Below are 56,598 nucleotides of genomic sequence, written 5' to 3' on the forward strand. Positions count from 1 at the left end.
ATCCCGTTCGAGGATATCTATTTCGACCTTCTGGAGAAGACCAACACCACAACCCACTCCCCGCTGAAGGGCACGGCCAGTTACTGGCGGGTCCACGCGGTCGGCGGAGCGGCCGACGACTTCATGTGGGCCTACGAGACGCCCGACACGCCGGCATTGGCCATCGCCCGCCATGGCGCCTTCGATCCCAGCAAGGCGCGGATCGATGCCGATCCTGCCGAGGACAAGCGACATACGCCTCACATCCCCGAATAGAGCCTCGCATGAAGGTCGCACATCGGCCGATCACGCCACAGGCGACAATCCTTCGTCATCAGGAGAATTCTTCGTCGAGGATCCGCAGTCCGTCTTCATATTTCGATGTCGACGCGCCAATCTGCTGTGCCTGCCATAAATTGTCGGTAAGATCGGCGCGCTTGACCGGCAGCGCCAATGGGTTGGCTGCTGCTCTGCGCACGGAAGCGAGGTCGTCCTCGTCCGGCCTGCGTGTCATCGCATCGACGGCCGTTACGATGGATGTTCCGAAACCAGCCGCCTCGAGCCGCTCGCGATCCCAATCGTCGCTTTTCTCAACAACGTCGTGGAGGTAGGCAACGGCCTTCTGGTCGAGCGTTTCGACGGCATCAACGACCCGGCGGCAATGCTCGATATAGGGCTGTCCGGTTTTGTCGGTCTGCCCCGCATGAGCTTGCTCGGCGATTTTTGCCGCGCGGTAAAGGAAGCTCACTGCCTCGATCCTTGCTGGCCTGTGTGATGCTGCAACCGGCCTTGTTCCGGTCCACAACATGCCTCACCGAACGCGCGACGATTGCCTGAAGTTCCACAGAATGGGCAAGGCTTCGGCGCCGAACCATCTCCAGCGCCGCGAGGGCAGCCTTACAGCTTGCTGCCGCCCTGGTCGCGGGACGCTCCATCGACAATGCCGGAACTGGGCAGAATTCCAAAATCCTGCGACTTGGCACCTTGTGCCGCTGTCAAAAATCCGTCCGCGTGGAGACCGCGCCGCAGCAACTCCCTCACGGCCGCAGACCGGCTTGGCATGCGCCTTTCGAAGCGCCAGTTTTCCAAAGCAGCCAATTCCTCCGAGGTTAGCATGATCTGCAGTCGTTCGGGTCTTTCCAGCTCGGCCATTTCTGCCCTCCAGCCGCTCAAAGTTAGTATTTGTCTAAGAAGTAGGAAAAGCCTCGCCAGCCGTCAAGACCGGCTCATTGGCCATCGGCGTGAAAGGCTCACAGTTACCGTCAAGCGTCGATCGTGTAGCCTGAGCGGTATGCTAACTTGTTGATCTTGTGTGTTGTTTGATGGATTACGCTTGTCATTCGAGCTGCTATGGCACATGCTGATCTTGAGGGACAAACCGCTCCTGAAAGGAAGGGTTTTCCATGAGAGACGGTTATTCGGCCCATTTGTGTCACGACGTTAACCTGCAAGTTTGGACCGCCGCCCGGTGCAAGGGGATAATCAATGTCACTGCGGTGGCCGAGGCTGTGCGGCTGCGAAATCTCGCAGAAAACGTTGCGCTTGAAGACGTCGAATGCTTGGTGTTGCAAGCCGCCCAGTTCTACGGGGCGGCCATGGAATTCGACAACCTGACCGTGTTTGAACCAGGTAACTTCGATCGGCACTCGCTTGGCTGCGATGCCCTGCCTGGAAGAGGCGACGTCGATGTTCTGGAGGACAGGGCTGTTTCGCCTTATTTCCGCCCGCCGGACCAAACGCAATAGGTCTGGCCGAACACAGCCGGTCGCGGGGAAGGGCTCGGCTTCACGTCACGAGCGCGGCGAAATTCCTTCAATCGGCCGCGATTTCGGCCAGTGATGTCTGGACGAAATGCAGCGGCGCCTCGAGCGTCCAGGTGATGCCTCGGGCGTGGAACTCCAGCCGCCCGCTGCCGCTGAGAGCCTGCGGCGCCACCCGCTCGAGCACGACCAGTCCGAAACCGCGCCCCCTGACAGCGTCCAGGATTGGCCCGTCCAACTCACGCCAGACCAGTCGAAAGGTCTCAGCGCCTTCGCCCGCAGGGACCACGTGCCAATCGATCTCGATGCGTCCGCCGTTGCACGACAGCGCTCCATGTTTTGCCGAATTGGTGGCGAGTTCGTGAAAGGCTATGCCGAGATACTGGACGGCGTTCGGCTGCAGTACCACCAGTGGCCCGGCCATCGACACGCGGGACTGCGCTGCGAACGCCTTGAGCTGTGCCTGGATGAGCTCGCCGACCGTCGCGCCGCGCCATTCGGCATTGACCAGGAGATCATGGGATTCCGAAAGCGCCAGGATGCGCTCTCGAACTTGCCCGAGGAAAGCCTCAGGTGTGCTCGTAAGCTTGCTTGTCTCGCGGATCATCGAGATGATGACCGAATACTGGTTCTTCACCCGATGGTTGACCTCGCGCATGAGCAGTCGGATGCGCCGTTCGTTCTCCTTGTGGGAACTGATGTCGCGCGCGATCTTGGAGGCGCCGACGACCCGCCCGATCCCGTCGCGGATCGGTGAGACGGTGAGCGAGACCGAAACGAGCGTGCCGTCCTTGCGCAGGCGCATCGTCTCATAGGAGGGGACGCGTTCGCCGGCGCGGATGCGACTGATGATCGAGACTTCCTCGTCGAGACGGTCAGGCGGAATGAGCATCGTCACTGGCCGGCCGATCGCCTCGGCAGGCGTGTAGCCGAACAGGCGTTCTGCAGCATCGTTCCAGCTGGTAATGATGCCATTCATGTCCTTCGAGACGATGGCGTCCATCGACGACTCGACAATGGCGGCAAGACGCATGCGGGCTTCATCGCCCAGCGTCTGCGTGCGCAGGTCGAGCAGCGTGTTGATGGCACCGACTACATTGCCCGCTTCGTCGCGAAGCAGGCGTGGGTGAGCCCCGAATGGGACCAGTTCGCCATCCGGCCGCTCCGCAATCGCCTGGTCCCAGGAGACATCCCGCCCTTCGCGCAGCGCCACCGCCATCGGACACTCGCCATGCGCCATATCCCGACCGTCCAGATGACGAAGCTTCCACGAGCCGCACCATAGGTCCCGACCGATAACAGGACGATTGCCCCAGAGCTCAGCTGCGGCTTCGTTGAAGAAGGTGATGTGTCCCTGCCCGTCGACGGTGTAGATGGCGACCGGCAGTGCCTGCATCAGATCGGCAGTGGGAATGCCCGGAACTCCGAGGCCGACATCGGCTTGTTCAACGAAGTTCACTTATGGCGCCATTCTCGTGGATTTCTGAGCGGCTATAATGCCCTTGAGCGGTTTCGGTTCCGTCCGGACAATCACGTGCGGCCCCCTTTGCCCGCAGTCGCGGCGACATTCCTGGGCAAGGCATCAGGCCGACACAGGATCATCGCCAAAATTGTCCGCCTAATCGTGTACTAAATGCGCCCGAGAAGGACCAGGATAATAACGATCAGCAGCACGAGACCGAGGCCGCCGCCTCCATAATAGCCGGTGCCGTAGAACGGTCCACCACCCAAGCCGCTGAACCCGCCGAGCAAGATAAGGATCAAAATGATGATGAGTATGGTTCCGAGGCTCATGGTGGTTCTCCCATTCGTGCGCTGCCGCGCCGTACAAGGGCACGTCCATGCGCCTGTTGATGACGGTATGAACTCCCAGAGGGGGCTTCCTGTTCCACCGGAAGTAGCATCGCTGTCGCTCGTCTAGCGGGAAAAGCCGGTAGGCTGACGAGACAGCCCGCCGGCCGGGAGCCCGCGGGCGACAGGCTTTCTCAGCCTCGGACCGCCTGGAGGAACGGCGATCACAGCAAAAATGCCTGACGCAGTCGGAAGTTGCGGCGGTAGGCCAAAGTAGGCCACAGCCACTCTACCGCCCTTTGTTTGCCGGTCGGGTGCCGCCGCCCTTCTTTTCGGGCTCATGAGTATGGTGGCTGTCGCGTTCGCCTCCGCCGCCTGAGATCTTGCTGCGGCTGCGCAGATCGGAATCGGCTGGCGGCTTTTCTATCACCAGCGGCTCCTTGGCGTTTTCGTGCGATGCGCCAGGACCGCCATGGCGAATACTGGCGCGGGTCTTCTTCGACGTGGACATGAAATCACCTAGCGGTCCTGCTGATAGCCTTGATGGGTCGTATTGACCTTCGTGTTGACCTTCGTGTTGCCCTGCTGGCCCTGTTTGTCAGGATTTGGGGCGGAATGGCTGTGCTGCGTCTGGTCGACAGGAACCGACTTCTTGTCGCCCGGACCCTTTGGGCTCTGGTTCTCCGTCGGAACGGGTGGTGGTTTTGTGCTCATGACCGTCTCCTTTCACTAGCCAAAACAAGCAGGCCCCCGGGAAGGTTCCTGATCCGAACCGGGCGAGGGGCAAACTCCTGACATTGCCAATTCCGGCCTTGTCGGCGCGCCGCAGCGCAATAATCTTCTGTTAGGGCGTGGGCACTTCCACCTGTTGAAAGGAGCCGACCATGAAACACCAAACACTCGACCAACTGCAGACAGTTGCGAAAGTTGAGCCCTCGGCGACATACCCGACCATGACTCGGGCGCAACGGATCGAGCGTTGGGCAGAGCTTCTCGAACAAAATCCACGGCGTTGCCTCGGAGCCCTTTCAGGCACCGAATATCTCAGTCCTGAAGCTCGTGACGTAGCGCGTGGCGCGGGGTCGCCGATCACCGTTGCCTATGAGGATCCGGTGCTGCGCGCCATGGGTCTGAAAGATGATACCTACGGTGAGGCAAAGCGCTTCTTCGAGCTAAGTGACTGGCAGTTGCACAACATCGTCTGTCACTGTCACGTTGGTGCTACGATGCAAGCGCGATGGGCTGCCGCCAGAGTCCGCCGGACGATTACCGGGAACAGATTTCTGGCATGGCTGAGGGCAAGGCTTGTGCATTGAGGCCAGCCCAGAACGGTGACGACAAGTCTTGATCGTTCTCGTTAGCGGCTGGCCGGCAAAAGGCTGGTGGCATCGCCGGCGCCGCAGTGTTGATCGAGCCGACGCCTTGCATTCAGGGCGGCCGGACGAAGGCTCATTGCCGGGTCCCTTGTCGGAGGCAGGAAGCTCTCGATTCATGTGAACACGGCCCGCGCCCCTGATCCATGCCACCACCGATGCATCGTTGGCGGAATCTCGTCCCTGTGACATGCCCGCAATCGCGTCTGGGAACTTTTCTGGAGGCACATGGTTGGAATGTGCGGCTGAAAGAATCCGGGCCTGTGCCAAGGAGGTTCGCCATGAAGCTTCGCGAGTTTATGGACCAAGTGAAGGATCTGCCCCCGGATACCCTCGTCTGTGCCGCCGAGATTGACGAGGCCTTTGCGGCCAACATTGCCGGCATAGAAACAGTAGAAGGTGCCCGGATCGAAAGCCGGAAACCGGACGGCACCGAAGCTGTCGAACTCGCCAACGGGAACGACAGGGTTGTCGTAATCCGCTGGTGAACCGCTGGCTCATGCTGGAGCGGTCGCATGCTTGATCACTGAACGCTGGAGGAGTCGCAGGCCATGTTACCGGTATTGAACAAAAGACTTTGCGCCGGGCTGATCGCCGGAACTCTGATGCTCTCGGCCGGCGGCTTTGCTCCGCTCGCAGCTCAGGAAATCCCAAACGACTTCACGGCGATCGTGCGCGAGAAAATTCCGGCCGTGGTCGCAATAACGACCAAACAGATCATCCAGGACCAGGCGACGCTGGGCGACTTTCTTAGTCCTTTCGGCAGTCCCGGCCTCGGACCGGCGCAACCGCAGGTGCGAGAGGCCCTTGGTTCCGGCTTTGTGATCAGCCCCGAGGGGTACATCGTCACCAACAACCATGTCGTTGCCGATGCAAGCGAAATTCATGTCGTATTCTCCGACAAGGAGACGTTGCCTGCACAGCTCGTCGGCCGCGATCCGGCAACCGACCTCGCGGTGCTGAAGATCGATCCGCGGTCCAATATGACAACGACCGCCTGGGGTGACTCCGATGCAGTACAACCCGGCGCATGGACGATCGCTATCGGCAGTCCGTTCGGGCTCGGCGGGACCGTTACCGTCGGCGTGCTTTCGGCCCGTTCGCGCGACATCAATGCCGGTCCTTACGACGACTTTCTCCAGACCGACGCCTCAATCAATCGCGGCAATTCCGGCGGCCCGCTGTTCAATGCTCGCGGCGAAGTGATCGGGGTCAATACGGCCATCGTATCTCCCACAGGTGGCAGCATAGGGATTGGCTTTGCGGTACCATCCCGCACCGCCCGGAACGTCGTCGACCAGTTGATCCGCACTGGCCGGATCGAGCGCGGTTTCATCGGGGTGCGTCTCCAGGAGATCACCCCGTCGATTGCCGAGGCGCTTGGAATACCCGGCAGCAAGGGAGCGCTGGTCGCCTCGGTCGAACCCGGCAGTCCGGCAGAGCAGGCAGGCATACAGGCGGGAGACGTGATCACACGCTTTAACGGCAAGGACATCCAGAGCGTCCATGATCTGACGCTCGCGGCTGCGAGCCAAAAGCCGGGAACAAAAACGACGCTGACACGGAACCGCGGAGGCAGCCAACAGGAAATAGCTCTGACCATCGGACAACGCAACGATGAGGAGCAACAGACCAGCGCCGTTCCGAAGTCGGAAACGGCCGACACGCGTCTTGGATTGTCGCTCAGCCCAATCCCGGATGAGGCACGCCAGCAGCTCGGACTCCAGCCGGATACTACAGGCGTGTTCGTCCAGGAAGTGGCTCCAAACAGCCTCGCCGCCGAAAACGGCGTTCAGCCTGGCGATGTGATCGTCTCGGCCAACAACCGGGATGTGACACAGCCGTCGGACATCCAAGAGGAGTGGGCGAAATCCCGCCAGCTGAACAAGCCGATGTTGTTCCGCATCAGCAGGCAAGGGCAATCTCTTTTCGTTGCCGTGGCCACGGCCAAATCTTGACGGGCCAACTCTCGATGGAAACGCGTTAAGCTTGGCGAGCGTAAACTTGGCCGAATAGATCACACGCTTTCGCGAGAGGCGGCCTTTAGGGACGGGAACAACAGCCGACCAAGGCCGTTTCGTCCAAGAGTCATTCAACCTGTTGAAAGGAGGCTTCCGATGAGCGCCACCGGACTCGACGTATTCGACAAGACGCTGCAGACAACAAACATCTGGCTCGACGAGATCATGACCGAGATCGGACCGGATCGGCAGGTCGCATGGCATGTGCTTGGAGCGGTGCTCCACGCCTTGCGAGACCGCATGCAGCCGGATCTTGCCGCCCACCTCGGCTCGCAGCTGCCGATCCTCGTGCGCGGCGCCTATTACGACCAATATCAGCCCTCCACGACTCCCGAGAAGTTGCGGTCGCTCGACGAGTTCCTGGCCAAAATCAAGGCGGAGTTGGAATTCACCCGACCGGTCGATTCCAAGGATGCATTCAGGGTCGTATCCAAGGTGCTCGCTCACCACGTGGGAGAGGGGCAGATGATCAAGGTTTGGGAATCCTTGCCGGCAGAAATCAGGCGCGTCGCGGCAGCTCAGCAAGCGGCGTGAAATAGCGCCAGATACAGTTGGTCTCGTTTCTTGGGGAGATGGAAATGCCACTCACCCTTATCAGTCCTGCGTTCCCGGCGGGCGGGAAAATCCCTGAAAGGCATACCCGCGACGGCCAGAACGTCTCACCACCGCTAAAATGGTCCGGTGTCCCGGACGGTACCAAGAGCCTTGTTCTTGTCGTGCAGGATCCCGACGCGCCGAGCGGGGTTTTCGGGCATTGGGCGGTGTTCAATATCCCGCCCGATGCCGGCGAGCTTGCCGAGGCGCAAGACGGCAAGCCAGGCCCGTCGGCACTCAGGCAAGGCACCAACGATTTCGGCAATGCCTATTACGATGGCCCGCAGCCACCGGTGGGACATGGCGTCCATCATTATCATTTCCGGCTGGCCGCGCTCGACGTGCCGAGCCTCAGTGTGCCGGGACAGGCGGGCGTGCAGCTCGTCTGGAAGGAAGCCCAGAAGCATGCGCTGGAGCAGACCGAGTTGGTCGGAACCTACGCACGGTAACACCGGCCCGTGCCGGTGGCCGCCGTTTACAGCGCAGCCGGATCAAGCGGCTTTCGAGCCGGGCCGTGGATGACCGAGCCGTCGGCCGCAAAAACCGAGCCATGGCAGGGACAATCCCAGGTGTTGTCCGCATTGTTCCAGGTCACCGTGCAGCCCTTGTGGGTGCATGTCGCCGAAACCGGGTGGAGCACCCCTTCAGCGTCTCGCCACGCCGCGATCTTTTCGTCACCCCTGACGATCACACCGCCCATGCCGGGCGCGATGTCGTCGAGGCTTGAGACAATCGATTGGCTGCGGCCATTCTGGTGAAAGTCCTCGGGATAAGACCGCGCCGGGTCGTAGAGCCTTTGCCATGGACTCGGCCGCGCGCAGATCAAATCCGCGATCATCATGCCTGCGGCCGTTCCATTGGTGATGCCCCAGGCGTTGAATCCCGTGGCGATATGAAAACCGGAGGCTTTGTCCGGATCGGGTTCGCCGGCATACGGAACCCTGTCGGCGGTATCATAGTCCTCATTGCACCAGCGCCACGCAACGTCCCCAACGGGAAGGCTCATTCTTGCCCATTGTTCCAGCTCGACAAACCGTTTCGCCACATCGCCGTCCTGGCCCGTGTCGAACTTGGGGCCGAGTGCGACAAGCAGCGGGCCTTCGGCGTCGCGGCCGGTGCGGATGGAATGCGTCGGATCGTCGATGCCGATGAACATGCCGTCGACGGCAAGAGGGTCATCGATCCGAAACGCCATGGCAGTGTGGCAGCGCGGCTGGGTCCGGTTCGCCATGCCGACGGGGCTCTTCACTGTCATGTTGGTGGCGACGACCACATGCTCGGCGTGAACGGTGCCGCTGTCGGTAACGACGCGCCAGCGGCTTGCCTCGCCAATCGAGATCGCGCGGCTGTTTTCGAAAATCCGCCCGCCACGGGCCGTCACCGCTTGAGCCAGGCCAACCAGATACATCGCCGGATTGAACTGCGCCTGGTCGGAAAAACGCAGAGCGGCGGCCGTTTCGAAAGGCAGCGGCGCGCGCTCCAGGATATCGGCGTCCAGCCCAACCTGGCGCGCGGCCTCCGCCTCGGCCACGATCTCCGCGCGCCGGTTTGCATCGCAGCTGTAGGTATAGGCGTCCTTGGCCTCGAGATCGCAGGCGATGGCATAGTCGTGAACCCATTCCCGGATCTGCACGGCGCCGGCGGAATTTGCTTCGGCATAGGTCTGCGCCAGGTCCGGCCCAAAGGTGTCGATGAGATGGCGATAAATCAGCGCGTGCTGCGTCGTGATCTTGGCCGTCGAGCGGCCGGTCACCTGGCCGCCTGTCCGCAGGCCTTCGACGGCGATCACCGATCGACCGGCCTCACAAAGGCGAAGCGCCGTCGTGAGCCCGACAATCCCGGCGCCCACGACAACGGCATCGGCATGGACCGAGCCCTCGAGCGGAGAATAGTTCGTAGCGGTGGCTGCCGCCACCCAACAGCTTCCCGGTTCTCCCGAAAGAATGGCCATTTTTCTCGCGTCCCATGCTTTCGATGCATCTCCATGACAACCCGCGCCGGCACGAAAACGTTCCGAGATCTAAGGTCTTCAATCGTGGTTTCCACAGGGAATCCTATCCATCAATGATGGAACTCCAGCAGATGATCGGGGCAGTCGAACGCAGCAACGGACGTGAATTGGTATAGGCTGATGCCATTACTGTTAGGCCGGCGGCCGAAGACTGCGCCGTTACGGCCTGTGGCGAAGGTCACCTGCGCGCGCCCGGCAAAGCCTGAAGAATGGTTCGAGCCACCCGCATCCAGTATTTTGGCGATAAAACAATTCGTACCTTGTTTTTCCCCATTGCAATTGCCAACCATGGAAAGGGATTGATTCGGAGCTTGTCTATGCGTGGACTGCAAGTGGCCCTGGCTGCGGTGATCTTGGGCATTTCAGTCAGTTCTGGACTCGCCGATGACAATTCTCCCTTTATCTATTTTGCGACCCAGGACCCTTTCGCAGACGGTTTGCCGACCAAGAATGATGTTTATGTCTTTGGTGGCGTCTTTGCGCACGGGGCCTTCGGCGACGCGATCAATGTTTTGGATGCCGACTACACGGACAACTATATAATCGGAGCTGCATACGGTCGCGATTTCGTCGATATCGGCGCTGGCTTCGTTCTTGGTGGCGTCGCCGGCGCGGCCATAAGATTTGGCGAGGACGATGATACGACTGGCGAACTTTGGGCCGGAGCGCGACTGCGCCACCACGGCCTGGTCATTGGTGATTTGGCGATTGCGCCCGCACTGACTGCTGGATTCAGTGCCGTTACCGGCCCTACCGAGATCGAGCGCGAACGCGAAATCGTCCACGATGGCGATGCATCATTCCTCGGCTTCGTTGGTGCGGAGCTTTCGTTCAGAGTGAGGCAGGCTCCCAACGTCGAACTCGTCTACCAACTCCACCATAGATCCGGCGCCGATGGCACGTTTGGAGATATGACAGAGGGTTCCAATGCGAACGCCCTTGGAATCCGTTATCGCTTCTAACGCTCGGTGCTGTGGACCTTTTTACAGGCGCCTACGCACCCACCCAGTTGGCTCGTGCTGAGGACGGCGACACTCCCGTGAGAGTCGGCACGATGAACCACTGAAAATCTCAAGGCGGTGTAGCGCCGGGTCACCCTCAGGCTATATCCTTCAGCGTGTCCAGCGGCCCTTTCAATGCAGACCTGGGCTGGATCAACTCTGGCGCGATCAGGAAGGTCTGCGGTGCCGTCGGCGGCTCATCGATCAGCTCGAATGCCTTCGTGATCATCGCCTCAACATTCTGCCGCACCATGATTACGGGGAAGGGCAGGAAGGAGCCGAAGGGGTCATAGTCGTAGCAACCGACGACGAGTTCGCTGAACATTTCCGCCGGCCGGCCGGCCATGAAACGCAGCAGACCTTCCATATTGATCGACGAATTGATGAACAGCGCGCGCGGCAGCTTGCCACGGCATTGGTAAAACGCCTCGAAGGCACGCAAAGTTATATCAGGCGAATACCCAGAGGACTGCACACCATCGTCAGGGTCGGCGCCCAGCAGCGCCTTCTTGGTCGCATGGAAAGCGGCGATGCGTTCGCGGCTGGCGTGGTCGTTGCGGCCGCCAAACAGAAACAGCTCGTCCGGCCGCAGAGGATCGTCGTTGCCGAAGCGGCGGATGATTGCTTCCGTCAGCATCCGCGCGCCCTGATAATTGTCGCTGATCACCGAATGCGCCTTCGCTCCCGGCAGGTCGATGTTGATATGCCTCAGCCCCGCCAGTTCGCAGACCTCGTGCACGCCATCGGGATCGGTGGCGCCGACGATGAAGAGCTGGTCGATTGAATAGGAGATCAGCGTCTCCGCGGTCCGCCGTTCCTCTTCGGGGTCGCGGCTGGCGCTAACCACGACCGGGCATTGGCCGCGGCTGCGCGCATGCCCCTCAAACGTCTGCGCCATGGAGGAGAAGTAGCGATTGTCGTGGACGGGCAGCATCAGGCCGACCAGGCCTGATCGCGAGCGTCGCAAGCCTCGCGCTTGCAGATTGGTGGTGTATTGGTGGAGTTCGGCGAGGCCGAGAATTGTTTGCGCCGTACTTTCCTTGATGCGGCGCTTGCGCCAAGTGCCGTTCAGCACGGCACTCACGGTCGACGGCGAACTGCCCGACAGCACGGACAGGTCATAGATCGTCGCCTTCTTCTTGACCCGCTGATCCATCTGGCGCCTCCGGCGCGTCTATTTAGAGCAATATCCCGCTTGACGAGAGCTTCTCGATGCACAATAGTTTCTGCACCATCGATTGTGCAAGCGAAAACCGGTGGATGATCGATGGGGAAGTGCCCCGTCTTTTTCGGGGAGTTTCTAACGGCCGCCGTCGTTCGACGGCTCGAGTGTGTTCCCACTAGGAACGTTATGGGAGGAGTACAGATGAAAAAGCTCTTGATCGCGGCGCTTGCCGCGACCCTTATGATTGGCGGATCATTCGCTGCGATGGCACAGCAGGCCGGCAAGGTCGGCGTCGTCGTCAAGATCGGCGGCATTCCGTGGTTCAACGCAATGGAGGCGGGCATCAAGGAGCGCGGCGAGAAGCTCGGGATCGACGCATTCATGGTCGGCCCGACCAGCGCTGATCCAGCACTGCAAGTTCGCGCCATCGAGGATCTGATCGCGCAGGGCGTCAAGGTCATCGGCGTCGTGCCGAATGATGCGAAAGTGCTTGAACCGGTCCTGCAGAAGGCCAAGGACGCCGGCATCGTCGTCATCACACATGAATCGCCTGGCCAGAAGGGCGCCGACTGGGATTTCGAACTCGCGTCTGCCACCGGCTTCGGCGAGGCTCACGCCAAGCTCCTGGCGGAGAAGATGGGCGGCAAGGGTGAGTATGCAGTGTTCGTCGGCTCGTTGACGGTGCCGCTGCACAATGCCTGGGCCGATGCGGCAATCGAGTATCTGAAGAAGAATAATCCCGACATGAAACTCGTCGGCGAACGTTATGGCGTCGCCGAGGATGTAGACAAGAGCCGCAGCACTGCGCTTGACCTGATTTCCGCAAATCCCGGCCTGAAGGGCTTCCTCGCCTTCGGCAGCCAAGGCCCGATCGGCGCTGGCCGAGCAATCGAAGAGCGCCGGAAGGTGGGCGAAATTTTCGTGCTCGGACCATTCTCGCCAGGCCAGGGCCGGAAGCTCATCAAAAGCGACGCGATCTCCGGCGGCTTCATGTGGAATCCGAAGCAGGCGGGCGAGGTTTTCGTCACGCTGGCCGACCATCTCATGAAGGGTAAAGAGATCAAGGATGGCGATACGATCGAAGGGCTTGGGACAGTTAAGCCCGACTTCGAAAACCGTAACATCATCGTCGATCAACTCGTCCCCATCAACAAGGATACTGTCGACGATCTCGCGGCGATGGGCCTGTAAGGCCTCCCAGGGCTAATGGCAGTCGGGCCCGGCCTCGAACCGGCCCGGCTGCAGGATTGCAAACGCGATTGGATCCAGGTTTCGACTCGATGGCTGATCAGGCACTCGATGGCGCCGCACCACGGCCGCTGCTGTCGCTCCGCAACGTCAACATGACGTTCGGCGGCGTGAAGGCGCTGAAGAATGTCAGCTTTGAGGTGTTGCCGGGCGAGGTGCATTGTCTTGCCGGCGAGAACGGCTCCGGCAAGAGCACGCTGATCAAGGTCATTACAGGCGTGTACAAGCCCGAGGCGGGTGCCGAAATCGATTATGATGGCCAGAGCTACTCCCATATGTCGCCGGTTACGGCGCAGGCCAGCGGAATTCAGGTCATCTGGCAGGATCTCGCCCTGTTTCCCGAGATGACTGTCGCCGAGAATATCGCGTTCCAGACCGTCATCGGCCGCTGGCCGCGGCTGGTGAACTATGCCGAGATGCGTCGGGTCGCGATCAACGCCTTGCAACGTCTTGGTGTTACCTTCGATGTCGATCTGGCACTCCACCACTTTCCCATCGCACAGCGGCAGATCGTAGCAATCGCCCGCGCCCTCGTCGGTGAGGCAAAGCTCGTCTTCATGGACGAGCCGACGGCGTCGCTCACCCAATCCGAAACCGACTATCTGCTGGACGTTGTGCGCAATCTGTCGGCGTCGGGCGTCGCCGTTGTGTTCGTCAGTCATCGCCTGGCGGAGGTTCTTGAAATCTCCAGCCGCGTCACCGTGCTGCGCGACGGCGCCCTGGTTGGCGTCTATCCAACCAAAGGCCTGACCCAGTCGCGCATCACCGAGTTGATGACGGGCAAGACCTTCGACTATTCCGTCCTGCATCGGGATTTGAGCAGGAGCCCGGTCATGCTTGAGGTCAAGGAACTGTCGCGGCCCGGCGAATTCGACGACGTGTCCTTGACAGTCCGGCGCGGCGAGACGCTCGGCATCACCGGGTTGCTCGGGGCAGGGCGCACCGAATTGGCGCTGACATTGTTTGGCATGCGCAAGCCGAAATCGGGCTCCGTCGCCCTGGATGGCAAACCCGTTCGCTTCGGTTCCAACCGTGACGCGATCGCCGCCGGCGTCGCCTATCTTTCGGAAGACCGGCTGTCGCTCGGTCTCATTCAGCCCCAGGCAATCGCCGACAACATGGTCATCGCCTCGCTGGACAAGATCCTTTCAGGCGGTTTCATTTCGAGCGATCGCAAGCGATCTCTGGTCAATCGCTGGATAAGGGACCTCGGGGTCAGGATCGGAAAGCAGGACGACGCGATCTCGACCCTGTCAGGGGGAAATCAGCAACGTGTCGCCATTGCAAAATGGCTGGCGACCGACCCGAAGCTGCTTATCCTCGACGCACCGACGGTCGGCGTCGATGTCGGCGCGCGCGCCGGCATTTTCGACATCGTTTCCAAGCTGGCGGACAGCGGCCTGGCCATTATCCTGATCTCGGACGAGGTGCCTGAAGTCTATTTCAACGCGGACCGTGTGCTGCACATGGCTCAGGGGCGCATTGTCGGCGAATTTACGCCGGGCGCTACGACCCTCCATGCGATGGAGGAGGCGGTCTATGCGTAGGTTTGTCCGCTCCCACGCAACGGAACTGGCTTTGCTCGCCGTTATCGCAGTCATCTGCGTCTTCCTTTCGTTCGCGACGGACCGGTTCTTCACCCTCGGCAACGCGTTTGACCTTCTGAACACCAGCTCGGTCAACATCATCTTCGCCGTTGGCCTGCTGGTCGTGCTGATCGCCGGCGGCATTGACATCTCCTTCGCGGTTGCTGCCTCCGTTGTGCAATATCTGACCGCGACCGTCCTCGGCTGGATCGGCGGTGGGAATTGGATTGTCGGCTTCATCATCGCTGGCGCATTGGGCGTCGCGTTGGGCTGCATCAACGCCTTCCTGATCCATGGGTTCAGGATCATCTCGATCGTCGCCACGATTTCGACTTTCAACATTTTCTTCGGCTTGCTGATGTTTTTCACGGGCGGCGTGTCGATCTACAACCTGCCGGACTGGCTCACCACCCGCGTCGTGCTGTTCGAGCGAGAGATGGCTGACGGGACCTGGGCGGAGATCACCCTTCCTGTGCTCATTATGGCCATATGCGTGTTCGCTACCTGGGCGTTGATCACGCGCACCACCACCGGCCGCCAACTCTACGCATTTGGCGACAATCCGGAGGGCGCGCGCCGCTTCGGCATCAATATCGGTGCCATGCAATTTATCGCCTTCGGCTGGCTTGGCCTGATGGCGGGTATCGCCGGTCTCGTCCAAGCGCATTACGCGCAGGAGGTTGTGCCGAATGCCCTTTATGGGCGCGAACTCGACGTCCTGGCAGCCGTAGTCCTTGGCGGCGCGCGGCTCGGCGGCGGCAAGGGCAGCGTGCTCGGCTGCATTCTGGGCGTTCTGTTGGTCTCGATTACCCAGAACGGACTCAATTTGATGGGCGTGTCGCCTTTCGCGTTCAAGATGATCGTCGGCGCCATCATTCTTGCCGCCATCACCCTGTCGAACACCAGCATCGAACGCCTGCTGCCGTTCCTGAAAAGCCGACGGGTGCATTCATGACGGTTTTGATTGAACGCGTCCGCAACGCGCTCGGCCCCGAACTTGCAGGTCCGTTTGCCGCGTTCGTAGCTGTCATGATCGTGTTTGGTTTTGCGGCGCCGAACTTTCTTTCCCGCGCTACCTTTGGATCCGTTGCCTTCCAGCTGCCGGAACTCGGCCTCCTCACACTCGCCATGCTGCTGCCGATCCTGACCGGCGGCCTGAACCTGGCCATCACCTTCACGGCCAACATGGCCGGCCTGACGCTGGCTTGGGTACTGCAAAGCCAGGGAGGCGTCGAAGCGGGCATCGGCGCCTTCCTCCTTGGCTCGGCCCTTGCCATCGCGGTCGGCGCACTGAGCGGGCTGATCATGGGGCTCGTCATCGCCTACACCAAGGCTCACCCGATCCTGGTCTCGCTGTCGATGATGATCTTCCTGCGCGGTCTCGGCGAATTCCTGACGCGCGGCGGCGACGTGTCCGGCATTCCCGGCTTCTTGGCGCCGATCGGCTACGGTTCGATTATTGGCATCCCGGTGCCGTTGCTCATCTTCATCGCTTGCGTGCTGATCTGGCACGTCTTGCTGACGCGCATGAAGCTAGGCTTCAACACCTACATGATCGGCTCCAATATCGAGGCCACGCGCTATTCCGGTATCAATACGCGCAAGGTGCAGGTTCTCGTCTACACATTGTCCGGCGCGATGTGCGCGGTCGCCGGCATCATCATGCTGGCGCGCTTCAATTCGGTGCGTGTCGGCCACGGCGAGTCTTACCTGCTGATCACCGTGCTTGCCTGCTTCCTTGGCGGGGTCAATCCGTTCGGCGGCTTCGGTCGGGTGATCCCGGTCTTCGTTGCGCTCGTCGTGCTCCAGCTTCTGTCCTCGGGACTCAATCTGATGGGCGCAAGCCAGCACCTTGCGACGGCAGTCTGGGGCATCCTGATGATCACGGTGATGATCCTGCGCTGGCTTGCCGGGCGCCTCAAATTCCTGAACACAAACAGAGGGTGAGTTAGATGCATGGTTTTGGGGTCCACACCTCGATGTGGACGATGAACTGGGACCGGGCCGGCGCGGAGAAGGCGATCGCGGCTTCCGTCAAATACGGGATGGACTTTATCGAGATCGCGCTTCTGAACGCGCCGGCGGTCGATGCCGCGCACACACGCGCCTTGCTCGAAAAGCACAATCTTCCTGCCGTTTGCTCGCTTGGCCTGCCGGAGCGCGCCTGGGCCTCGGTGCGGCCGGATGCCGCCATCGAACATCTCGAAGTGGCGATCGACAAGACTGCGGAAATGGGCGCGCTGGCGCTTTCCGGCGTGATTTTTGGCGGTATCGGCGAACGCACCGGCCTGCCACCGACCGAAAAGGAATACGACAATATCGCCCACGTGCTGACCGTCGCCGCCAAGCATGCCAAGAAGCGCGGCATCGAGCTCGGAATCGAGGCGGTGAACCGCTACGAGAACCATTTGATCAACACCGGCGCGCAGGCCGTCTGGATGGTCGAGAAAGTCGGGGCCGACAACATTTTTGTTCATCTCGACACCTACCACATGAACATCGAGGAGAAGGGGGCCGCCAACGGCATTCTGGCTGCCCGCGACCACCTGAAGTACATCCACTTGTCTGAGAGTGATCGCGGCACACCAGGCACCGGCAACTGCCCCTGGGACGAGATTTACGCGACGCTGGCGGCGATCGGCTTCAAGGGCGGACTGGCCATGGAAAGCTTCATCAACATGCCGCCGGAAGTCTCCTACGGCCTCTCGGTCTGGCGGCCGGTTGCGAAGGACGAGGCCGAAGTGATGGGCAATGGCTTGCCGTTCCTGCGCAACAAGGCTCGCCAATACGGTCTGATCTGAGACGATGGGTGACGGGCAGAAGGCGGACGGCGCAAGGATCGCCGTCTTCGATGTCGGCAAGACCAACATAAAGCTCTCTGCAATGACGCTCGACGGCGTGCTCGTGGAGAGCCTCTCTGTCCACAACGAAGTGCGGCCTGGTCCACCTTGGCGGCAGCACGATCTCAACGGCATTAGCGACTGGCTGTTCGGCTCGCTCGCCAGTTTGTGCCGTCATCATCCGCTGGAAAAGCTGGTCGGCACCGGACATGGCTCTGCGGGAGTTCTGGTGAACGCAGATCCCGACGAGACTTGTGCCCTGCCGATGATTGACTACGAGCAGGATCTGCCGCCTGCAATTCGCGAAGGCTACGCGCCGCTTTCGGGCGATTTCTTCGATCGCGGCAGCGCGATCATGCTGAAGGCTGCCCACCAGGCGCGCCAGCTGTACTGGATGCAGCAGGTTGATCCGGAGCGCGTCGCTCAGGCTCGTTGGTATCTGGGCTTGCCTCAATATTGGGCCTGGCGGCTGTCAGGCGTGCCATCGGCCGAAACGACGGTCCTCTCGGCGCAATCCCATCTGTGGAACAATGTGCGCAAGCAGTGGGCGCCCATTGTGGCGGGGCAGGGATGGCAGCGCCTAATGCCACCATTTCATCCGGCCTGGGAGAGGTTGGGGCCAATCCGGCAGGATCTGGCGCGCCGGCACGGCATACCGGAAGAGCTCTCTGTCCTGACAGGCGGCCACGACAGCAGCCTGAACCTCTACCGCTACCAGGCGGCAGGCATGCGCGACGCCTGCGTGATCTCTACCGGAACCTGGATCGTCGGAATGTGCGCGGCGACACCTCTCGACCAACTCGATGAAAATCGCGGAATGGTGCTGAACAGCGACGTGACAGGACGCCCGGTCGGCGGCGTTTTGACCATGGGCGGACGAGAGTTCAGTCATGTGGCAGGGCAGGGGCAAGAAGGAACTGCAGCCGACGCTGCGCTGGTCAGCTTGCTGATTGAGCGCGGCACTTTCGCATTGCCGTCGTTCGGCGACGATGACGGCCTGTTTCCAGGCAGCGCTGGGCTCGGCCGGTTTGGAGGGCCGCCTGCAGAAACCCCTGCAGAGCGCAAGGCGCTCGCGGTGCTCTACGCCGCGCTGCTGACGGTAGAATGTATCGATGCGCTGAACAAAAACGGGCTGGTTGCATTGGATGGCACCTTCCTGCGAGACCCGCTCTACGCCACACTGGTTGCCGCACTACGGCCAAACGCCGAAACGGTCTACAACCTCGACTCCTATGGCACCGCGTCGGGTGCGGCGCTACTTGGCGAACATGAAACGCGTGACACGCCGGCTCCGATCGCAGTCAGCCTGCCGACTGCCTTTGCCGGCGATCGTGAGGCGCTCGCAGCCTATGCACAGCGGTGGCGCGACCTGGCGAAGCGAAACAACTTGCAACAGCGCAAGACCAGCAAAGGAACAATCGATGACTGATGACAGCGCTTTGCGCCGCGAAATGGTGGATGTTTGCCGCCGGATGAACTCCAGCGGTATCAACCAGGGCAATGCCGGCAATTTGTCGGTGCGCTCTAGCGACGGTTTCCTGATCACGCCCTCGTCGCTGCCCTACGAAACGATGACGCCCGAAGACATCGTCGAGATGGGCTTTGACGGCACCTATGTCGGCCGACGGCCCTCCTCGGAGTGGCGCTTCCACCGTGACATTTTGAAAGAGCGGCAGGAGGTCGATGTCGTGCTGCATTGCCACTCGCTCTACGCCACGACGCTGGCCTGCCATCACAAGACGATCCCGAGCTTCCACTATATGACGGGAGTGGCTGGCGGCACCACCATCCGCTGCGCGGAATACGCAACCTTTGGCACGCAGGCCTTGTCCGACAATGCCTTGGTTGCGCTCAAGGATCGCCTCGCCTGCCTGCTCGGCCAGCACGGCCAGATTTCGCTCGGCAAGACCATGGAAGCGGCGTTGTGGCTGGCGAACGAGGTCGAAACCCTGTCGCGCATGTATGTCCAGGCGCTTAGCCTTGGCGAGCCGCCGGTCCTTTCCGACGAGGAGATGGCGCGGGTGATCGAGCAGATGAGGAAGATGAGCTATGGCCAAGCGCCGGACCCGGAGGGAACGAACGATCTGGCGCGGCCGCGCGACGCTGCGGTCTAGCGCAGCTTCGGCAGATTTTAGTGGAAACAGGTCTTTTTTTCGCGCTGGGTGGAAGGTGAAGACTGAGATGTCCTCCTTCACGGCAAACGGTGAATCAAATCGTTCAGCAAAAGCAGCGTCGCGCCGGCGAAGACAGCCGCAGCCGCGTCGTCCAGCATGATGCCGAGTCCACCCCTTACCTTTTCATGCACGACGCCGATGGGCCAAGGCTTGGCGACGTCGAAGAACCGGAAAGCAAGGAAACCTGCTGCCCACCAGACCGGGTCGAGCGGCAGCATGGAAAGCGTTGCGGCGGTGCCGAAGGTCTCGTCAATGACGACGATCTGCGGATCCTCCGTCCTGGTATGGGCGACGATACGCGACGACGCCCATACTCCCACGGCGAAAAAGGCGAAATAGGCGAGCACGATCAGCCAAGGCGATGCAGGTATCAGGACCGCGGCAACGGCCACTCCTACGCCCGCGCCGGCGGTGCCCGGCCATACCGGAGATAATCCCGCGCCGGCAGAGGTCGCGAGCAGGTAAGCAAGCCTGGGCAGTAATTTACGCATGGCGTTTCGAACGGCTTCCCGGTGAATTGCGGATATGCGTTGTATCAGTCTTTCCGGTTACTTCCGCTAATGCGGTCGCGCAAAAGCATGCCCTCGGGCGTGAGCCGGTCAGGCCGCGACGCGCTATAGACCGCCAGTCGATTTTTGCGACAGCGGACACAACGGGCATTGCGCTGACCACCTCGATCGGCGCCGACGGGCTGGAACGAACCCTCAATTTGCCGGTTAAACGTCGACATCATCAGAGGAGCCAAGTCATCATGATCGCCGGTCTCATGAAACGCCGTATCGACCCGCTATGGGAGCACGCCGCCTCTCCGCTGATCGGGATCGGCATGACCCCGAACCAGGTTACGTCAGGCGGGCTGGTGCTCGTCGCCCTGTCGTGCGCCGCCTATCTGTACCACCAGTCGAGCCTCGCCTTTGGCCTTTGCCTGGCGTTTGCCTTCACCTTCGACGCGCTCGATGGGGCGGTTGCCCGTCGCAGACATATGAGCACCAAGGCGGGTGGCTATTTCGACGCCATGGCCGACCGTTATCAGGAACTTGCCGTGTTTGCGGCAATAGGCTGGGTCGCCGACCTGTGGGCGATCGCCATGATCGCGTTCGCCGGCGGACTCCTCACCAGCTACGCCAAGGCGCGGACGGCGATCGAAATCCCCATAGAAAACCACGCGTGGCCGGATTTCTTCGAACGGATGGAACGCCTGGTGTTCATTTGCGTGCTGTTGGTCGCCGACGGCTTGGCGACCGCCATGGGCGCCGCTTCGCCCTGGATTCTGGCGGGCGGGTTCACGCTGTACGCACTCGTGGCCAACGCGACAGCGCTGCAACGGATCAATCGCGCATTTGCGATGCTCAAACGAGCCGACGCGAAGCAGCCGTGAGACGGCGAAATCCCATAAGGATGAGGCGCCTGGCGCTCCCTGCGTGCCCGTTGTCCGCACCCCTCGTCAGACCGTTTCGAGCCGGCTGAAGCGAACCGGGATGATTTTGCGGGTCTTCAGTTGTCCTGCCGAATCCTTGTCGATGACCGTCAGCAACTGCCCTTGTTCAGGGCCTACAGGCATAACCAGGCGGCCGCCCGGCTTGAGCTGCTCGAGCAAAGCCGGCGGCGCCCGCCCCGCTGCGACGCTGACCAGGATCTTGTCGAATGGGGCGTGCTCGGGCCAGCCGCGAGAGCCGTCCCCGACACGAATGCTGACATTGGATAGACCGAGGTCCTGCAGCAGAGCCTCGGCATGGCTTGCGAATTCCTCGATGATTTCGACGCTCCAAACGTGCCCGGCGAGTTCCGCGAGGATTGCGGTTTGGTAACCCAGGCCGGTGCCGATCTCGAGCACCGCCTCGTGCGGTTGGAGAGCAAGGAGATCGGTCATGAGCGCGACGATGAACGGCTGCGAGACGGTTTTGTCGAAGCCGATCGGCAGTGGCATGTCCTGGTAGGCATAAGGCGCGACCGAGCTTGGCACGAACAGATGGCGCGGCACCTGCTGCATCGCTGCCATCACTCGTTCATCGAGCGCCGCCTTGCCGAGCTCTTCGCTTGCAAGGTCTGTATGGATTGCAATCATCTCGACCATGTGCCTGCGCAGCACTGCGAGGTGCTCTTCGTTCATTGGCTTCATGACCGTCGGGCTTTCTTCAACCAGGCTTGCTGCCAGATACGCTTATATCCTGTTCGTCACAGCAACGCCCGTCATCGTTTCCAGTTGCGGGTGGCCCACGGCGACGGGAGGTAATTTTGGCCTTGCGTCTGGTCGATATCGGCGGCGGCCCTGGAGATCCGATGACATGCCGCCATAACGGTATGTCCTGGATCGCGGTGATTGAAGGATGAACGGCTGAATCGCGTGCTGCGTGGGCAGCCGGCGATCTCGACTGGGGCGGTTCTAAATATCCAGCTAAAGTCCGGAAGCCGCTACTTTATCGCTTCCGGGAGTGCTGAGTGGAACTCGCCGGGGCCTCTGCCTTGCCGCTGGGCCGCCGCGGTTGAATCCTCATCAGCTAAAGTAGTGAAATCTGATGGAACTACCGGCCCTGATGTGCCATTTTACCACGTCGTGAGAGAAGACGAAGGCAAATGAGCCAGCACAATGCCACTATGATAGGCGTCGTGGTGCCCATGTTCAATGCCGAGAGAACCATTCTCCCGACGCTGACCAGCATCTGCCAGCAGAGCCACCAGGCGCTGGACATTATCGTAGTGGATGATGGGTCGACGGACCGGTCCGCGTCAATCGTGGCCGCCTATGCCGAGCAAGATCGGCGTATAAGCCTTTTCAGGCAGCCGAACGCAGGTGTTGCGCACGCACGCAACAGCGGCGCCGCTGCCACCGATGCGGAGTTTCTAGCGTTCGTGGACGCGGATGATCTTTGGGCTCCATCCAAAATCGCACTGCAACTGCGCGTCCTGCAGGAAGGAGGCTCGTCAGCTGGCCTGGCATATTGCTGGTTTGCGGAGATCGACGAGCACGGTCGGATATTTTCCTTCAAACAGCCCGATGCTGAGGGTCGCGTGCTGCAACGCATGTGCAGAAACAACTTTGTCGGTAACGGAAGTTCGATGCTTGTACGTCGCTCCGCATTCGAGCGGGCAGGACAGTTTGATCCTTCCCTGAGGGCGAGGAACGCACAAGGCTGCGAAGATTTTCTAATGTGCCTCAGAATAGCGGAGAATTACGAGTTTCGTGTCGTGCCACAACATCTAGTGGGTTACCGGAGGACGATCGGCAACATGTCGAGCGATGTCATGCAGATGTTTCGTTCGTATGAAATTGTCATAGCCGAGTTTCGCGAGAAATATCCGCAATTTGGGAGCGATCTCAATGCCCATCTGCTTGACACGATCAATGGGCTTGCCGTGAGAGCTTTGGTTCAAGGGCGGCTTTCCGCAGCCTGGTACCTGTCGAAGAAGCTCTTTGTCCTGGAGCCGCGCACGGCCATTTCACGTCTGCCTCACACGGTCGACGTCTTCTGCCGGGGGCTGGTTCCTCGCTGGATCAAGGTTCGAGTGAAACGGATGCGAAACGCCGAGCCTCGGCCTCTTTATGAAAAGATTTATCTGGAGAGGTGAGCGCGTCCCTGTTCGGGCGTGCCGAGCCCGAACTGTGTGAGGCTAGATGCTTGATCCCAGGCTTTGATGGCGCACGCGGCAGTCACGTCATTGCGCGGAACCCTGAGCGGCAACCAAAACGATCTTGGCCCGGACCACATTTCCATAGGACACGTGCAACTACGCGCCGCCTCTATACAATATTTAATTGTTCAGTTTGCGACCGCTCCTGGTGGGACCTCCAGCGTAATTGTGATGGTGTCACCCGGAGCAAGCAGAGTATCTTCAGTCGCCTCGGTCGTCGCTGCCCGTCCGTCAGTGGAGCGGGTTACACCGATCGTAATTCGGTCCCCTTCGCCTACAAGGTCGCTGCGCATCTGCATCACGTAGGCGATTTGTTTGGTCAAGGAATCCATCTCAGCGCGCATTTGCGTCATCGCCGCACGTTCAGTCTGCAAATTAGCCAACAGGTCAATTCGACCCTGGTCGATAAGCTTATCAAGACTGCGCTGCAAATCCCCTTGGTCGCGTTCAAGTCGAGCGATCTCAGCGTTGGTTTGTAAAGCGCGGGTCGCTGACAAGAGCACTGCGCGTTGAGCAGAGTTGACGCTAGTGATCTGGACCAGACCTTTTTCGAAGAGCTTCTTGAGGCGATCAAGTTCCGCCGCATCTGCGGCTGCGCCCGCTTGATCCGCCTTCTGCTGCTCCTTCAAATAGCCCATTCGTTCCGCCGCCTTTGTTGCGGCCAACTTAATTGAAGCGCGCTCCTTCTCCTGATCCGCATAGACAGCTTCAAGATGCTTCCCCTCCTGCTGCAAAGCTTCGTCGCGACGAGGTTCGAGGCTCGGGTCACGTTCTGCGTCCGGAAGCTCAATCGCTCTGGCGCCGCTCAGCTGCGCCTCTATGCGAGCAGCTTTGATTTCGCTTTCCTGGTACTTGACGCGCAGAATGTGGAGGCGGCCGCCAAGTTCCGCTGCTGTCATTTCAGGGTTTTGAAGCTCACCGCGACCGAGCTGGTAACCGCCGCCAGCCGCCACAGCTTGTCGGACAGTCATGCCTGGTCTGAAGGCCTGAGTCCCAGGAGAGGCAATGTCCCCGTCAATATAGACGGGTCGGTATTCCTCAATATCAACTACAATCTGATCCGGATAAAAACCAGTCCAAGTCTCAGTGCCGTCGGCGGATCGTTGCGGAAGGGATTTTGGTTTTAAAACCTCGATTACCTCCTTGCGAACATCCTCTATTGTCTTCCCGAGAACCTTTAGGGGGCCTATGGTCGGCAAGACAATTCCACCGCTTTGGTCGATCACAGCTCGCTTTTGCATTTCGGGATAGCCTAAGACAGCGAAGCCGATCACGTCGCCAGTCTGCAGACGGTACTCGCCGGCATTGTGCTCCTCTGCTCGGGCAAGGCCATTCGACGGATTCGCGTATGCGAACAACAAAAACACGCATGCGAGCGCAGCGCAGTTGCCTGCCCGCATCCAGCGCACCGATCTATTCAACATTCGCGATCACCCCCAATGCTTGAGCATGACGTCGACGCAGACCTTTTTCACAACGCCATTCCTTTGAGGCGAATTTACGCTCTGAGCAACGGCAGCAAGGGCCAGACGACATTCCGAGATCGCAACACTCTGATCGTCATCCGGCTGGAAGAATACAACTTCCGGAGGCCACCGCGATCGCGGCGATCACGCTTTTGCTATCGTTCGCGATGCTCTTGGTGTCGTGCTGCTTATTGGGGGACGCAGATGACAAGCCTAGAATTTCATCCGCCGAGGCGAAGTTGCGCCATTTGCGCGACGTGATGAACAACCTATCCGTATTTCGCGGTCGGAGATGGAACGGATATCAGGCGGGCCGGTCATGCTAATGATAGTTTCGTCAAGTCCTTAATGCTACTCTCCTTCGGAAGGGTGATTTAGGCAGAGCGCGGCGGCCAACTTATTATCTTAATGTCTTGCTTTGCACGTCATCTCCTTAGGAGGGCAACGTGGACCGCGACTTGGTTTATGACGTCGGTATGCATAATGGCGATGATACGGCGTTCTATGTGAGCCAAGGCTATCGTGTGGTGGCGATTGAGGCAGACCCTGCGCAAGCGGAAGCAGGGCGAAAACGGTTTGCTGCTGAGATCGAGAAGGGCCAAGTTCACGTCGTTGAGGCTGCGATTGGGCCAAGTCACGGACAAGCCTCATTTTGGATCAGTAGCAATCCGGAGTTCAACTCGTTCGATAAGCAAAATGCGGAGATGTGCAACAACACGTCTCATGAGATCCAGGTCACTTGCCGACCGATGAACGACATCTTGGCCGAGTTTGGAACACCCTACTACCTCAAGGTTGATATCGAGACTGCAGATCATTTCTGCTTGGAGGCACTTGACCCAAACGATCTCCCTCAATTCGTCTCGTTTGAGAAGAGCCGTTTGGAGGATCTGTTCTTTATGCACAATCTCGGCTATTCGCGTTTCAAACTGATTGCGCAGGAGGATTTTCGGCAGCTAAGTTATAGCCCCGATCAGGCCAACAAATGGTCACGAAATCTAAGACCATTGCGAAGTCGCGTTGGACGTATGCTGGGTCGCCGAGCACCAGAGAATGTTGCAAAGAAACATTCTGCGTACGGCTCCTCGGGTCCATTCGGTGATGAGACTGATGGCCCGTGGCGGCAAATGAAGGAAGTTGCATTTACGTGGCTTGCCTTTGATCTTGGCCACACCGGTGATCCTGACCCTGTCGGGCATGACTGGTTTGATGTGCATTGCGCACGCTAACAAGGTTTCCCCGAATGAACCGGACACGATCTCCATCTTGATAAGGGAGAGTAATGTCGTATCTATGACTGGTAGCATTCCGAAGATTGTGATCCTGAACGGCCGCGAGCGACGGCGGCGGTGGTCGACGGCCGAGAAGCTGTGGATGGTCGAACGGGAGTTGGCCGCCTGGAAGCAAGCGTCCTGGCACAGGTTGGGGCGTCTTTATTCGTACCTGCTAATATATTGGTCGCTCTGACCCGTTCCGATATGTTAAGATGGTTAATGCGCTGAGGCCTGGATTGCCAAAGAGCGCGTCACGCCAGCGGCTGCGAGTGGGACGGGGATGTCCTTTTTGCTTTTTTTGCGAGGCCTCATCATAGTACTGTTGGCATTCGCCATCAGTATGTATTTGCTCACCGCCTCCCTCTGGGGCACGCTTGTCCAAACGTTAATTTGTGGGATCTTGATACAGATTGGGTACTTTGTTGTTGTCATGCTGCTAGTGTGGCGCTCAGTCTCCAAAGAATCGGAGACTCCGAAGTCACACATCGCGCGATGAGTCCGAAAGGGAGCCACTGCCGAGCCACTTAGTAAGTGAGGCGGGCCACTCTCCGCCTTTTTAGGCTCTGGCTGCTAGAGCAGGACGATCAGCAAGATGACACCCCACATCACGAAACAAAATATGACTGCAGCCTGTCTTATTCTGGCATCGGAGAGGCTTTCCATGAGGCGCCAGATGCGCGCAGGCCCCTTGCGGTGATCGTTATCGCGCGCCTGTGATCGACGAGCCATTCCAATCGACATCCCTGTTTCCCGCAGGACAGGCTCACCCTGAGCCCCGAATCTCTTGCTCAGATGTTTTGCCATTTGGCAATACGACTCAATTTCTTCCTTCAATTGAAGTTTACGACATGCAGCGGAATTGCGGCAGTCTGAGCATGGGCCGCGTGAGATTTCGTTTATTGCATCGAGGTTAGGAGTTGCGCCTTTGGCGAAGAGCGGGCTTGTGCCTGCCCCGAGCGGTGTGCCCTGGGCTCCGCGGGGGTCGATACTGAATTTGCAGACATTTAGTCAGACAATGTGGTATGGTATTTGTTACTGCCAATGCGCTGCCAGTCTCATCCCACGGGTTTGAAGGCTTATGCTCCGCGAAGTTGAAAAGCACCCGGATTCTGCCTTCACATTCGGCGATCCTCAGTGGGGAACGATTGATCTCGAAACACTCGTGGCGGCAGCGCAACGGCAGTTGAGGTTCGTCCTTACATGCGCGCTCGCAGGACTTGTGCTGGGGCTGGCGTATCTTTGGGCCGAGGTGCCCTTGTACGAGTCGACCGCCAGAATCCTGATCGACAAGAACCAGCCATCCGTCGTGACGAAGTTAACAGAGAGCGGAAACTCCGCACCGCTTGACCCGATGATGCTGAGTCAGGTCGAATTGTTGCGTTCCGACCGCATCGGGCTAAAGGTCGTTGACAGCCTCGGTCTTGCTACCGATCGCTCTTTCTTGTCAGCGCCATATTCATTGCTCAACAGTCTCACGGGATCGGTCGCTCGGTGGCCATTCATCGGCAGTTCCGAAGCAAGTGGAGCGCCGGTGAAATCGAGTGCCGCGCGAGGACCCGATCCTCGATGGCAGGCATTTGGGATTCTGGCTGAGAATATAACGGTAGAGCGTGTAGGGGATTCTTACATTCTGCAAGTCCAATTTCGGTCGCCTAGCGCCGAAATGGCGCAAAAAATAGCCAGTAAGTATGCAGAAATCTATATCTCTGACCAAGTCGGAGCCAAAGACGAGTCGATTATCCGAGCTCGCAGCGCTCTGGCGGAAGAGCTCGAGACGGTGCGGAAGCGATCAGTCGATGCCGAGCTCGCAATCCACAGGTTCCGAACAGACAATACGCTGACCAAGGAAACGCTGGTTACCTTGCGCCAACTCGAACTTGAGGCGTCCTCTCTCAAGTCGCAATATGAACAGGTTCTGCAGCAGTACCAAGCAAGTCTGCAAAACATTTCGATGGCGTTGACGGAGGCGCGGACCATCTCGGAGGCACCATACCCCGGCGGACCGAGTTCTCCGAACAGGAGTCTCACATTGGCGTTCTGCGTCGTGGTCGCCGGCATCGTTGGCGCCGGTGTGGGCGGAATTCGGGAGTACCGTGAGCGCTTTTTCCGCACGACGGCTCAAGTGCGCGATGAGCTCGGACTTCAGACGCTCGGAATGATCCCTTTGCTGGACGGGAAGCCAATTCGCCGAAACAAGCACGATCGTGCTGCCGGAGAGCCGTCATTCATCGAGGTGGGGAACAGCGCTTTCAACTGGGTAGAGCAACATCCGCGCTCGGAATTCGCTGAAGTGATGCGAACGGTGAAAGTCGCTGTTGACGTCGAGTTACCAAGGAAGAGCACCAAGGCGCTCGGCATCGTTTCTTGCCTCCCGGGAGAAGGGAAGTCTCTGGTCGCTGCTAATTTAGCGATGGTTCTTGCTATGCAGCGTTGTAAGACGTTGTTGATCGATGCCGATATCCACAATCCTGGCTTGTCCCCCATGTTAGCCAACGGCTGGGAACGAGGCCTGGCCAACTTGTTGGCTGGAGAATTCAATCCGAGAGACTTGCTGGCGCATCAGTCATTGCCATTGAGGTTCCTGCCCGGCGTGAACCAGAGCCAACAAAAGCTCGCAAACACCGTGCAGCCTATCGAGAAAATGGGCGACTTTCTGCTCAAGGTGGGCCCTATGTTCAATTACGTCGTCGTTGATTTGCCCCCGTTGGCTCCAGTCGCGGACGTGAGGTCCTTTGTCCAGCACCTCGACGGCCTTATTCTGGTTGTTGAATGGGGTGTGACGGCTCGTACATTTGTGCGCGAAATTCTCAACAACAACCCGATCCTGGCCGATAAATGCATCGGCGTTCTGCTCAACAAGGTCGATATCAAAAGAATCAAGCGGTACCAAAAGTTCGGCAGCGCCGAATTTTACAGTGAACGCTATAGTCAGTATTACCAGGCCTAGTTGTGGAGCAGGCAGCCCGCCTACAGTATCCCCTCATATCGGCTAAAGGCGAGGCGGGCGGCCTTGGGAGTTCTTGACCCATGATATCTCAGCCTCCGCACGGCATCATCCTGATGACGTGCGAATATCATCCATTTCCTGGTGGCATCGGAACATACGCCGGACGGTTGGTCGACATCGTTCGTGCTGGTGGCCACGCTGCGACCGTCATAGCGCCTGCCTATCCTGACCTTCCTGCCGTTCCCCAGGAGCCGGATACCCATCGCATTCTGCGGCATCATCGGATTTCTCCATTCGGGGCGCTGCGGGCGCTTTCTATTCTGCGCAACGTTCCGAAGGACAGGTTGTTTTTGGCCGCCGACATACGCAGTGTACTAGTGACATTTGTGCTACGACCGTTCCATCGCAGAGGGTATCGAGCGATGATTCATGGCAGCGAAGTCAGCAAATTCAGGACCGGTTCTATCCTTTTTCGGTTTGTACGCCGCGCCTACGAAGGAGCAGAGGTCGTTTTCGCCAACTCACATGCGACGCTGCGGATCTTTTCCGAAAGTTTTGGAATGCCCCGGAAGGGTGTCGTCACCTATCTCGGCGTGGATCCCATGTGGTTTCAGCCAATCCATGGGAATTTTGAACACCCGCAACTTGCAGCTGTACCACAAGCTGCAAGCGTCATTTGCGCAGTCGGACGTGTCGAGCCTCGGAAGGGCCAGTTGGAAACTGTCCGGGCTATCGCGAGCGCGCGCGATGAATACGGATTAGACAATCCGATCTTTGTGATGGCTGGACGGGCCGAAGATCAGGCCTATGCCTCAAAGATATTGGATGAAGCGGCACGAGCTCGTGTTCCAGTGATCGCTACCGGTAGGCTGTCCGACGACGACTTAAAGCGCTTGTACCGCCGTGCGGCGTGCCACACATTGTTCGCACGAGAGCTACAGGGAAAGATCGAGGGCTTCGGGCTAGTGTTGGTTGAGGCCGGTGCGCAAGGGTGTCCTTCGATAGCGACGACCGTCGGCGGCATACCCGAGGTCATGGGCTCCACTGGTGTGCTGGTGCCCCCGGAGGACGTGAACGCGATGGCCCGCGCGATAGCAACCTATGTGGCCAATGCAGACCTGCGTGAACGCGACGGTGCTCTTGCCAAAACACGGGCAAGCACCTTCGACTGGGCAACCTGTGCAGGCGCGACGTTTCCGGAGCTGAAATGGGGCTGAGCGCGAGGCCAAAGTAGCTGCTCAGCTTTTCCGGAGTCGGGAACCAATGAATATCGCCGAACGATGAAGGGATTGTTGAAGCAACCACGGAAGTCCGCCCGGTATTGTCATCGGCCGGAGAGCTCGTGATCCTTGAGCGATTGAGAGACTTGGCGACCGCCGAGAGCTCTGATTTCGCCTCCGTTATGGTCCTGCCGTCGCGGTACAGAATAATCGCTACGGAAGGATTGCAGGGCTGCCGCCTCAGATGCTCGAACTCTCGGCATTCCGCCAGCATTAAGAGCCGTCAGCAAAGTCTTTGCGCAAGGCGCGGTAGAACAATAGCTTGGCTGCACGGCGCACCTGCGGATCCATGCCCCTCGGCAGGGCGCAAAGAAAAAAGTAAACGTACACCCGCCATGACAATGGATCGTGCCACATCGCGCGAATGAGCAAGCGCGCTCCGCGTTTCATTTCGCCTTGAGCTACGCAATCATTGCCCGCCTTTGCGTACAAACGCGCGTTGCGCCGCCGCGCGAGGTGCGTAAGTTCCCGCCGTCGCATAGCCCATTCTCGCGTGAGGCCTTCGCCTATCGGCAGAAGCGTGTCGAGTCTGCGGGTTATGTTCGAGCCATGGCGCCGTTTATAGACGAGTGCTCCGGCCACATGTTGAAATGTCCATCGCTCGGCTGCGCGCAAACAAAACTCTGTATCCTCTCCAGCCCTGAATGCCTCGTTGAATACCCCGATGTCTTCGACCATCTCCCGCCGCATAACCATACTGGAAGGAATAATCGGCCCATCAAGCAGAAAATATGTCGGCAGCGTATCGCATTGGTCCGCGCGATAGCGGCGCACGGCGACGTGTAGAGCATCGGACAGATCCGGAGCGGAAAAATCGACAAAATCGCCATAGACAAGACCTGCCTTGCAGCCATTGCCCAAGACGGCTAATTGACGCTCAAGCTTGTCCTCGGCCCAGAAGTCATCGCCGTCGAGAATTGCAATGAGATCGCCGGCAGCATGTCTGATGGCAAGATTCCTCGCCGATGAAAGCCCGATACCCGCCGTCGTCAGGACATGTACGCGCGGCTCCCTGCGACCCAGCGATGCAATCACTTCCGACGAGCCGTCCATCGAGCCATCATTGACAATTATGATCTCTTTGATGTGGCTCGACGCGGTCTGATTGATCACGCTTTCCACTGCCTGCACGATGAAGCGTTCTTCATTGTGGCATGTCATGATAACCGAAACACTCATCTCGTGTTTCCTGGCAAGGGGTTCCCGAGAAATCGAGGATGTCTCATGCTCCTGGGGGGGCTCCTCCGCATCCTGTGTAATGATAGGCAAAGCCCGTGCCGCGTCAATTCAGGCAGGAGCGAGACAAGACTCAGCGTGACGAAAGCTCGTGTGCCGGAGGCTTCTGTTCCAACGTAAAAGGCACAAGGAAAAAGGAGCACGAGGGGCAGAAGCCGTGCCTGGGCCGCTCCGATCAATCCGTGAAAAAGCGCCCAGCTTAGAGTACGGCTTAAGCGAAACCATGCAGCAATCCATATGAGAACATAGAGGCTGAGCCCAATGATGCCGTTCTCGGTGAGGATACGTTGAAACTCGCCATGTATCCCAAGCCGCAACTCGTCAGGAAGTCCACTGAAATCCGTCTCGATAATATTCCTGAATTGGTTCGTACCCACGCCCATCAGGGGATGTTCGGAGATGAGTTGTCTGGATAGATTGAAAGCAAACGCGCGCTGGACATTGCTCGGCGTGTCTCCAGGGGCATATTTCCCCTTCGCCGCCAGGTATTCGTGTTGACCCATGCTCAGCGGATTGAGGATGGTCTGCAACTGCTTTCCGACATATGAGTTTTCCACTGTGGTCGCCAGCACGAAAAGACCCGCGAAACCGACGGCGATCGCTGGCACCATCGCAGCGAGCCGTCCGCGCATCAGAAGCGCGGCGGTCAGAAAGAGATAGATCAAAAACGCCTTGCGTTCCCCAGATAGCACGAGCAGGGGAAGTATCCCCGCCCATACAAACCAAAGGGTGCGCCGCTTGCCCCGGTTGACGAAGAGGAGGAGCCCTGCCAGCGCAATTGGAAGGAAGGTGAACGCGAGCCTCGGATCGACCAGTTGCTTCCAACCGACCAAGTAGCCATGGACGACATGCCAGGTGATCGTATAGGCGAGGATCAGCACCATGCCGAAAAGCAAAATGTTGACGGCCTTGTGCGTGTCGACCCGGCTGGCCTCCTGTGCCAAGGCGAACGCAAAGGCACCCACAGCGGACATCTGTAACAGCTCGCGCAGGCCGTTCTCTGCGTCCACGCTGAAGGCCGAGACCATGTGCCAGCCCAAGAAGGGCAGGAGCAGTAGAAAACCGGCTGAAAAAGCCAACTCTCGCCAACGCCCCGTCGCCAGCCCAAGAAAGAGCATCAGCAATGCGATCAGCTCGAACGGACGCAGCAATACAAGACCCGTCTCGAGCCTGATTGGCAGGAAGAGGCTCAGTACCGCGAATGTGAGAAGATAACGCATCACAGCTCTCTCGCGGGGGCGATCTTCTTTAGCATGTTCTCCTCCCCGGAAACAGAACTTATTGGATGTATCAATGCTAGCCCGCGGAGAAACACTTCCAGCGATGACCTCATCGTTCCGCTCGCATATCCAAGAGTTTCCGCCTGCTGGGAAAACTCATCCGCCTCGGCTGCGGGGGGGCTTACTGGTGGCAGAGCTCATCAGCAGTCCGACGAGAGTGATGACGCTTGCTGGCGTCGCGCAATCGATACGTTCTAGCCGACGGTCTCGCTCTCCGGGGTCCAGGCTTCTGGCTCGTCGAGCACAGAGACCGCGCGAACATGGCAGCGAATCTTATGCCCGACATCCCGCGAGCTGAGCTCATAGCTTGTGCCGGTTTCGCCCACGATCGGAACGCCGTCACGATACCATAGACACTCTATTTGCGACGCAATAACGTTCGGTACGACGGTCAGCGCCTGGCCCGGTGAAGCCCGGCCCGAGAAGGCCGGCAATGCGCTGAAGCCCGTCGGGACCCTAGCCAAATCCGTTTCCGTCTGCCGGACCCTTATATAGTCAATCACCATGTCATACGTCTGCGACGGGTCCGGTTGAGCGCGCCCCTTTTTGTCATCGTAAGCGAAATCCACCATGATGTATTTTTTCGCTGCGAGTTCCGGTGTCGTCGGAACGCGCGCCACTTCATAGCCGTCGATCACGAAATAAGTATAATCATCTTCGATCTGCGCGTACCAAGTATGAAATTCGCCATCGTATACGTCGATCATGCTGGGAAAACCACTTGATGGATCGACTTGATAGCCGGCGATTTTCCGGCGCACGTCACGTGGCGTGATATGTGGATCTGCATAGCCGAGTCTGGGTTTGTGCACGTGCTGGCTGATGTTGATATAGGCCCCATTGAGACCGTCATATTCCCAAAAGTCCGTCTCAAGACGATTGCGCGTCCGCCAGAATAGATGCTCCTTCCCATACGCCCAGAAAGCAGGGAAAAATCCAGGGCGGGGCGCTGCGATCTTCGGCAGTCTGGCACGGATCTCAAAGATCCCCTTTCCCCAACACCGCCCCTGGCCATTGTTGTTCACGGAAGAGAAGGCACCTGTTCTCCAATGGCGGCCCTTTTGCAAGAGCCGGAGCGCCAGCGTGTGGCTGGTGGCGTCGTGCACGTATGAGGAGGGCGTCGCCGAGATCCGCTGGGTAATGGCGTCAACACCGACGGTCGTCAGATGAGTCGGCGCATACCAGATGCTGCCTTGCGCGCCTTTAGAATCATCGACTATCGTGTTAGAAACGAAGTCGTCAAAAAAAACCGTTGTGTAACCGTGGATCGGGGGCGCCGCCTCACCACGATGAGCATATCGCTCATTTCCGATGGCCGCCCAGGACGCCCACGAGACTGAATCGAACTCATAACGTGCGGGTTCGTCGTTCGCATCCACGGCTGAAGGAGGGCTCTGGCGATAGGGATGATCGTCGGGCAGGGCGGATTGCCGGCCGACGCGCCACATGCCCCATCCCATCAGCATGTCGATCTGGGAGTCATTTAGTTCGCTTTGTCCGATGATGACGCAGTCGATCGCGACATCGGCCCTCATCGGATTGTTCACATCGCCCATGAAGCTCTGCGATTTCATCCGGCTGGGTGCCAATGCATAAATCGTCTGGCCGGCCGTCTTGACCCCATTCACCACGGCCTGCATCACGAATCCGCGGCGGTACCCGACGATGACATTCCAATCGCCAAAATCCGTCGAGCATAGCCCTTCCTCGCTCTTGAGCTTGCCGTCGTGGAGCCGCGAAACGAATGTGCCGGCCGAGGGCTTGAAACAGACCTCGGGCTGGCGATGCACCGGGCCACCCTCCGCGCCATTGACGCAAAGAACGGAAACGTTATTCGCGCTGGCGTTGACTGCCGAATTGCACCGGGCGATCACCAACCACCAGCGGTGAAGATACGGGGCATCGTTATCGGCGGGCCAAGTCAATGCCTGTTTCGTGCCCTTCTTGAAGAGAACGCCGCCATTATTCGGAAGCTTTGTCGGGCGCAGGGAGGGCTCGGCTTGCATCGCAGACACCGGCTTCACGCCGCCCGATTGCCACGAGGAGACTTCGCCTGCGGCCAGATCCGCCTGAAACCAGGATTTCACAATCATTTCCGGGAACAGACCAGGATGCCAGGAGTGAGCTTTCGGCTGCGAGCCTTGCGCCGGACCGGCGGCTCGAGCATCCCGTCCTGGGCGACCGGCGGCCGCCAGTACAAGGGCGGCGCATGCGGCCCGCGCCAGGTCCCGGCGAGAAAGGCGGTTGGTCATTGTCGTGTGCCAATAATTGCTGGTTTCGGGGTGAGACTCCGCATGGACACCCGTTACTTACTATCGCGCTTCTCCTCACAAGCTCCGCAGTATATCATAGGTTTCGGTTTAGCCTTTCAACGACAGCCAGGGAAAGTGTGTCACGCCTGATGCTATAACGGAGAAAGCAGATGCAGACCGCCGACAGGATCGGTGCTTCGCCTCTCACTAGGTCGGGCAAGGCTCTTCCGCCCAATGCGCTTCTATTGAATTGCTTTGGCCGAGGTGGGTCAAGCATTGTCTGGAATATCATCGGCAGTTCGCCGGATGTGTTGATGCCCAAGTACGAATGGCATGTGGGAGTGTTCGGACGTTTCTATAAGCTGCGCAAGGCTGCGTGCCGTATTGGCGGGGCCGTCAACTGGGCATCTGTTCCCGTCTTTTGGCGTCATATGCGCGCAGCGACTGCCGAGACCGTCCTCCCCGGGGAGCGCAACGAAAAGGCCCAAGCACGCTACGTCGTTTTGAAGGTGATGGATTACTACATCGCATTCGACGACGCGATTGCGCGCGGCTTTATGGAAGCGCGGAACCTTGTGCTTACGCGGCATCCATTACCGATGTGCGAAGGGCTGACACGCAGCGGTCTCAGCGAGGCAAGCGCGATCAAATGGTACAATGATGTGACTAGCCTGATGTTCAAAGCTTCGAGGAAGCGTGATGCGCTATCGCTTCGATTCGAGGACTTGATCCAATCACCGGATGCGTTTGTCAGAAGCCTTTACGACGCGCTCGGCATAGCGGCAGCGGAGGACGGAAAGATCAGGTTTAAGGTTAAATCATTTGGGACGGCGCGAAAGGCAAACGCAGACGCCGCAACTGGCGAAAAGCTGCGGATAAAATTGGACGAAGCATCCGATTACATCGCACCAGACGTCAACACCCGAGCGGTTGCCCGCCTCGATCGTTCAGCACGACAGCGGATTTGGGAAGGCACCCGCGCAACCGCGGAATTGTTCGATTATGGAGGTGATAATTTCTGACTTCGTGCGGTTAACGGCGTTTGCCGCCTGGCCCGGAACAGGCACGGGATAGGTATAGACAAGTTTCACGGTACTCAGTGCGTAGCGCCCGCTCGAGCACAGAGGAGCAGCGGTTCACCGCGCGCAAGTTCGAATTCCAATGAGTGAAAACGGCAATCGCCTCCTCGTCAAGGAGGCCGACCGTCTCAGGACCGCCGACTGTGTCTCCAATCCCCGTACTTATACGATGTGATTGATTGCGCACCCCAAATCGTCGGATGCTCAGTCTGAGAGGCGCCGAGTGTGCAGGTGCCCTGGGCTATGCAACCCTAATCCATTTAATGTTCTTGGATGTTAGAGTTTGCAAGACTTCCGCACCATGTTTTCCGAAGAGTAGCGACGCTCTCAGATAGACAGTGACAACGGACAATGTACCTATAACGAGAAGCCCGGTCGCGAGTACAAGATAGTCAGGCGATCCGGCAAGCAGCATTTTGACCGCCGAGCCGGTGGCGAACACCACAGCGGCGAATGCGACAGGCGGCACATGGACGAGCGCGAAATCCAGAGCTGATAATCCCGTTATCCGACTAGTTATCGCCGCATAAAGGAAAAAACTCGTCGCAATAGCGCCGGATACTGAAAAGGCTACTGCGTTCACGCCGTAGGGCGCCGAGAACAACGCGAATGAAGCGACAAGCGTCATGTAAATGATCTGCATGGAGGCCATTCGGTAACTTTGGCCCGTCGCAAGCGTCACGGCTGCGCACACTCTGTAACCCACGCGGAAATAAATTACTGCAGAGAATATGATAATGGGAGCTACGGCATCCGTCCATTTCTGGCCGAGGATTGTCAGAACAATCTCTTTTGCGAAACAGCATAGAAATGCGCTAGTCGGTAGAGCAAGCGCCGCCGTCAAAGCATACCCCTTGAGCTGAGCGCCGCATAGCCTAGCCTTGTCGTGATGAACCTTCGACAGGAGCGGAAAAATCACGCTCTTGTTCAGATTGCCGAACAGATTTGCTGGCATAGCAATCAGATAATACGCTCGCGAGTAAATGCCCAGCTCTGCAGTGCCGATCAACCGCGCGACTATAATATTATCGATATATTTGGCGGTGACGGATGATATACCAGCCAGCGAATAGCCCAGGCTCTGTCTGCGGATATCGCGATAGGACTGCATGTCGAAACTGGGCCTCACGAGATAGTCCCTGGCGATGAAGAAATAGATGCTGGCCAGGATCGATGCCTCGGCCATATACGCGACCACCAAGGCCCAATAGCTGAGTCCAAAATAGGCAAGCGGAATGGCTAGGCCGACATGGGAAGCAATCCAAGCGACCAGACTCGCTATGGACGATATTTTGAATTTCAGGTGCCGCGACAAAATAGCCTCGGCGGTCAAATTGAACGCGTTCGCGACCATCATCACCGCAAGGAGGCGCGAAATGAGGACCAATTCCGGTACATGAAGAAAATCGGCAATCTGCGGTGCAAACACCCATTGAAGCAAGCCGAGAATGGCAGCGATTATCATGGACAAGAAAACTACGGTTCCGATATGGCGCTCGTCGACGTCCCGTCGCTGGACCAGGACTTGCGACATGCCGAGATTGGCAATGTTATTGCCGACGGCTGCGATGATCAGCGCAACGCCGGCAACGCCGTACTCCTGGGGGGAAAGCAGGCGCGCGAGAACGGCCGTGACCAGGACATTCAAAAAGGTTCGGGCCAGCAATGTGGCACCCGACCACGAGAGGCCGTTGGCTGCCCTTCGTGTCAGGTTTTTATGTCTAGTTACCTCGTCCAAGTTGACCTGCTCCGGACTCTCCAATTGGATCGCCACGCTTCAGTGCATGCAAGCGTGCTCCAACCTCATGAGCTATTTTCTCGCCCACGCCTCGCGGGCCTCTCTCCGGCATCAATAGTCATCATTGCTTAGGCCGGCTTTTGGGTTGCTCCTTAATAACCTATCGCCTCACGATCTGGATGGCAGTGTCCCACAAGAGTGGCATACAACCTCATTTGCCGTGTTGCGACGCTTTCCATGCTGAATCGCGCATTGACTGTTTGTACTGCGCGCCGCGCCATCTCATCGCGCTCGGCTTCCGATAGGCTGAGCGTGCGAAGAAGAAGTCCGCAATACTCCGCATGCGAGCGAGCCAAGAAGCCGCTGCGCTCATGCTCCACGACGTCGGACGCACCGCTGACGTCGGTGATGATCGGGACCACGCCGCAACTCATGGCCTCGAGCAGTGCGTTTGACATGCCTTCCGTAATCGAAGTGGAAAGATAGAAATCAGCCTCCCGCAGAAAGGGAAAGACATCTTCGACCGCGCCGGCGAAAGTGACCCTGCTGGAAAGGCCCAACCGGGCCGCCTGCTCCTCGAGGGTGGCGCGGCACTGGCCATCGCCCAGGATGGTGAGTTGCGCCTTTGCGTCGGCGGGAAGTGCCGCGAACGCATCGATCATGTGCTCGATGCATTTTTCAGGATCGAGACGGCCAAGGCAGATAAAGCGTCGGCTGCCATCGGCGCTCGGCTCGCAGCGCGGCTTGCGGGGCAGATCGATCCCATTCGGAATCATATGAATGCGATCCGCGCCGATCCCATGTCTCTTCAGATCACCAGCGATTTGGCGGCTATTGGCGATGAAGGCCGTGATGTGACGTTTAATCAAGGCGGACGCCCAGCGACCGATGATTTTCTTTTCGCGCACAGAGTCGAGATCGAAATACCGTCCGCCCCGGCCCAATTTTGCGAGAACCGGTTTGCGCAAGAGGGCTCCTGCCAATGCCGCCGGAACAGCGTGAAGTCGGGCATGGATGATATGTACGACATCGAATTCGTCGCGACGGCGCAGCATCCAGATCACGACCTGGACACACCACGACAGGAACGACAGCATATGCCGCCCGCCCAAATACGGAGCCGCGCGCAAACGAAGGCGATGGATGGGCACCCCGTCGATGGCGGACCGTTTCGGGGTCGAGTGCGACAGTCTGGGTGCCAGAATGGTTGCGGAAACGCCGCTTTCAACCAGCACCCGAGCAAATCGCCGCGCCTGTTGTTCGCCGCCGCCATATGACTCAGGAAAATAGGTTGGGAGCACGAGCAGAACACGTATGCTGGGAAGAGCTTCGGCTCGCGGGGTCTTCATCGGATAAGCGGAGGCAACTTCTGCTGCAATCATGTCAATCCGCCGGATAGAGTGCCTGGAGCCAAGGCGGCCACCAAGATTACAACCCCGTCCCATGTGCAAAAAGAAGATGCCTTCTTCGGCATCTTACCGCCTTCCAGCGCATCGATCCCCTTGTCGTCTAGATCGACGCACTCCACCTCATCCCCGAAATCGGCAAAGTATGCACCGCCAACCAATCCGGCAAGCTGCCCGATCACCGTCAAACGCATAGGCTGCACCCGTTCACCGCGGAAGCGCCACATTTCGGACAGGAGGTGTTGTTGATACTCTCTTGCTTGCCCGATGCTGGCCAAGAGCCTCGCGGTAAATGGCATCGGTCCGCTTGCCCATCAGCTTGACGTCCCAACTCGAAAGATCCGTCGCCGCGGCGGCACCTTGGGCGAGGCAGGCCAGCATTGCACGATCCTCCAGGAGGGCGGCAATGGCGTCGGCCATGGCTGCCAAATCATCCGCGGGTGTAATCACGCCGTTGATACCAGGGCGGAGCACTTCGCGAAGACCTGGCAGATCGCAAGCGACGCAGGGCTTGCCACCGGCGAGATATTGCATGACCACGCGGGGCAATCCCTCCCGCATGGAACAGAGCAGGCAGAGATCCGCGAGCGCGATCAGCCGCTCGGGGTCGTCCCGATAACCGGTAAAGACCACTTGTCGCTCGAGCCCAAGCCGCTTGGCCTGCGTTTCCACGGCCGAGCGAAGCGGCCCGTCGCCCGCGAGCACAAGCACCGCGTCGGGTAACCGGACGGCGACTTTGTTGAAAGCGTCCAGAAATTCCGTGTGTCGCTTGCGTGGCTCGAAAGCCGCAATCATCAAAAGCACGGAAGGGCGCGGTGCGTCCGGGGTCAAGCGCAACAAATTGCGCCAACCGTCGGGCGGACCGGCGTTGCGAAAACGATCGAGATCGAATCCGGAATGGACGACATAATGCTTGTCTGGATGTCCCACTCCTGCGCTCAAGCATAAGCCGCGGATGCCCTCGCTCACACTGATGAACGCGCTGGTGATCGGCGCTGCCAGCTTTTCCAAGGCGAGATAAGCAAGCCGCTCGGCGACGCCGACATTGACAAAAGGCACGATATGCACGCCATGAACGATCGCTGGAACGCCCGCCGCCCACGCGGCGAGACGCCCGAGAATGCCTGCCTTGCTGGTGTGCGTATGCACGATGTCGGCATTGAAGGCGCGGAATCTCCGGATGAGCGCCAACAATGCCCTCATGTCGGAGACAGGCGAAATGGACCGTGTCAGGCCCGGGACGCCAATGAGTTCCACCCGCGGGTCCACTTTAGCTATGATTTCCGGCTCGACCGTCTCGCCATGTAGCAGGACAACATCATGCCCCCCTTGCGCGGCCCAATTGCAGGAATGGACAGTATTCTCATCAGCACCGCCATTGATGAGACGGGTGATGACATGAGCGATACGCAGTCGACGCCCCAAGTCAATATTGCCTTCGGCATCCTGTAGTTTCATATCGCCGCACCGATCGCGCTAAATCCATCCGTTGGGTGCGTTCCAACGCCCAGCCGCGCTTTTGGTCCATGCGTCCCGATATCGGTGCTACTGCATTGGAGTGACATGCCACGCCTCGGTGGTGTATGCCGTATGGAGATGAACCCCGAATCCTAAGTGTGCCCCTTCCTTCTTGGGCCATGGCACATGCAGTCCGTAAGGAGGGTTATTCCAACGGCTTCCAGTCGATCAGATTCTAACTTGTTGGATTTAAACGTCTCTGAGAACTGCCGCTGTTACCCCGGGCACAGCGGAGTGATTATTTCGTGGTATACCTTGCACCAATACTTCTGCCTTATCGCGTTTTCGCGAAATCGGATCGGAACCAGACTCGTTCAAAAAAGTTAGTCGCGTTCACCCGTTCGCGCACAAGCCCGAGCGCCGAGCACCTCAGAGGAGCGCAGCATGACGACGGTTCTCCGGGTCGGGATATTTGGCTTTTACAGCTATCAGAATCTCGGCGACAACATCATGGCCTATCTTTTTTCCAAGTGTGTAAAAGATGAGGGGCATGATCCAATAGTCTATGCCAAGCAGCGCTCCGAAAAAATGGACTGGGGTTTTCAGATATGCTCTGATATCAAAGAATTTGTCGAGTCTGTCGATGTAATTATATTTGGTGGAGGCGGCTTACTTATCCCTAGGCCACAACCTTCTGAAGTTGTGAATGATTTCAACAATGACCTTGGCCTTATTCTGGAATACACTCAAGAAAAATTAATAAAGTTATTTGCCTTTTCCATAGGAGGCGCAGGAAAAGACGTCGATGAAATTGTACCCGTTGCGCGCCAAGAACTTATAAGACGCCTAGATTATGTAACACTGAGAAATCGCGAGGATCTAAAACTCCTCACTCAAGCGAACACCGAAGGCGAGTTCTTGGACGATGTCGTATGGACGACCTCCCGCAGAATTTCTGGAAGTAGACATGTCAAAGGGCGCTCGCGTCTACGTGTAGGGCTCAATATCTACCTTGGTTCGTCCCGTCGGTCTCGGCTGGCAAAACGCATACTGCAGATTGCAACACGAATTCGCAAAGATATAGATTTCATTTTCTATGAAATAAATCCAAAGAAAGATGGATATTTCGGAGCATTTTGCGCCAACCTGTCGCAAGACAATTGCAGCAGCAAAATTTTAACTGACGTGGAAGATGCGTGTGGCGAGGCGTCTTCGCTTGATCTGCTGATTACCACTCGACTGCACTTTGGCGTAATTGCAATGAGCTACGGCGTTCCATGTATTGCATATTCGGGAGCGGAGAAAACAAGACTCTTGTACGAGCGTATCAACAGATCCTCTTTTTTCTGGAGAATCGGGGATATTCATAAGCTGCTTTTTCTGTTTCTATTTCCAGGCGCCATACAAAAGATCTTACGCGACGGTAGCGAGGCTATTAACCCCGTGATTGTAGAAAATGCGATGCAACACTACACACGACTGTCGCAGTCGCTTGAAGGGGTAGTCGGAGCTTCTTCCCGCTCGGTGCATCATCTGCAATAAGGCTCTTTGCCGAGCGCATCGATCATGTCGCTCGGACGTTTTTCCGGATAGAGGCGGCCAAGGCAGATAGAGCGGAGGCTGCCATCGGCGTTCGGTTCGCGGCGCGGCTTGTCGGGCAGATCGGATCCAATTCGGAATTGGCTTCCAATCTTAGAGACGGGTCGCTGTTACCTTGGGCACAGCGGAGCAATTTTTTTCCGATACACTTATGTACTGGTGGTTCTGCGTTTGCGCGGAACCGGACTCGTTCAAAGAAGTCAAGGCAAGGCTCTAATGAACGGGATGCCTTACCCGTCACGGATGGGAGCCATGGGAGGGGGACCAGCAGCTTGCGGATCTTTCGCGTGCCCCAAAGCGACTTCTTGTCGTCTTAAATGTGTTCGCGGCGAAGGCCCGAAGGATTGTCAGTTTAAATGATAGTAGCGGTGTGACTCTACGATCAGCTTTGGTGAGGAAGGACAAAAATGGAAGTCCTCTCATATCTTAGAGCAACTCAGGAGCGGACCCAATCGTGCGGTGAGGCGGCCATCGCAGCCCTGCAATTGGTTCGGCTGTACGACGCAGCGGCTGCGCGACCGAATGGCACATTTCTAGAACTTGGGACGGATCGGGGACAGGCCACTAAAATGATTCTCGCTGCCTGCGAGAAGAACGGCGGGAACCTGGTCTCGGTCGATATCCGGGATTGCTCAAGTGCTGCAGTTAGCTGTCGCTGGACCTTTGTTCAGGCAGACTCCACAGATCGCAAGGCCATCCTAAACAAAGCGCCCATTCTGGAGGATGGGATCGATTTAGTCTATGTCGATAGTCTGCACACGCCAGAACACGTCTTGAACGAAGTGTATACGTGGTTCAGCCTGGTTCGAAAAGGAGGCACAATCTGCTTTGATGATATTGATCCGAACCCATATATGCGAGGGCGAAGGAAGGACAATCCCCAAATTGAGATTGCTAACCGAAGGATTTTTTATGCAGTTCAGAGCGTATTCTACGACAACTTAGACCAGCTTCAGATGACGGTAGACTTCGGTAGTACCGGCCTTGCGATGCTCAGGAAAACATCTGAGATTGGATCGGAACTCAAGCCGTTCCACCATTTGCCTGCAGAACGCAATAGTACGTTTCTGGCGAAGCTCAGCGTGCGGTTTGGAGAAAGATACTACGCGCACAAAGGCGATGGATCGGACTTTTTGACAGCGTGAAGCGCTTTACCCGTCCGGGATGGGAGCCATGGGAGGGGAGCTTGCGGGATATTTCGCGTGCCCCAACGCTACTTCTTGTCGATGTCCGCCGGCAGCTGGTTGAGGCGCGCGAGCCTGCATTCGATCAAGACCATTGTCTCTTCCCTGGTCGGCGGATCCTACGGGGATTGGAGTCGAGATGCATCACGTGCCGTGCGGGATGCCATCGGCAGCAAGCTCTATTCCGGAACTTCTGAGATACAGCGCAACATTATTGCTGGCTGGCTGGGGCTTTGATGACGGCTGTGGTCAGAACCTGTCCGTGAATAGGCGGCGTGTGCTGCCGCTGGGCCTGCCCTCAGTTCGCGAAGAAGGGCGACGCTCGATTTTGGTAAGGCAACCGGAGAGTGGTACTATCGCAAACCCATGGAGCCACCGGGGCGAGGGGGCTTTTGTCGTTCGACTTGTGTGCGTCCGCCCAGCCCGTGGTCTCCGAACTTGCGGCTCAGAGGCGAAGAGCCAGACCTGCGGTAACGCGTGAAAGATAGGCTTTGTGGATGCGGCTTCTCTATATACATTCTGCGCACATCCCGGCGCCGGCCGCCAATGCGGTACAGGTCGCAAAGATGTGCCATGCATTTCGGGTTGCCGGAGCGGAGGTCCTGCTAGCGCTTCCACGCGCCTCCATGAATTCACGGGATCATTATGAAAAGATCGGGCGCGAATACGGATTCGCTACCGAGTTCCCATTCCGTGTTCTCCCTGTACCCTTTTGGCCTGTGCCCGGCCGGGAGCTTTTTTTTGCTGTGCTGGCGCTGCTTGCTGCGGTCTGGCTGCGGCCGCAAGTCGTCTTTACACGCTCGGCTACTGTAGCGCTTGTTTCTGCCGGACTTTTCGGGTTCACGACCGTTTTTGAGCTGCACGACCCGATTGGCAGTTTGAGCAGACGTCAGCGTCAGCGCCTTGCCAAACTGATAGGCCTGGAGGCATTCCGTATGCTGGTCGTCACGTCGCAACGTCTGCGGGACGACAGCATCCGCCTCTTTCCTCAACATGCGGGAAAATTTTTCATCGCGCCCAATGGCGCGGATCCTGTTCCGCCGAATGTCGAGCCATGCAGCCTCAGCGGCACGTTCAAGGTTGGTTATGTCGGACACCTGTATAAGGGAAAAGGCATGGAGATAATAAGCGCTATTGCGCCTCGATGCGGCTGGGCGACATTTCACATCGTCGGGGGAACTCCAGGCGATATAGAGTATTGGACATCGAAGCTGGCCAAATGCCCGAACACAGTGTTTCACGGCTACGTTCCTCACGCCGCGACATATGCCTACTTGGCCGAAATGGACGTTGTCCTCGCACCCTATCTTAGAGATGTAGAGGGCCAGGGCGGCGGTCGAAATATCGCTGAGGGAATGTCGCCGCTCAAGCTCTTCGAATATATGGCGCATGGCAAACCCATAGTGTCCTCCGACCTGTCAGTTATACGAGAAGTTTTGAGGGATAGCGTCAACAGCGTTCTGGTGTCGCCAGACAACCCGTCCGACTGGGTCAAAGCTCTTCAGCGTCTGCGCGAAAACAAGGCGCTTCGGGATCAGATTGGTCAGCAGGCGAAGGCAGACTTTCTGTCCAGGTACAGCCGCATCGCACGCGCAACCAACATTCTAGAGGAAATCAAGAGCCGAATGCCGTCGAGCGGAAGCTCATAGGACTGCACAATTTCTCGTGTTGAAGGCGGCTGCGCCGCCCAGCAAGCCTGCTCTTCGTTCGCCGCAATGAGCCCGTGGTCCGTCCTGAAACGTTGAATGGCAAGATCCGACTGCCCCCGGCTTTTTGCTGAGGTTCCGTCCTGTGGTGCTCCGACCATCTCCCCGCGTCGCGTTGATTTTCGCATTTGAGCTAAATTTAGCCTGCGAGATGCGCCACTGTCCGGCGACTGAACCGGCGCGAACCCGATTGTGAGGCTTGATGTACTCGCTGGCGGCGGGATCGCCCGAAGCATCAGAATCAAAATTATCCGGTCAATCGGTTGGAAGATGGGATACATATATCCATTTGGCTTCCTGAGAAGCTGCTATACATCAATAGACATTACGATCCGAAAACATCACTAGAGCAGTCTTCCAAATTATCTTAATGTCGAGAAGCATGCTCCAGGATTTTATATACCAGAGGTCATGCTCAACGCGTTTTTCCATCCTCCAGAGTTCCTTCGTTTCCCCTCGAAAGCCATTGATCTGAGCCCAGCCTGTCAAACCGGGCTTTACATGATGGCGATAAGCATAGCTCGCAATGATCGCACTATAGGTATCATCATGAGCGATGGCGTGAGGTCGGGGCCCAACCAGGGACATCTCCCCGCGAAGCACGTTGAACAATTGCGGCAGCTCGTCGAAGTTTGAGCGGCGTAATATTCGGCCGAGTCGGGTGACCCGCGCATCATTACGCTGAGCCTGGCGAATTTGTTTACCGTTCTCCTGCACCGTCATCGATCGGAATTTATAAATATTGAACGGCCTGCCACCAAAACCTCGTCGCATCTGCCGGAACAGCACAGGGCGACCGTTCTCGAGCGCTATGGCACAAGCGACCAAGGCCATCAACGGACACACGAACAGCAGTGCCAGGGATGCAACTGCAATGTCGAACAACCGCTTGAGCAGGCGTTCGGCAGGCCTCAACGGCACACGCTGGACTTGGAAGGCTCGCTGCCAGCCGGTGTGCAGCGGGCTACCAGCCAGAATTCTATCTATGTAGGCGTCGGCGAAAAGATAAATCGGCAGCGGGAGGCGGGACATTTCCTCCAGGATGCGTTCGATCAACTTCCGCTGGTCCCAAGAGCAAAAGAGATAAACTGCCCCATACGAGCCATTACGGAACGCAGCTTGTGCAGCTGCGACGGCGGAATGCACCGATCGTGCTGCGATCGTGCCATCATCGTTCTCGATGTTCGAAACACCACAAACCGCGATGCCCTGTTGCCCAAGCTTGTTGATGATCCCCTGTTCCTTTCCCGGAACGCCAGAGTGAAACAGATAAACTGTGCGCAACACGAGTTTCTCAGCCACCAGAAGCCGTTTCAGCCCACGCGCTAGAACCGCGTGGCCAGGCAGCAGGATTGCGAATCCGACCGCAAACGCCAGCGTCAAGGAGCCGCGCGAGAACGTCGACGTCGTCTTCGTGAGAAAGGCGAGCCAGAGAATTGAAAAGAAAACAAACAGCCAGCCGCTAAAGAGTGTTTTGATCCTGCAGTGATCGTCCAGGATGCCACTAACCGTGTAGGCGCCCCTGGCAGTCATGAATGCGACCAGCAACAGGCCGGCGGTAACACTTAGGCAGATCGAATCCCAGACATCCGGCGGCCTCACCTCGAAGGCCCTATGATAGAGCTCAATTGACGCAAGAAGTATTGTCTGTCCAAGGAGGAAATCAGCAGTTGCGAGAAACACGCAAACTGCTCCCACGGGGAGCCGTAGCGGCTCTACGCTCCGCTTCCAGAGCGCACGCGACGCCTCGGTTGGTGCATGCCGCATAAGACGACCCCCCGAATCCTGTTGCATCCCTTCTCCTCTATGGGTCATGGCACACGCCATCCCATAAGGAAGGAGGGGGTTATCCCAACGGCTTCCAGTCGGTTAGATTTGATTTAAATGTCTCAGAGACATGTCGCTGTTACCCCGGGCACAGACGAGTCGCTATTTTATCGTATTCTAATGTGTTAATATTTTCTGCCTTGACGCGTTCGCGTGAGAACGGACTGGAGGTCGGACTCGTTCAAAACAGGTGGTCCAGGCAATGCTTTAGGGGGCTGGGGCGCTTACCCTATCAGGGAGAGGGAGCCATGACAGAGAATGGCGCTGAGGTTCGAGTCAAACAGCTGAACAACATACGCTTATTTCGGCAATTTGGACAAGATACTCTTAGTGAAATGGCGAAAGCAGCCATCCTACGGAGGGTTCCTAAGAATAAAGTCTTAACTCACCTTGGGGATATACCGCGTTATATTTACTATATAATTCGCGGAAAAGTGCGTCTTAGTGTCCCCCTCTCAGACGGCCGAGAATTCATCTTTTCCGATCTTGGTCCTGGTGACACTTTCGATTTGACTAGATTGTTCATCGCGCGACACAGTAACATGAACGCTGCGTCAGTCGTGGACAGCGACTTGCTCCAAATCGAAGCAGCTTTCATGGCTAGTGTCTTCGACAAGCACCCGGATCTCGCACTGAAAGTGATCCCGTACTTGTGCCAAGCAACGCACGACGCGCAAGAGCGAGTGATCCACAGTGCGTCGAATGCCCTATCCATTCGATTGGCGAGCACGGTCTTGCGATTGATTGAGACCCCGCACAGCACGGCTACCGTGAATGGAACTCAGAGAATCCACATTTCGCAGACCGACCTCGCGGCAATGATCCCGGCGTCTCGAGCGAAAGTGAATCGTTGCCTGAGAGAATGGGAACGGCGGTATCTGACCCAATACGACCGCGGCTCGCTGACGATTCTCAATCGCACCGCATTAGAGTCTGTTGCTCTTGGCTACTCGCGTTTGATCGTTCAATGATGCCTTGCCCGTGTGCTCGGCATCTCCACGCCATCCTCCGGGAACCTCGGATCGTTCGGTAAAGTCCTTTACGTCGGCGTCGTAGGTCGCCGCACTGGACACTGCCGGCGAGATGGCAACGCACTCGCGCAGCCCCGTGCGTCCCCACGGGCCCTCGGCTCCCGGTGGAATTGGTGCGTCGCCAGACCGGCCGGCGCAACCTCCTGGCCCAGATGCGGCTCGGCAGCTTGCGAAATGAGGCAGCTGAGGGTCGACTGTTTGCCCAAGCGGTCAGCTTGCTGCTGGAACGCGTCGGCAAAGAATTGTGGCTCGGCGTCAGGAGCCGCCCAGCCAGCTGCCGCAAGCGACTGGCAATCGCCGGCGCTTTTTTGTGCCGCCCGAGATTGGCCACGCAGAGAGCACCGCCATTCTTTTGCTGTGCGCGATGCGACTTTGCTGTTGGGGAATCCGGGATTATTATCGGCTCCGCCCATGTACATCACGTCGGTGGAAAAAATGGGTCTGCAAGCCTTCAGAGGTTCGATTGCGAAATCACAGCCGCCCGCCGGCTTGAGTCCTGCCCTGCAGGCGCTGTGGTGGGATGCAAAGGGCGATTGGGATAAGGCGCACGAGCGTGCGCAACTGCGCGACGATACGGCTTGTATGCGCGTGCATGCCTACCTGCATCGCAAGGAAGGCGATCAATCCAATGCGGAGTATTGGTATCGTCGCTGCGACGCCGCGCCGTCGACGTTGACGCTTGATGAGGAATGGCAAGAGTTGGCGCGGGAACTTTTGCGGCAAAGCTGACGCCTTCGGCACGCCAAGTCCAATTGCGGGCCGCGGTTGCGTCGTCGTAACGCAGGTTTCCCACGATGCTACCGCCTATCGACGATTCTGGGCTTGCAGGCCTAGGCGAGGGCAGGGGCTGCACTAGCTCCTGACTTTGATCAGCAAGCGGCACGGCGAGCCCGCCATCTCCGCAGTGGCGCGAAAAGGATATTTGGATCGCTCGCTGTGCAAATTGAAACGCGCGATGTGAGGAGTTCGCCATGTTTCGTAGGATTGCGTCGGCGCTGTTCGCCGCGCTGCTCTGCTCGGTGGCCGCGCGTGCCGCCTCAGAGGAGGTCCGCTACTATCCCGTTCCGGAGGGCGCCGGCCCGCACGATGTCGCTCCGGCGCCGGATGGCTCCGTATGGTACACCGCCCAGGCACAGGGCGCGCTTGGGCGACTCGATCCTGATACAGGCGCCGTCAAGCACATCACCCTTGGCGACGGTTCGGCGCCGCACGGCGTGATCGTCGGTCCCGACGGCGCCGCTTGGGTGACCGACGGCGGCCTCAGCGCCATCGTGCGCGTTGATGCCGAAACGGAAGCGGTGAAGGCCTTTCCGCTCCCCGAGGGGCACGGCTACGCGAACCTCAACACCGCTTCCTTCGACAAACACGGGAGGCTCTGGTTCACCGGGCAGGAGGGCATCTACGGCAGGCTCGATCCGGCGAGCGGCAAGGTCGAGGTCTGGAACGCTCCGCGCGGTCGCGGCGCCTACGGGATCACAACCACGCCGTCCGGTGAGGTCTACTACGCCTCGCTCGCCGGCAACCATATCGCCAGGATCGATGTTTCGACCGGCGAGGCTTCCCCGATCGACCCGCCGACCGCGGATCAGGGCGCCCGCCGCGTCTGGTCGGATTCCAAAGGCCGCATCTGGGTCAGCCAATGGAACGCCGGCCAGGTTAGCGTCTTCGATCCGGCCGCAAATGATTGGCGCAGCTGGAAGCTGCCCGGAGATGAGCCCCAGGCCTATGCCGTCTATGTCGATGAACGCGACAAGGTCTGGCTCACCGATTTCAGCGCGAACGCCATCGTCCGCTTCGACCCGGAAACGCAGACCTTCGCGAGCTTCCCGTCCGACCGCGACAACGCCAACGTGCGCCAGCTCAACGGGCGCTCCGGCGAGGTATGGGGTGCGGAGTCCGGTACCGACCGCCTTGTCTTGATCGAGACCGAAACGGGCGAATAAAGCAAAAGAGGTCTAATGCATGTCGCGCAAAAGCATGCCCTCGGGCTTGAACCGAGGGTGTGCAGCGGTTTTGCGATAACGACATGCATAAAAACAACAACCTAAAGCGCGTCGCATGAGGCCCGGCCAAACGCGACGCGCTTTAGCCAACGACGAAGGGCAATTTGCGCGAAGAGACCGCATGTCAGCGACTGTCTTTGACATCGCGTCGGCAGATGCCGCTCTACACGAAGAGAGAATCGCTGTTCGAGATGCTTGCGACGAGGACACCGTTTAGCGAAAGCGTGTCACTGTCGGAGAAGACGATCAGCGTGTCGCTCCCGACCTGCCGGAGTTCGCTATATCTTTGGTATCCTGAAATCTCCAGGAGATCATCGCCGGAAAGGTCGAAGTCGGCGATGGTGTCGTGGCCATGGCCGGCGGCGAAGACGAAGCTGTCGTTTCCCGTTCCGCCGGTGAGGATATCGGTGCCAAGACCACCGACGAGCCGGTCCGACCCGCCGCGGCCGTCCAGCCGATCTGCGCCGCCGAGGCCTTCGAGCGTGTTGGCTGCGCCGTTGCCGACCATGGTGTTGGCGAGTTCGTTGCCTTTTGCCGCCAGATTGGCAGCCGACCTCAGGAAGAGGTTTTCGACGTTGTCGGCCAGGGTCCAGTTTATATAAGCGTGCGTCTCGTCGAAGCCGCCATTGTTCTCTTCGATGGTTTTGTCACCGGCATTGTCGACATGGAAGACGTCATCACCCGCGCCGCCGACAAGCGTGTCGGCGCCCGCTTTTCCGTTCAAGATATCGCTGCCGCCCATTCCATAAATGACGTCCGCACCGGGACCGCCGGTAAGCGTATTGTTGCCGTCGTTGCCTACGATTGACCCCGGCGGCGGCTCGTCGAGTGGATCGATCCAGACGAAATCCGCACTGCTCAAGGAGGCGCTGGTCACGCCTTTGAGGAGAACAGTGTCACTGTCGGAGAAGACGACCAGCGTGTCGCTCCCGACCTGCCGGAGTTCGCTATATCTTTGGTATCCTGAAATCTCCAGGAGATCATCGCCGGAAAGGTCGAAGTCGGTGACGGTGTCGTGGCCATGACCGGCGGCGAAGACGAAGCTGTCGTTTCCCGTTCCACCGATGAGGATATCGGCGCCAAGACCAGCGACGAGCCGGTCCGACCCGCCGCGGCCGTCCAGCCGATCTGCGCCGCCGAGGCCTTCGAGCGTGTTCGCTGCGCCGTTGCCCACCATGGTGTTGGCGAGTTCGTTGCCTTTTCCCGCCAGATTGGCAGACGACCTCAGGAAGAGGTTTTCGACGTTGTCGGCCAGGGTCCAGTTTGTATAAGCATGCGTCTCGTCGACGCCGCCATTGGTCGCCTCGATGGTTTTGTCACCGGCATTGTCGACATAGTAGACGTCATTACCCGTGCCGCCGACAAGCGTGTCGGCGCCGACCCCGCCGATGAGTTGGTCGGAGCCGCCGCGGCCCTCCAGCAAATCATCGCCAGCCAGCCCATCCAGCACATTGGCTCCCTCGTTTCCGCCGAGTTGGTCGGCAAAGGAAGAGCCTGTAAGATTTTCGATGCTGGTGAAGGTGTCGCGGTCGCTTCCGATACCGGTCCCGTCCAGGCCGAGATGTTGTTCCAGGGCGGCCATCCAATGTGAGGCGATTTTTGCATAGCCCCCGGCAGTCGGATGCAGCCCGCTGTCAAGCGGCGGCGCGGTGATGTCATCCGGTGTCAGATCACGCATGTCGACAAAGGCGATCTTGTGCCCCTGGGCGGCCAGTTCAGAGATCAGACCGGGCATTGCATCATTATACGCATCGACACGGTCTGCACGCGCTTGCGACTGTTGGCCGACGCGAACGGGAGGCAAGGATCCGACGAAGACGGTCAAGGCGGGATCGCTGGAGGTCAGGCTGAGCAAAAGGCTGCGCAAATCCTGCAGCATCGTTGGTACGCTGTCGGTCGAGCTGTCATTTGTTCCGGCAATCAGCAGGACGGCGTCGGGTTTCGTAGCGGCCACAACATCGTTGTCGATGCCGTTCAGTTGATTGAGCGTCCAGTTGCGGTGACCCTCGTGATCCCGATCGCCCATGCTGGCGGGTCCGTTGGACGAGGAACCGACGAAGTCGATCTTCACATTGAGTGCCGCCAACTGTTCCAGCATGAACTTCCGATACCCGCCGCTTTCGGTATCGGAAGAGCTCGCGATCACTCCATAGGTAATGGAATCGCCCAGCGGCAGTATCGACAGCACCTTGTAAGCATGGCCGGAAGCCAAATCGGCGATGACTCCACGGGACGAAGCGCCGTAGTTGACTGCGTCCGAACCGGCACCGCCGATGAAAGCGTCCGGACGGCTGCTGTCATAGAACACCGTCATGGTATTTTCTCCCCCTGGCAAAGCTGCTCACGGGCATGACCGCCTGGGCCGCAGCAGAAAGGCTCGAGATCGTCATAGCTGGTCGGCCGGTCGAGACCGATGCCGTAGAGGCCTTTCAGCCTGAACTCGTAAGCAAGCAACCGCGGCGTCTGCCCGAACCAGCTGTTGGTGCCGCCGACCAGGCCGATCGTGCAATTGCCGGCGTCCTCGTCCCGGATATTGCTGTTTGCGCCGCGTTCGAGCTGCCGATCATCCGTGTTGTGGCGTCCCCATTCGAGGGCGAGAACACGAGCTTTCCTCCGCCCGACGAACTGGTGCAGGAAAAAGGCTGAATCGAAACCAGCGCCGATCGCGATGACACCATGGTGCTCGTCGGCGACCTGTTTGGCCCGGGTGTCGAGTACCATTGTCCATGGCCTCTTCAGCCACTGACCCTGCACCTGACGCCGATGCGATCGGTTTTCTGCAGGTCAGCGAGACAAATTCAATGTTGCATCGCACTCTTAGGCACTGCAACATAATATTTGCCACTACTTTGGGTAGATTGGCAACATTTTTTTGAGCCTGCAATACCCTGGCTCGACACCGGGCACGGTGACGCGGGCGGCGATCGCTGTTGCTGTTGTTGTACCAAATTGCGACAGGTCGGCAATTTAACGCGGGCATTTATCGGTAATTGGCACAAATTGCGCGCGCGCATTGAGCCAGGGGCATCTTGAACTTTCGTCGTTGCCTGTGCGTTTAGGTTGTAGTACGCATCCTGTTGCAGTGCAGCAATATCCGGCGGCAACGTGCGGCGTGAGGGCTCATCCCGTCCCCCGGAAGGTGAGCACCGAAAACCGAACAGGTGAGGCGAAAATTCCGGAAGACGGGAGAAGCATGGGATGAGCATCGGAGCGGGCAGCGCCCGGCGTTGGCCGTCAGTCGGCATCGAGCGTTCACCCGTTGAGCGTTATGTCCTTGCAGCCCTTCTTTTTTTCCCGTTCCTGTGCGGGGTCGTTCCGATCCTGTTGTACGAGAAGGCGGCGTCCCGCGTGGCGTGGCACGATCCTGCCCTCGCCACGGTCAGCGCCATCGGGTTGGCTCTGCTTTGCTGCCTTTTTGCATTCGTGCGCTATCCCGCCGAGGCGCGGGCTGCGCGCATCATCGTGGTCGGCCTGGCGATAACGCTGGGCCTCTTCAGCTTCGGGCTTGGAGACGAACTCGGCATTGCCGACGCGGCTCGCGCCGACGCGTTGGGCAATGCACTCACATATGGTCGCCTGATCGCGCTTGCGGCGGCGCTTCTTTCGATCCTGCGGCCATCCTTTGCCATTTTCCCGATGGTCTATTTCGCCTTTCACAAGGATGTCACACGGGCAGTTTCCGATGCTGCGGAACTGGGCCGCAACGACTATGCGCCGTTGATTGAGGTCGGTCTCTTCCTGGCCTGTGGCCTGTTGGGCCTTGGTCTGCTGCAGAGCTTGAGCCGGCTGAAGCCCTTCACCAGGAACCTGCCCAGCCTTGACGAACTCGGAACCAGGAATTTCGCGGCCCAGGCTGCCGGAATACTGCTGCTGGCCGGGATCGGCGCCCATTTTGGCAACTACTTCATGTCCGGGATGGCCAAGGTCACGCTTGACGGAGGGCCGTTGAGCTGGATCCTCGAGAACCCGACCAGTTCCATCATGCTGGCCGGGTACGGCTTAGGCGCGGCCCCGTTGGGCTTTTCCGAATCGCTGCTCGCGCATGCCTATGAAGCAGTCAGGGCGGTCCAGATTCCGATGAATGTCGTTATCCTTGCTGCGCAGCTTCTATGCTTTCTCGCTTTTTTGCGCCGGCGGTGGCTCATCGGACTGACCGCATTCTTCGATATCATGCATATCGGGATCTTCCTTCTGAGCGGCGCCCTTTTTCTGCACTGGATCATCTTGAACAGTCTGATCGTCGCGGCTCTGACGAGAATGAAGGAAAGTTCGTTTTCCACGACTGCCATCGTAACCGGGATTGTTGTCACCATTTTCGGCGACGCGGTCTTTTATAACGCGCGGCTCGGCTGGTACGATTCAAGGCAAATCCGGCAAGCACATTTCGAGGCGCTGACGAAAGAAGGTGACTGGGTGCGGGTCGCACCGAGCTTTTTCCGCGACGCCTCCTATCTGCTCTATGCCCGTCACTTCGGCTATCAGGAATATCGTCGTGAATCCGGCCACGTTCCGACCTCAGCCTGGGGCCAGATCGGGATCAGGAAGGTGGGGCCGAAGTCGTCGGAAATTGCCTCGTCCAACTACGAGATCATGAAGCTTACGAACGAGTGCGCCTATCCAGTCGAACAGCCGATCACGCCGCCTGACTACGATGCGGCCCGCCCGGCGCCGTTTATTCTTGGCCAGCACAATCGCGCCGTGAACCTGGCGAGCTCGGCTGTTGCGGTCGGTTATAACTTCTATCCACACCATCATTATTCCATGCCGTTCCTGCACCGCGCTTTTGAGGCGCTGGAGCCTCGCGACATTGTTGCGTATCGATACCTGGTCGATACCGTCTGCCTCGATGTGGCGGATGGCAAGGTCGTGCGGCGGGTCATGACCCAGACATTGGGCCCCAGGATCGATGTCCGCCAGTGAATCCGGCGAGGGCGCTGCGATGGTTGCCGCCGACCGATCTCCTCCTGCCAATTTCAAGGGTTTGCAATTAGCCACAAGCCACCACGTCTTCGTCATCCCAGGGTCTGCGCCGCGTCGCTTCGCTCCTTGCTCCGCCCTGGGATGACGAAGGGAGGGATGTTTCAGCCAATCCTAGAGGTTTGCGATTTGCCACTGAAATTGGCTGAGAGAATTGTCGACGGTCGCTGCCGATCGGCCCAACTGTCAAAATTACTGTCCAGAGGAACTAGTTTCCACGCTCGCAAATCCTTGCTCCTGACGCTGGTCCAAAATTGCCACGGAAGTCGAATTTCATTCCCTAGGCAGCCCGTCATAATGAGCCCGGCGGCGGCATTACCAGCATGTCTCGAGGAGGAGATAAAAATGCGGCTTAACAGGCCTTTGGTTTTCACGGATAAGGTTTCATCGGAGCTTTCTACCGCCGCAGGGAGGAAACGGCGTCGACGTCAGATCATCCTGATATGTGCAGCTGCGGCGGCCGGTTCCGCGATTGCAGGTTTTTCGGCACAAGGCGCCGAAGAGGCAGCCTGGATCACCACTTGGGCTGCCGCACCTGCTCCGCGCTGGTCGGATGATCTTCCTGCGCCTTTCGGCGTGCCGGAGGTATTGGAGAACCAGACCGTCCGCCAGGTCGCCCGCATCAGCGTTGGCGGCAATAGCGTGCGGGTCGTGCTGTCGAATGCTTTCGGCGAAAAGCCGCTGACCATCGGCGCCGGCAGCGTCGCAATAGCAGGCAAGGGCGGCAAGGTCGATCAGGCGACCTTGAAGCCTCTGACCTGGGGCGGCAATAGTTCTGTGGTCGTTCCGCCGGGAGCTCCGATTCTCAGCGACCCCATCGCTCTCTCGGCAGAAGCGCTTTCCGAAATCTCGGTCAGCATTTTCCTGCCGAAGAAGACGGCGTTGTCGTCGGTGCATTGGGATGGCGTGCAAACCGCCTACATCTCCGGCCCGGGCAATTTCGCAAACGACGCGGCATTCAAGGCTGACAGCACACTCAAATCACGCCTGTTTCTGAGCGACATTTGGGTTGATGCCGCGCCGGAATCCCAGGCGGTCGTGTTTTTCGGGGATTCCATCACCGATGGGAATTGCTCGACCCCCGACGCCAACAATCGCTGGCCAGACCATATCGCCAAGCGATTGCAGGAGGCCAACCGCGAGGTCGCGGTGGTCAACGAAGCCTTTTCGGGCAATCGCGTGTTGACCGACGGTATGGGTGTCAATGCCTTGGGACGTTTCGATTCTGATATACTGAGCCATCCCAAAGTCTCGACCGTCGTCCTTATGATGGGCATCAACGATATCGGCTGGCCCGGCGAAAATGCAATCACGCCGGACGACAAGGAACCGACGGCGCAAGACATCATCACCGGATACAAACAACTCATCGATCGCGCGCACGCCCATGGCATACGCATTGTCGGCGCGACGTTGACCCCCTTCGCCGAAACCTTCAAAGGACTTCCCACCGAGGGTTACTACACGCCCGAGAAAGAAAAGATTCGCGTCGCGGTGAACGAATGGATCCGCACCGGCGGCGGCTTCGATGGCGTGGTCGACTTCGATAAGGTGATGGAAGACCCGGCCAAGCCGGGGTATCTGCGCGACGACTACGACTGCGGCGATAACCTCCATCCCAACGACGCGGGATACAAGGCAATGGCAGACGCGGTCGATCTCGACGTCCTGTTGGGTTCAGC

Annotated in this window: 54 protein-coding genes (2 of these 54 cut by a window edge); 31 read left to right on the forward strand and 23 right to left on the reverse strand. The window is 58.5% G+C overall.

From position 1 onward, the window contains the following. Positions 1-255, forward strand: partial view of a DUF427 domain-containing protein gene (locus AC0L2R_RS14000; RefSeq protein WP_473509741.1) — the 3' portion only. The gene continues 156 nt to the left of window position 1, outside the view; only the last 255 of its 411 coding nucleotides appear in the window; its start codon lies off the left edge, out of view; the stop codon is at positions 253-255. A 58-nt stretch (positions 256-313) separates the two neighbouring features. Here the strand turns inward: AC0L2R_RS14000 and AC0L2R_RS14005 are convergent, their stop codons facing one another. Continuing rightward, complete coding sequence (locus AC0L2R_RS14005) at positions 314-727, reverse strand: HD domain-containing protein (RefSeq protein WP_473509603.1); 414 nt, start codon at positions 725-727, stop codon at positions 314-316. 149 nt (positions 728-876) lie between these two features. Then, positions 877-1,131 (reverse strand): hypothetical protein, encoded by a 255-nt coding sequence (locus AC0L2R_RS14010; protein WP_023799556.1) that lies wholly within the window; start codon positions 1,129-1,131, stop codon positions 877-879. Positions 1,132-1,382: 251 nt separating this feature from the next. Between AC0L2R_RS14010 and AC0L2R_RS14015 the strand changes: the two genes are divergently transcribed. After that, positions 1,383-1,724, forward strand: a complete 342-nt coding sequence (locus tag AC0L2R_RS14015) for a hypothetical protein (RefSeq protein WP_473509605.1) — start codon at positions 1,383-1,385, stop codon at positions 1,722-1,724. A 67-nt stretch (positions 1,725-1,791) separates the two neighbouring features. Here AC0L2R_RS14015 and AC0L2R_RS14020 read toward each other — a convergent pair whose 3' ends face one another. From AC0L2R_RS14020 to AC0L2R_RS14035, 4 genes are all read right to left on the reverse strand, one after another. Continuing rightward, a complete protein-coding gene (locus tag AC0L2R_RS14020; RefSeq protein ID WP_473509607.1) occupies positions 1,792-3,198 on the reverse strand; it encodes a PAS domain S-box protein in 1,407 nt (468 codons plus the stop codon). A gap of 170 nt (positions 3,199-3,368) precedes the next feature. Then, entirely contained in the window at positions 3,369-3,533 is a 165-nt protein-coding gene (locus AC0L2R_RS14025) for a DUF3309 family protein (protein ID WP_023799553.1), read from the reverse strand. 286 nt (positions 3,534-3,819) lie between these two features. Then, the gene (locus AC0L2R_RS14030; protein WP_473509609.1) at positions 3,820-4,041 is read right to left on the reverse strand and encodes a hypothetical protein; all 222 of its coding nucleotides are present in this window, start codon (positions 4,039-4,041) and stop codon (positions 3,820-3,822) included. A gap of 8 nt (positions 4,042-4,049) precedes the next feature. After that, positions 4,050-4,244, reverse strand: a complete 195-nt coding sequence (locus AC0L2R_RS14035) for a hypothetical protein (protein ID WP_473509610.1) — start codon at positions 4,242-4,244, stop codon at positions 4,050-4,052. A gap of 170 nt (positions 4,245-4,414) precedes the next feature. On the opposite strand from AC0L2R_RS14035, the gene AC0L2R_RS14040 reads away from it, so the two are divergent. From AC0L2R_RS14040 to AC0L2R_RS14060, 5 genes are all read left to right on the forward strand, one after another. Then, positions 4,415-4,846 carry a hypothetical protein gene (locus tag AC0L2R_RS14040; protein WP_473509612.1) on the forward strand — a complete coding sequence of 144 codons (432 nt, stop codon included), beginning with the start codon at positions 4,415-4,417 and terminating at the stop codon, positions 4,844-4,846. Positions 4,847-5,184: 338 nt separating this feature from the next. After that, on the forward strand, positions 5,185-5,391 hold the full coding sequence (locus AC0L2R_RS14045) for a sugar phosphorylase (protein WP_473509613.1): 207 nt from the start codon (positions 5,185-5,187) through the stop codon (positions 5,389-5,391). A 117-nt stretch (positions 5,392-5,508) separates the two neighbouring features. Continuing rightward, a complete protein-coding gene (locus tag AC0L2R_RS14050; protein WP_473509615.1) occupies positions 5,509-6,861 on the forward strand; it encodes a Do family serine endopeptidase in 1,353 nt (450 codons plus the stop codon). Between the two features lie 159 nt (positions 6,862-7,020). Further along, on the forward strand, positions 7,021-7,458 hold the full coding sequence (locus tag AC0L2R_RS14055; RefSeq protein WP_091590070.1) for a DUF2267 domain-containing protein: 438 nt from the start codon (positions 7,021-7,023) through the stop codon (positions 7,456-7,458). A gap of 44 nt (positions 7,459-7,502) precedes the next feature. Further along, entirely contained in the window at positions 7,503-7,967 is a 465-nt protein-coding gene (locus tag AC0L2R_RS14060) for a YbhB/YbcL family Raf kinase inhibitor-like protein (RefSeq protein ID WP_473509617.1), read from the forward strand. A gap of 26 nt (positions 7,968-7,993) precedes the next feature. Here the strand turns inward: AC0L2R_RS14060 and AC0L2R_RS14065 are convergent, their stop codons facing one another. Then, the gene (locus tag AC0L2R_RS14065) at positions 7,994-9,469 is read right to left on the reverse strand and encodes an FAD-dependent oxidoreductase (RefSeq protein ID WP_473509618.1); all 1,476 of its coding nucleotides are present in this window, start codon (positions 9,467-9,469) and stop codon (positions 7,994-7,996) included. Between the two features lie 269 nt (positions 9,470-9,738). Here AC0L2R_RS14065 and AC0L2R_RS14070 point away from each other — a divergent pair, with 269 nt between their 5' ends. After that, positions 9,739-10,491 carry a hypothetical protein gene (locus AC0L2R_RS14070; RefSeq protein WP_473509619.1) on the forward strand — a complete coding sequence of 251 codons (753 nt, stop codon included), beginning with the start codon at positions 9,739-9,741 and terminating at the stop codon, positions 10,489-10,491. A 136-nt stretch (positions 10,492-10,627) separates the two neighbouring features. Here AC0L2R_RS14070 and AC0L2R_RS14075 read toward each other — a convergent pair whose 3' ends face one another. Further along, positions 10,628-11,686, reverse strand: coding sequence for a LacI family DNA-binding transcriptional regulator (locus AC0L2R_RS14075; RefSeq protein ID WP_473509620.1), 1,059 nt, complete (start codon positions 11,684-11,686; stop codon positions 10,628-10,630). 210 nt (positions 11,687-11,896) lie between these two features. On the opposite strand from AC0L2R_RS14075, the gene AC0L2R_RS14080 reads away from it, so the two are divergent. From AC0L2R_RS14080 to AC0L2R_RS14110, 7 genes are all read left to right on the forward strand, one after another. Beyond that, positions 11,897-12,886: a substrate-binding domain-containing protein gene (locus tag AC0L2R_RS14080; RefSeq protein ID WP_473509621.1), complete on the forward strand. Its 990-nt coding sequence runs from the start codon at positions 11,897-11,899 to the stop codon at positions 12,884-12,886. Between the two features lie 89 nt (positions 12,887-12,975). Continuing rightward, positions 12,976-14,490 carry a sugar ABC transporter ATP-binding protein gene (locus tag AC0L2R_RS14085; RefSeq protein WP_473509623.1) on the forward strand — a complete coding sequence of 505 codons (1,515 nt, stop codon included), beginning with the start codon at positions 12,976-12,978 and terminating at the stop codon, positions 14,488-14,490. After that, positions 14,483-15,484 (forward strand): ABC transporter permease, encoded by a 1,002-nt coding sequence (locus AC0L2R_RS14090; protein WP_473509625.1) that lies wholly within the window; start codon positions 14,483-14,485, stop codon positions 15,482-15,484. Before AC0L2R_RS14085 ends, AC0L2R_RS14090 begins: the two co-directional genes overlap by 8 nt. After that, complete coding sequence (locus tag AC0L2R_RS14095) at positions 15,481-16,476, forward strand: ABC transporter permease (protein WP_473509627.1); 996 nt, start codon at positions 15,481-15,483, stop codon at positions 16,474-16,476. The genes AC0L2R_RS14090 and AC0L2R_RS14095 overlap by 4 nt, the downstream gene beginning before the upstream one ends. A 5-nt stretch (positions 16,477-16,481) precedes the next feature. Further along, positions 16,482-17,330: a sugar phosphate isomerase/epimerase family protein gene (locus AC0L2R_RS14100; protein ID WP_023799537.1), complete on the forward strand. Its 849-nt coding sequence runs from the start codon at positions 16,482-16,484 to the stop codon at positions 17,328-17,330. A 4-nt stretch (positions 17,331-17,334) separates the two neighbouring features. Next, on the forward strand, positions 17,335-18,798 hold the full coding sequence (locus AC0L2R_RS14105; RefSeq protein WP_473509629.1) for an FGGY family carbohydrate kinase: 1,464 nt from the start codon (positions 17,335-17,337) through the stop codon (positions 18,796-18,798). After that, the gene (locus AC0L2R_RS14110) at positions 18,791-19,483 is read left to right on the forward strand and encodes a class II aldolase/adducin family protein (RefSeq protein WP_473509631.1); all 693 of its coding nucleotides are present in this window, start codon (positions 18,791-18,793) and stop codon (positions 19,481-19,483) included. The genes AC0L2R_RS14105 and AC0L2R_RS14110 overlap by 8 nt, the downstream gene beginning before the upstream one ends. A 77-nt stretch (positions 19,484-19,560) precedes the next feature. Here AC0L2R_RS14110 and AC0L2R_RS14115 read toward each other — a convergent pair whose 3' ends face one another. After that, a complete protein-coding gene (locus AC0L2R_RS14115) occupies positions 19,561-20,034 on the reverse strand; it encodes a phosphatidylglycerophosphatase A family protein (RefSeq protein ID WP_473509632.1) in 474 nt (157 codons plus the stop codon). A gap of 260 nt (positions 20,035-20,294) precedes the next feature. Here AC0L2R_RS14115 and AC0L2R_RS14120 point away from each other — a divergent pair, with 260 nt between their 5' ends. Beyond that, positions 20,295-20,921: a CDP-alcohol phosphatidyltransferase family protein gene (locus AC0L2R_RS14120; RefSeq protein WP_091590088.1), complete on the forward strand. Its 627-nt coding sequence runs from the start codon at positions 20,295-20,297 to the stop codon at positions 20,919-20,921. A gap of 66 nt (positions 20,922-20,987) precedes the next feature. On the opposite strand, the gene AC0L2R_RS14125 is transcribed toward AC0L2R_RS14120, so the two are convergent. Then, the gene (locus AC0L2R_RS14125) at positions 20,988-21,662 is read right to left on the reverse strand and encodes a protein-L-isoaspartate(D-aspartate) O-methyltransferase (RefSeq protein ID WP_473509634.1); all 675 of its coding nucleotides are present in this window, start codon (positions 21,660-21,662) and stop codon (positions 20,988-20,990) included. Between the two features lie 455 nt (positions 21,663-22,117). Here AC0L2R_RS14125 and AC0L2R_RS14130 point away from each other — a divergent pair, with 455 nt between their 5' ends. Beyond that, positions 22,118-23,110 carry a glycosyltransferase family 2 protein gene (locus AC0L2R_RS14130; protein ID WP_473509635.1) on the forward strand — a complete coding sequence of 331 codons (993 nt, stop codon included), beginning with the start codon at positions 22,118-22,120 and terminating at the stop codon, positions 23,108-23,110. 191 nt (positions 23,111-23,301) lie between these two features. Here the strand turns inward: AC0L2R_RS14130 and AC0L2R_RS14135 are convergent, their stop codons facing one another. Further along, complete coding sequence (locus AC0L2R_RS14135; protein WP_473509636.1) at positions 23,302-24,597, reverse strand: polysaccharide biosynthesis/export family protein; 1,296 nt, start codon at positions 24,595-24,597, stop codon at positions 23,302-23,304. Between the two features lie 488 nt (positions 24,598-25,085). Here AC0L2R_RS14135 and AC0L2R_RS14140 point away from each other — a divergent pair, with 488 nt between their 5' ends. Then, complete coding sequence (locus AC0L2R_RS14140; protein WP_473509637.1) at positions 25,086-25,868, forward strand: FkbM family methyltransferase; 783 nt, start codon at positions 25,086-25,088, stop codon at positions 25,866-25,868. Positions 25,869-26,253: 385 nt separating this feature from the next. Further along, positions 26,254-26,409, forward strand: coding sequence for an exopolysaccharide production repressor protein (locus AC0L2R_RS14145; RefSeq protein ID WP_473509743.1), 156 nt, complete (start codon positions 26,254-26,256; stop codon positions 26,407-26,409). A gap of 74 nt (positions 26,410-26,483) precedes the next feature. On the opposite strand, the gene AC0L2R_RS14150 is transcribed toward AC0L2R_RS14145, so the two are convergent. Beyond that, the gene (locus tag AC0L2R_RS14150; RefSeq protein WP_473509638.1) at positions 26,484-26,747 is read right to left on the reverse strand and encodes a hypothetical protein; all 264 of its coding nucleotides are present in this window, start codon (positions 26,745-26,747) and stop codon (positions 26,484-26,486) included. A 244-nt stretch (positions 26,748-26,991) separates the two neighbouring features. Here AC0L2R_RS14150 and AC0L2R_RS14155 point away from each other — a divergent pair, with 244 nt between their 5' ends. Then, complete coding sequence (locus AC0L2R_RS14155; protein WP_473509640.1) at positions 26,992-28,860, forward strand: Wzz/FepE/Etk N-terminal domain-containing protein; 1,869 nt, start codon at positions 26,992-26,994, stop codon at positions 28,858-28,860. Between the two features lie 80 nt (positions 28,861-28,940). Next, entirely contained in the window at positions 28,941-30,077 is a 1,137-nt protein-coding gene (locus AC0L2R_RS14160) for a glycosyltransferase family 4 protein (RefSeq protein WP_473509642.1), read from the forward strand. A 276-nt stretch (positions 30,078-30,353) separates the two neighbouring features. Here the strand turns inward: AC0L2R_RS14160 and AC0L2R_RS14165 are convergent, their stop codons facing one another. The 3 genes from AC0L2R_RS14165 to AC0L2R_RS14175 all read right to left on the reverse strand — a co-directional run bounded on the left by AC0L2R_RS14165 (position 30,354) and on the right by AC0L2R_RS14175 (position 34,908). Further along, the gene (locus tag AC0L2R_RS14165; RefSeq protein ID WP_473509644.1) at positions 30,354-31,319 is read right to left on the reverse strand and encodes a glycosyltransferase family 2 protein; all 966 of its coding nucleotides are present in this window, start codon (positions 31,317-31,319) and stop codon (positions 30,354-30,356) included. Further along, positions 31,316-32,596: an O-antigen ligase family protein gene (locus AC0L2R_RS14170; protein ID WP_473509646.1), complete on the reverse strand. Its 1,281-nt coding sequence runs from the start codon at positions 32,594-32,596 to the stop codon at positions 31,316-31,318. The genes AC0L2R_RS14165 and AC0L2R_RS14170 overlap by 4 nt, the downstream gene beginning before the upstream one ends. A 254-nt stretch (positions 32,597-32,850) precedes the next feature. Continuing rightward, positions 32,851-34,908: a hypothetical protein gene (locus tag AC0L2R_RS14175; protein WP_473509648.1), complete on the reverse strand. Its 2,058-nt coding sequence runs from the start codon at positions 34,906-34,908 to the stop codon at positions 32,851-32,853. A gap of 170 nt (positions 34,909-35,078) precedes the next feature. On the opposite strand from AC0L2R_RS14175, the gene AC0L2R_RS14180 reads away from it, so the two are divergent. Continuing rightward, positions 35,079-35,930, forward strand: a complete 852-nt coding sequence (locus AC0L2R_RS14180) for a sulfotransferase (RefSeq protein ID WP_473509649.1) — start codon at positions 35,079-35,081, stop codon at positions 35,928-35,930. Positions 35,931-36,228: 298 nt separating this feature from the next. On the opposite strand, the gene AC0L2R_RS14185 is transcribed toward AC0L2R_RS14180, so the two are convergent. The 4 genes from AC0L2R_RS14185 to AC0L2R_RS14200 all read right to left on the reverse strand — a co-directional run bounded on the left by AC0L2R_RS14185 (position 36,229) and on the right by AC0L2R_RS14200 (position 40,589). Continuing rightward, a complete protein-coding gene (locus AC0L2R_RS14185; protein ID WP_473509651.1) occupies positions 36,229-37,725 on the reverse strand; it encodes a lipopolysaccharide biosynthesis protein in 1,497 nt (498 codons plus the stop codon). Positions 37,726-37,877: 152 nt separating this feature from the next. Then, complete coding sequence (locus AC0L2R_RS14190) at positions 37,878-39,107, reverse strand: glycosyltransferase (RefSeq protein WP_473509653.1); 1,230 nt, start codon at positions 39,105-39,107, stop codon at positions 37,878-37,880. Beyond that, positions 39,104-39,325, reverse strand: coding sequence for a hypothetical protein (locus tag AC0L2R_RS14195; protein ID WP_473509655.1), 222 nt, complete (start codon positions 39,323-39,325; stop codon positions 39,104-39,106). Before AC0L2R_RS14195 ends, AC0L2R_RS14190 begins: the two co-directional genes overlap by 4 nt. 13 nt (positions 39,326-39,338) lie before the next feature. Next, positions 39,339-40,589, reverse strand: coding sequence for a glycosyltransferase (locus AC0L2R_RS14200; protein ID WP_473509657.1), 1,251 nt, complete (start codon positions 40,587-40,589; stop codon positions 39,339-39,341). Between the two features lie 444 nt (positions 40,590-41,033). Between AC0L2R_RS14200 and AC0L2R_RS14205 the strand changes: the two genes are divergently transcribed. From AC0L2R_RS14205 to AC0L2R_RS14220, 4 genes are all read left to right on the forward strand, one after another. Then, positions 41,034-42,131: a polysaccharide pyruvyl transferase family protein gene (locus AC0L2R_RS14205; RefSeq protein ID WP_473509658.1), complete on the forward strand. Its 1,098-nt coding sequence runs from the start codon at positions 41,034-41,036 to the stop codon at positions 42,129-42,131. 464 nt (positions 42,132-42,595) lie between these two features. Further along, positions 42,596-43,333 carry a class I SAM-dependent methyltransferase gene (locus tag AC0L2R_RS14210; RefSeq protein ID WP_473509660.1) on the forward strand — a complete coding sequence of 246 codons (738 nt, stop codon included), beginning with the start codon at positions 42,596-42,598 and terminating at the stop codon, positions 43,331-43,333. A gap of 57 nt (positions 43,334-43,390) precedes the next feature. Beyond that, positions 43,391-43,609, forward strand: a complete 219-nt coding sequence (locus AC0L2R_RS14215; RefSeq protein ID WP_473509661.1) for a hypothetical protein — start codon at positions 43,391-43,393, stop codon at positions 43,607-43,609. 260 nt (positions 43,610-43,869) lie between these two features. Beyond that, a complete protein-coding gene (locus AC0L2R_RS14220) occupies positions 43,870-45,021 on the forward strand; it encodes a glycosyltransferase (RefSeq protein WP_473509663.1) in 1,152 nt (383 codons plus the stop codon). A 372-nt stretch (positions 45,022-45,393) separates the two neighbouring features. Here AC0L2R_RS14220 and AC0L2R_RS14225 read toward each other — a convergent pair whose 3' ends face one another. Further along, the gene (locus tag AC0L2R_RS14225) at positions 45,394-46,761 is read right to left on the reverse strand and encodes an exopolysaccharide biosynthesis polyprenyl glycosylphosphotransferase (protein WP_473509665.1); all 1,368 of its coding nucleotides are present in this window, start codon (positions 46,759-46,761) and stop codon (positions 45,394-45,396) included. Between the two features lie 392 nt (positions 46,762-47,153). Here AC0L2R_RS14225 and AC0L2R_RS14230 point away from each other — a divergent pair, with 392 nt between their 5' ends. The 3 genes from AC0L2R_RS14230 (at position 47,154) to AC0L2R_RS14240 (ending at position 49,879) form a co-directional block, all read left to right on the forward strand. Further along, a complete protein-coding gene (locus AC0L2R_RS14230) occupies positions 47,154-47,876 on the forward strand; it encodes a Crp/Fnr family transcriptional regulator (RefSeq protein ID WP_473509667.1) in 723 nt (240 codons plus the stop codon). 495 nt (positions 47,877-48,371) lie between these two features. Further along, positions 48,372-48,665: a hypothetical protein gene (locus AC0L2R_RS14235; protein ID WP_473509745.1), complete on the forward strand. Its 294-nt coding sequence runs from the start codon at positions 48,372-48,374 to the stop codon at positions 48,663-48,665. 242 nt (positions 48,666-48,907) lie between these two features. Next, complete coding sequence (locus AC0L2R_RS14240) at positions 48,908-49,879, forward strand: Vgb family protein (RefSeq protein ID WP_473509669.1); 972 nt, start codon at positions 48,908-48,910, stop codon at positions 49,877-49,879. Between the two features lie 223 nt (positions 49,880-50,102). Here the strand turns inward: AC0L2R_RS14240 and AC0L2R_RS14245 are convergent, their stop codons facing one another. The 3 genes from AC0L2R_RS14245 to AC0L2R_RS14255 form a co-directional block, all read right to left on the reverse strand. Next, entirely contained in the window at positions 50,103-52,253 is a 2,151-nt protein-coding gene (locus AC0L2R_RS14245; RefSeq protein ID WP_473509671.1) for a GDSL-type esterase/lipase family protein, read from the reverse strand. After that, positions 52,250-52,660: a hypothetical protein gene (locus AC0L2R_RS14250; protein WP_473509673.1), complete on the reverse strand. Its 411-nt coding sequence runs from the start codon at positions 52,658-52,660 to the stop codon at positions 52,250-52,252. The genes AC0L2R_RS14245 and AC0L2R_RS14250 overlap by 4 nt, the downstream gene beginning before the upstream one ends. 531 nt (positions 52,661-53,191) lie before the next feature. After that, positions 53,192-53,596, reverse strand: coding sequence for a hypothetical protein (locus AC0L2R_RS14255; RefSeq protein WP_473509675.1), 405 nt, complete (start codon positions 53,594-53,596; stop codon positions 53,192-53,194). On the opposite strand from AC0L2R_RS14255, the gene AC0L2R_RS14260 reads away from it, so the two are divergent. Together AC0L2R_RS14260 and AC0L2R_RS14265 are read left to right on the forward strand one after the other, a co-directional pair. Beyond that, positions 53,576-54,859 (forward strand): hypothetical protein, encoded by a 1,284-nt coding sequence (locus tag AC0L2R_RS14260; RefSeq protein WP_473509677.1) that lies wholly within the window; start codon positions 53,576-53,578, stop codon positions 54,857-54,859. The genes AC0L2R_RS14255 and AC0L2R_RS14260 overlap by 21 nt on opposite strands. A 354-nt stretch (positions 54,860-55,213) precedes the next feature. After that, positions 55,214-56,598, forward strand: the 5' portion of a protein-coding gene (locus AC0L2R_RS14265) for an SGNH/GDSL hydrolase family protein (protein WP_473509678.1). Its footprint extends 7 nt past the window's final position; the window shows 1,385 of its 1,392 coding nt (coding positions 1-1,385); its start codon is at positions 55,214-55,216; the stop codon falls past the right edge of the window.

The sequence above is a fragment of the Mesorhizobium sp. WSM4820 genome, from assembly GCF_055811075.1.

Coding starts and splice junctions, on each gene's coding strand:
- AC0L2R_RS14080 (WP_473509621.1), top strand. CDS start 11,897: ATGAAAAAGCTCTTGATCGCGGCGCTTGCCGCGACCCTTATGATTGGC.
- AC0L2R_RS14240 (WP_473509669.1), top strand. CDS start 48,908: ATGTTTCGTAGGATTGCGTCGGCGCTGTTCGCCGCGCTGCTCTGCTCG.
- AC0L2R_RS14105 (WP_473509629.1), top strand. CDS start 17,335: ATGGGTGACGGGCAGAAGGCGGACGGCGCAAGGATCGCCGTCTTCGAT.
- AC0L2R_RS14115 (WP_473509632.1), bottom strand. CDS start 20,034: ATGCGTAAATTACTGCCCAGGCTTGCTTACCTGCTCGCGACCTCTGCC.
- AC0L2R_RS14010 (WP_023799556.1), bottom strand. CDS start 1,131: ATGGCCGAGCTGGAAAGACCCGAACGACTGCAGATCATGCTAACCTCG.
- AC0L2R_RS14030 (WP_473509609.1), bottom strand. CDS start 4,041: ATGTCCACGTCGAAGAAGACCCGCGCCAGTATTCGCCATGGCGGTCCT.
- AC0L2R_RS14055 (WP_091590070.1), top strand. CDS start 7,021: ATGAGCGCCACCGGACTCGACGTATTCGACAAGACGCTGCAGACAACA.
- AC0L2R_RS14090 (WP_473509625.1), top strand. CDS start 14,483: ATGCGTAGGTTTGTCCGCTCCCACGCAACGGAACTGGCTTTGCTCGCC.
- AC0L2R_RS14180 (WP_473509649.1), top strand. CDS start 35,079: ATGCAGACCGCCGACAGGATCGGTGCTTCGCCTCTCACTAGGTCGGGC.
- AC0L2R_RS14210 (WP_473509660.1), top strand. CDS start 42,596: ATGGAAGTCCTCTCATATCTTAGAGCAACTCAGGAGCGGACCCAATCG.
- AC0L2R_RS14110 (WP_473509631.1), top strand. CDS start 18,791: ATGACTGATGACAGCGCTTTGCGCCGCGAAATGGTGGATGTTTGCCGC.
- AC0L2R_RS14145 (WP_473509743.1), top strand. CDS start 26,254: ATGTATTTGCTCACCGCCTCCCTCTGGGGCACGCTTGTCCAAACGTTA.
- AC0L2R_RS14100 (WP_023799537.1), top strand. CDS start 16,482: ATGCATGGTTTTGGGGTCCACACCTCGATGTGGACGATGAACTGGGAC.
- AC0L2R_RS14050 (WP_473509615.1), top strand. CDS start 5,509: ATGCTCTCGGCCGGCGGCTTTGCTCCGCTCGCAGCTCAGGAAATCCCA.
- AC0L2R_RS14260 (WP_473509677.1), top strand. CDS start 53,576: ATGGTCTATTTCGCCTTTCACAAGGATGTCACACGGGCAGTTTCCGAT.
- AC0L2R_RS14015 (WP_473509605.1), top strand. CDS start 1,383: ATGAGAGACGGTTATTCGGCCCATTTGTGTCACGACGTTAACCTGCAA.
- AC0L2R_RS14160 (WP_473509642.1), top strand. CDS start 28,941: ATGATATCTCAGCCTCCGCACGGCATCATCCTGATGACGTGCGAATAT.
- AC0L2R_RS14230 (WP_473509667.1), top strand. CDS start 47,154: ATGACAGAGAATGGCGCTGAGGTTCGAGTCAAACAGCTGAACAACATA.
- AC0L2R_RS14025 (WP_023799553.1), bottom strand. CDS start 3,533: ATGAGCCTCGGAACCATACTCATCATCATTTTGATCCTTATCTTGCTC.
- AC0L2R_RS14085 (WP_473509623.1), top strand. CDS start 12,976: ATGGCTGATCAGGCACTCGATGGCGCCGCACCACGGCCGCTGCTGTCG.
- AC0L2R_RS14035 (WP_473509610.1), bottom strand. CDS start 4,244: ATGAGCACAAAACCACCACCCGTTCCGACGGAGAACCAGAGCCCAAAG.
- AC0L2R_RS14170 (WP_473509646.1), bottom strand. CDS start 32,596: ATGCGTTATCTTCTCACATTCGCGGTACTGAGCCTCTTCCTGCCAATC.
- AC0L2R_RS14075 (WP_473509620.1), bottom strand. CDS start 11,686: ATGGATCAGCGGGTCAAGAAGAAGGCGACGATCTATGACCTGTCCGTG.
- AC0L2R_RS14175 (WP_473509648.1), bottom strand. CDS start 34,908: ATGACCAACCGCCTTTCTCGCCGGGACCTGGCGCGGGCCGCATGCGCC.
- AC0L2R_RS14120 (WP_091590088.1), top strand. CDS start 20,295: ATGATCGCCGGTCTCATGAAACGCCGTATCGACCCGCTATGGGAGCAC.
- AC0L2R_RS14220 (WP_473509663.1), top strand. CDS start 43,870: ATGCGGCTTCTCTATATACATTCTGCGCACATCCCGGCGCCGGCCGCC.
- AC0L2R_RS14235 (WP_473509745.1), top strand. CDS start 48,372: ATGGGTCTGCAAGCCTTCAGAGGTTCGATTGCGAAATCACAGCCGCCC.
- AC0L2R_RS14195 (WP_473509655.1), bottom strand. CDS start 39,325: ATGCGTTTGACGGTGATCGGGCAGCTTGCCGGATTGGTTGGCGGTGCA.
- AC0L2R_RS14190 (WP_473509653.1), bottom strand. CDS start 39,107: ATGATTGCAGCAGAAGTTGCCTCCGCTTATCCGATGAAGACCCCGCGA.
- AC0L2R_RS14200 (WP_473509657.1), bottom strand. CDS start 40,589: ATGAAACTACAGGATGCCGAAGGCAATATTGACTTGGGGCGTCGACTG.
- AC0L2R_RS14065 (WP_473509618.1), bottom strand. CDS start 9,469: ATGGCCATTCTTTCGGGAGAACCGGGAAGCTGTTGGGTGGCGGCAGCC.
- AC0L2R_RS14130 (WP_473509635.1), top strand. CDS start 22,118: ATGAGCCAGCACAATGCCACTATGATAGGCGTCGTGGTGCCCATGTTC.
- AC0L2R_RS14125 (WP_473509634.1), bottom strand. CDS start 21,662: ATGAAGCCAATGAACGAAGAGCACCTCGCAGTGCTGCGCAGGCACATG.
- AC0L2R_RS14045 (WP_473509613.1), top strand. CDS start 5,185: ATGAAGCTTCGCGAGTTTATGGACCAAGTGAAGGATCTGCCCCCGGAT.
- AC0L2R_RS14070 (WP_473509619.1), top strand. CDS start 9,739: ATGGTTCGAGCCACCCGCATCCAGTATTTTGGCGATAAAACAATTCGT.
- AC0L2R_RS14165 (WP_473509644.1), bottom strand. CDS start 31,319: ATGAGTGTTTCGGTTATCATGACATGCCACAATGAAGAACGCTTCATC.
- AC0L2R_RS14245 (WP_473509671.1), bottom strand. CDS start 52,253: ATGACGGTGTTCTATGACAGCAGCCGTCCGGACGCTTTCATCGGCGGT.
- AC0L2R_RS14060 (WP_473509617.1), top strand. CDS start 7,503: ATGCCACTCACCCTTATCAGTCCTGCGTTCCCGGCGGGCGGGAAAATC.
- AC0L2R_RS14040 (WP_473509612.1), top strand. CDS start 4,415: ATGAAACACCAAACACTCGACCAACTGCAGACAGTTGCGAAAGTTGAG.
- AC0L2R_RS14135 (WP_473509636.1), bottom strand. CDS start 24,597: ATGTTGAATAGATCGGTGCGCTGGATGCGGGCAGGCAACTGCGCTGCG.
- AC0L2R_RS14155 (WP_473509640.1), top strand. CDS start 26,992: ATGCTCCGCGAAGTTGAAAAGCACCCGGATTCTGCCTTCACATTCGGC.
- AC0L2R_RS14250 (WP_473509673.1), bottom strand. CDS start 52,660: ATGGTACTCGACACCCGGGCCAAACAGGTCGCCGACGAGCACCATGGT.
- AC0L2R_RS14205 (WP_473509658.1), top strand. CDS start 41,034: ATGACGACGGTTCTCCGGGTCGGGATATTTGGCTTTTACAGCTATCAG.
- AC0L2R_RS14095 (WP_473509627.1), top strand. CDS start 15,481: ATGACGGTTTTGATTGAACGCGTCCGCAACGCGCTCGGCCCCGAACTT.